The organism is Devosia sp. ZW T5_3 (assembly GCF_044987315.1).
Classification (GTDB): Bacteria; Pseudomonadota; Alphaproteobacteria; order Rhizobiales; family Devosiaceae; genus Devosia.
Genome location: NZ_JBJDRE010000024.1, coordinates 1 through 43,636 on the forward strand (window position 1 = coordinate 1; position 43,636 = coordinate 43,636).

The 43,636-nt window shown below is 63.5% G+C and carries 40 protein-coding genes, 1 tRNA gene and 1 riboswitch; of the genes, 17 read left to right on the forward strand and 24 right to left on the reverse strand.

What is annotated here, in order from left to right:
- The 5 genes from ACI3KW_RS21670 to ACI3KW_RS21690 form a co-directional block, all read right to left on the reverse strand.
- The coding region (locus tag ACI3KW_RS21670; RefSeq protein WP_404849810.1) for a cobaltochelatase subunit CobN at positions 1-1,990 on the reverse strand (1,990 nt) is incomplete at its 3' end.
- Positions 1,990-2,451 carry a hypothetical protein gene (locus ACI3KW_RS21675; protein WP_404849811.1) on the reverse strand — a complete coding sequence of 154 codons (462 nt, stop codon included), beginning with the start codon at positions 2,449-2,451 and terminating at the stop codon, positions 1,990-1,992. The genes ACI3KW_RS21675 and ACI3KW_RS21670, both read right to left, overlap by 1 nt.
- Positions 2,452-2,557: 106 nt before the next feature.
- The gene (cobW, locus tag ACI3KW_RS21680) at positions 2,558-3,616 is read right to left on the reverse strand and encodes a cobalamin biosynthesis protein CobW (protein ID WP_404849812.1); all 1,059 of its coding nucleotides are present in this window, start codon (positions 3,614-3,616) and stop codon (positions 2,558-2,560) included.
- Positions 3,613-4,380: a CbtA family protein gene (locus ACI3KW_RS21685; protein ID WP_404849813.1), complete on the reverse strand. Its 768-nt coding sequence runs from the start codon at positions 4,378-4,380 to the stop codon at positions 3,613-3,615. Before ACI3KW_RS21685 ends, cobW begins: the two co-directional genes overlap by 4 nt.
- 22 nt (positions 4,381-4,402) lie before the next feature.
- A complete protein-coding gene (locus ACI3KW_RS21690) occupies positions 4,403-4,591 on the reverse strand; it encodes a CbtB domain-containing protein (protein ID WP_404849814.1) in 189 nt (62 codons plus the stop codon).
- A 36-nt stretch (positions 4,592-4,627) separates the two neighbouring features.
- Positions 4,628-4,826, reverse strand: a riboswitch (cobalamin riboswitch).
- A gap of 206 nt (positions 4,827-5,032) precedes the next feature.
- On the opposite strand from ACI3KW_RS21690, the gene ACI3KW_RS21695 reads away from it, so the two are divergent.
- The 7 genes from ACI3KW_RS21695 (at position 5,033) to ACI3KW_RS21725 (ending at position 9,030) form a co-directional block, all read left to right on the forward strand.
- Positions 5,033-5,287: a DUF2164 domain-containing protein gene (locus tag ACI3KW_RS21695; protein ID WP_404849815.1), complete on the forward strand. Its 255-nt coding sequence runs from the start codon at positions 5,033-5,035 to the stop codon at positions 5,285-5,287.
- Between the two features lie 101 nt (positions 5,288-5,388).
- A complete protein-coding gene (locus ACI3KW_RS21700) occupies positions 5,389-5,745 on the forward strand; it encodes a DMT family protein (protein WP_035101760.1) in 357 nt (118 codons plus the stop codon).
- A 90-nt stretch (positions 5,746-5,835) separates the two neighbouring features.
- Positions 5,836-5,988: a hypothetical protein gene (locus ACI3KW_RS21705; protein WP_404849816.1), complete on the forward strand. Its 153-nt coding sequence runs from the start codon at positions 5,836-5,838 to the stop codon at positions 5,986-5,988.
- Positions 5,985-6,749 (forward strand): zinc ABC transporter ATP-binding protein AztA, encoded by a 765-nt coding sequence (aztA, locus tag ACI3KW_RS21710; RefSeq protein WP_404849817.1) that lies wholly within the window; start codon positions 5,985-5,987, stop codon positions 6,747-6,749. Before ACI3KW_RS21705 ends, aztA begins: the two co-directional genes overlap by 4 nt.
- Positions 6,746-7,618, forward strand: coding sequence for a zinc ABC transporter permease AztB (aztB, locus tag ACI3KW_RS21715; RefSeq protein WP_404849818.1), 873 nt, complete (start codon positions 6,746-6,748; stop codon positions 7,616-7,618). Before aztA ends, aztB begins: the two co-directional genes overlap by 4 nt.
- 48 nt (positions 7,619-7,666) lie before the next feature.
- Positions 7,667-8,572, forward strand: a complete 906-nt coding sequence (locus ACI3KW_RS21720) for a metal ABC transporter substrate-binding protein (protein WP_404849819.1) — start codon at positions 7,667-7,669, stop codon at positions 8,570-8,572.
- Between the two features lie 23 nt (positions 8,573-8,595).
- Entirely contained in the window at positions 8,596-9,030 is a 435-nt protein-coding gene (locus tag ACI3KW_RS21725) for a Fur family transcriptional regulator (RefSeq protein WP_404849820.1), read from the forward strand.
- 307 nt (positions 9,031-9,337) lie between these two features.
- Here ACI3KW_RS21725 and rsmD read toward each other — a convergent pair whose 3' ends face one another.
- The 9 genes from rsmD to ACI3KW_RS21770 all read right to left on the reverse strand — a co-directional run bounded on the left by rsmD (position 9,338) and on the right by ACI3KW_RS21770 (position 21,381).
- Positions 9,338-9,892: a 16S rRNA (guanine(966)-N(2))-methyltransferase RsmD gene (gene rsmD / locus ACI3KW_RS21730; protein WP_404849821.1), complete on the reverse strand. Its 555-nt coding sequence runs from the start codon at positions 9,890-9,892 to the stop codon at positions 9,338-9,340.
- Between the two features lie 142 nt (positions 9,893-10,034).
- On the reverse strand, positions 10,035-11,996 hold the full coding sequence (locus tag ACI3KW_RS21735) for a pseudouridine synthase (RefSeq protein WP_404849822.1): 1,962 nt from the start codon (positions 11,994-11,996) through the stop codon (positions 10,035-10,037).
- Positions 11,997-12,138: 142 nt separating this feature from the next.
- Complete coding sequence (locus tag ACI3KW_RS21740) at positions 12,139-12,822, reverse strand: hypothetical protein (RefSeq protein WP_404849823.1); 684 nt, start codon at positions 12,820-12,822, stop codon at positions 12,139-12,141.
- Between the two features lie 87 nt (positions 12,823-12,909).
- Positions 12,910-13,473, reverse strand: a complete 564-nt coding sequence (lspA, locus tag ACI3KW_RS21745) for a signal peptidase II (RefSeq protein WP_404849824.1) — start codon at positions 13,471-13,473, stop codon at positions 12,910-12,912.
- Positions 13,474-13,634: 161 nt separating this feature from the next.
- Positions 13,635-16,613, reverse strand: coding sequence for an isoleucine--tRNA ligase (ileS, locus tag ACI3KW_RS21750; protein WP_404849825.1), 2,979 nt, complete (start codon positions 16,611-16,613; stop codon positions 13,635-13,637).
- Positions 16,614-16,889: 276 nt separating this feature from the next.
- Complete coding sequence (locus ACI3KW_RS21755) at positions 16,890-17,867, reverse strand: bifunctional riboflavin kinase/FAD synthetase (RefSeq protein WP_404849826.1); 978 nt, start codon at positions 17,865-17,867, stop codon at positions 16,890-16,892.
- A gap of 5 nt (positions 17,868-17,872) precedes the next feature.
- Positions 17,873-18,739, reverse strand: a complete 867-nt coding sequence (locus ACI3KW_RS21760; protein ID WP_404849827.1) for a TIGR01459 family HAD-type hydrolase — start codon at positions 18,737-18,739, stop codon at positions 17,873-17,875.
- A gap of 105 nt (positions 18,740-18,844) precedes the next feature.
- Positions 18,845-20,068, reverse strand: a complete 1,224-nt coding sequence (locus ACI3KW_RS21765; protein WP_404849828.1) for an EAL domain-containing protein — start codon at positions 20,066-20,068, stop codon at positions 18,845-18,847.
- Positions 20,069-20,169: 101 nt separating this feature from the next.
- Positions 20,170-21,381 (reverse strand): ROK family transcriptional regulator, encoded by a 1,212-nt coding sequence (locus ACI3KW_RS21770; RefSeq protein WP_404849829.1) that lies wholly within the window; start codon positions 21,379-21,381, stop codon positions 20,170-20,172.
- Between the two features lie 163 nt (positions 21,382-21,544).
- On the opposite strand from ACI3KW_RS21770, the gene ACI3KW_RS21775 reads away from it, so the two are divergent.
- Positions 21,545-22,975 (forward strand): sigma-54-dependent transcriptional regulator, encoded by a 1,431-nt coding sequence (locus tag ACI3KW_RS21775; protein ID WP_404849830.1) that lies wholly within the window; start codon positions 21,545-21,547, stop codon positions 22,973-22,975.
- A gap of 13 nt (positions 22,976-22,988) precedes the next feature.
- Here the strand turns inward: ACI3KW_RS21775 and ACI3KW_RS21780 are convergent, their stop codons facing one another.
- From ACI3KW_RS21780 to ACI3KW_RS21790, 3 genes are all read right to left on the reverse strand, one after another.
- Positions 22,989-23,231 (reverse strand): BrnA antitoxin family protein, encoded by a 243-nt coding sequence (locus ACI3KW_RS21780; protein ID WP_404849831.1) that lies wholly within the window; start codon positions 23,229-23,231, stop codon positions 22,989-22,991.
- A 135-nt stretch (positions 23,232-23,366) separates the two neighbouring features.
- Entirely contained in the window at positions 23,367-25,007 is a 1,641-nt protein-coding gene (gene groL, locus ACI3KW_RS21785) for a chaperonin GroEL (RefSeq protein ID WP_404849832.1), read from the reverse strand.
- A 48-nt stretch (positions 25,008-25,055) separates the two neighbouring features.
- Positions 25,056-25,346 (reverse strand): co-chaperone GroES, encoded by a 291-nt coding sequence (locus ACI3KW_RS21790; RefSeq protein ID WP_113123956.1) that lies wholly within the window; start codon positions 25,344-25,346, stop codon positions 25,056-25,058.
- Between the two features lie 226 nt (positions 25,347-25,572).
- On the opposite strand from ACI3KW_RS21790, the gene ACI3KW_RS21795 reads away from it, so the two are divergent.
- The 4 genes from ACI3KW_RS21795 to ACI3KW_RS21810 all read left to right on the forward strand — a co-directional run bounded on the left by ACI3KW_RS21795 (position 25,573) and on the right by ACI3KW_RS21810 (position 29,080).
- Positions 25,573-27,384, forward strand: coding sequence for an ArnT family glycosyltransferase (locus tag ACI3KW_RS21795; protein WP_404849834.1), 1,812 nt, complete (start codon positions 25,573-25,575; stop codon positions 27,382-27,384).
- Between the two features lie 70 nt (positions 27,385-27,454).
- Entirely contained in the window at positions 27,455-27,817 is a 363-nt protein-coding gene (locus ACI3KW_RS21800; RefSeq protein ID WP_404849835.1) for a DUF427 domain-containing protein, read from the forward strand.
- Positions 27,818-27,878: 61 nt separating this feature from the next.
- Complete coding sequence (locus ACI3KW_RS21805; RefSeq protein WP_404849836.1) at positions 27,879-28,076, forward strand: hypothetical protein; 198 nt, start codon at positions 27,879-27,881, stop codon at positions 28,074-28,076.
- Positions 28,077-28,108: 32 nt separating this feature from the next.
- Positions 28,109-29,080, forward strand: a complete 972-nt coding sequence (locus ACI3KW_RS21810; protein ID WP_404849837.1) for a DMT family transporter — start codon at positions 28,109-28,111, stop codon at positions 29,078-29,080.
- Here ACI3KW_RS21810 and ACI3KW_RS21815 read toward each other — a convergent pair.
- From ACI3KW_RS21815 to ACI3KW_RS21840, 6 genes are all read right to left on the reverse strand, one after another.
- A complete protein-coding gene (locus ACI3KW_RS21815) occupies positions 29,077-30,195 on the reverse strand; it encodes a TSUP family transporter (RefSeq protein WP_404849838.1) in 1,119 nt (372 codons plus the stop codon). The two genes, ACI3KW_RS21810 and ACI3KW_RS21815, sit on opposite strands and share 4 nt — an antisense overlap.
- A gap of 13 nt (positions 30,196-30,208) precedes the next feature.
- A complete protein-coding gene (hisG, locus tag ACI3KW_RS21820; protein WP_404849839.1) occupies positions 30,209-30,916 on the reverse strand; it encodes an ATP phosphoribosyltransferase in 708 nt (235 codons plus the stop codon).
- On the reverse strand, positions 30,913-31,977 hold the full coding sequence (locus tag ACI3KW_RS21825; protein ID WP_113123949.1) for an ATP phosphoribosyltransferase regulatory subunit: 1,065 nt from the start codon (positions 31,975-31,977) through the stop codon (positions 30,913-30,915). Before ACI3KW_RS21825 ends, hisG begins: the two co-directional genes overlap by 4 nt.
- A 157-nt stretch (positions 31,978-32,134) precedes the next feature.
- On the reverse strand, positions 32,135-33,631 hold the full coding sequence (gene hisS, locus ACI3KW_RS21830) for a histidine--tRNA ligase (protein WP_404849840.1): 1,497 nt from the start codon (positions 33,629-33,631) through the stop codon (positions 32,135-32,137).
- A gap of 112 nt (positions 33,632-33,743) precedes the next feature.
- Positions 33,744-34,010: a hypothetical protein gene (locus tag ACI3KW_RS21835; protein WP_404849841.1), complete on the reverse strand. Its 267-nt coding sequence runs from the start codon at positions 34,008-34,010 to the stop codon at positions 33,744-33,746.
- Positions 34,011-34,365: 355 nt separating this feature from the next.
- On the reverse strand, positions 34,366-34,995 hold the full coding sequence (locus ACI3KW_RS21840; protein WP_404849842.1) for a DNA-3-methyladenine glycosylase I: 630 nt from the start codon (positions 34,993-34,995) through the stop codon (positions 34,366-34,368).
- Positions 34,996-35,249: 254 nt separating this feature from the next.
- Between ACI3KW_RS21840 and ACI3KW_RS21845 the strand changes: the two genes are divergently transcribed.
- A complete protein-coding gene (locus tag ACI3KW_RS21845) occupies positions 35,250-37,139 on the forward strand; it encodes a ubiquitin-activating E1 FCCH domain-containing protein (RefSeq protein WP_404849843.1) in 1,890 nt (629 codons plus the stop codon).
- 20 nt (positions 37,140-37,159) lie between these two features.
- Here ACI3KW_RS21845 and ACI3KW_RS21850 read toward each other — a convergent pair.
- Positions 37,160-37,236, reverse strand: a tRNA-His gene (locus tag ACI3KW_RS21850).
- Between the two features lie 332 nt (positions 37,237-37,568).
- Here ACI3KW_RS21850 and ACI3KW_RS21855 point away from each other — a divergent pair.
- The 4 genes from ACI3KW_RS21855 to ACI3KW_RS21870 all read left to right on the forward strand — a co-directional run.
- Positions 37,569-40,190 (forward strand): histidine kinase dimerization/phospho-acceptor domain-containing protein, encoded by a 2,622-nt coding sequence (locus tag ACI3KW_RS21855; protein WP_404849844.1) that lies wholly within the window; start codon positions 37,569-37,571, stop codon positions 40,188-40,190.
- Positions 40,191-40,305: 115 nt separating this feature from the next.
- The gene (locus ACI3KW_RS21860) at positions 40,306-41,346 is read left to right on the forward strand and encodes an extracellular solute-binding protein (RefSeq protein WP_390888802.1); all 1,041 of its coding nucleotides are present in this window, start codon (positions 40,306-40,308) and stop codon (positions 41,344-41,346) included.
- Positions 41,347-41,671: 325 nt separating this feature from the next.
- Positions 41,672-42,718, forward strand: coding sequence for an extracellular solute-binding protein (locus ACI3KW_RS21865; RefSeq protein ID WP_262169627.1), 1,047 nt, complete (start codon positions 41,672-41,674; stop codon positions 42,716-42,718).
- 93 nt (positions 42,719-42,811) lie between these two features.
- The coding region (locus ACI3KW_RS21870; RefSeq protein WP_404849845.1) for an ABC transporter permease at positions 42,812-43,636 on the forward strand (825 nt) is incomplete at its 3' end.

Sequence of the window (43,636 nt, forward strand, 5' to 3'; positions counted from 1 at the left end):
GGAGGAGGGTTATCAGTTGTTCTGATGATTTTGGGTATGCGGATGCTGCAGAACCCCCACCCTCGTTCCCTCCCCTCAAGGGGGAGGGATGCGATGGAGTCGTGAAATCGGGCGCGGCGCTGAGCTGTCCCCCTCCCCCTTGAGGGGAGGGGTTAGGGGTGGGGGTGCTGAACGAGGTCAAAAGCTGCTGAAGTGCCTGCCACACACCCTCGATGTTGCCGTGTATGTCGCTATTGGTGAAACGAGCCACCCGGTAGCCGGCACGCTCAAGAAACGCTGTTCGGCCCGCATCGTACTGTTCAGCACCCGGCCCATAATGGCTTTCGCCGTCAATTTCGATCACCAGCTTTGGATCGTGCGATGCAAAATCGGCAAAGTATGGACCAATCGAAACCTGCCGCCGGAAGTGCCAGCCTTGGGATTTGGCGGCACGAAGCAACGGCCAAAGTTTGCGCTCCAGCGGGGTCTGGTTGCTGCGCAGTTCGCGTGAACGGCTGATGTTCTTGGGCGCGCGGGAGAGGCGGGTGTTGTTGTGACCTGGGCCGCCAGACCATGGGATTTGGGTCGTGGATGGCGCAGCACCCCCACCCCTAACCCCTCCCCTCAAGGGGGAGGGGGATTGGTTCAGCGTGTAGCCTGCGGCTTCCAGTGCCCGCAAAATCTCGACTGTGGATTGCGGGGCGTCGTAGCCCACGCCGTTGGCGAGGCGGCCGTCGCGGATGGGGTAGTTGGCGAGGACTATTGCGACTTTGCGGTGGGCGCGGGGGGTGGTGCGGAGGTGGGACCAGTTGGCGGCCAGGGTTACCGCACGGGTGATGCCGGAGGGGTCGGGGGCGTAGGCGGAGAGGGGGACCTGGCAGGTTTCGTGCCAGACGGCGTCGGCTTTGTGGCCGATGATGAGGCCGCCGATGCGGCCGTCGACTTCGGGCATGACCAGGAACATGGCCAGGTCTTTGGAGCTCAGGCCCTGGCTATCGGCCAGCCATTGGGCTTGCGGGCGGCCAGACTGGATCAGTTGGATGACGGGCGCGTCGGTGCCGGAAAAGGGGTTGGACTTGGCGTCGAGGCTATCGAGGCCGAGGGCGAAGCCGGTGAGGTTGAGGATGGTGGCGGGCGGGAAGGCGGCGAGCGCGTTTTGCATGAAACGGACGCAGGGGGCTTCCTTGAGGGAGGACACCAACAGGGGAACGGGCGCGAGGTTCTGGCGCTCCAGCTCGGCGATGAGGGCTGTGATGGTGGCGGTACCGGCGCCTTCGAGGGCGGCGCGGTAGAAGAGGATGGGAATGAATGCTCTGGCATCGGAGTACCCCCTCCTAGCCTCCCCCTGATAGGGGGAGGGACCGCCCGGTGGGTGGGCGTGGATTGAGCGTAGGGCGGATTCGTCGGTGATGCCGAGACTGGGGTGCCAGAGGCCGAAGCGGGGGAAGGGGGTGGGTTGGAGGTCGGTGAGCAAGGCCCCCTCATCCGCCCTTCGGGCACCTTCTCCCACGAGGGGAGAAGGAAGGGCTGGAACGGCAAGAAGATTGAACGCCTTCAGGATGGTATCCGCATTGTCCGGGCCGCCGGCGATGAAGAGATTGTGGAGGCGCGTCCAGTCGTCGGGGTGGATGGTGGAGCGGGATTGCAGGATGGGGTCGGGATTGGCGTCGCCGGGGATGAGGGCGAGCGGGATTTTGCGGTTGGCGCAGAGGGCGGTGAGCTCGTCGACGCCATACTGGAAATAGGCGGCGCCGCCGATAAGGCGGAGGACGACCAGGCGGGCGTGACCCACCGTTTTTTCCAGCCAGAGATCGACCGAGAGATTGTTGGAGAGGCGCAGCGTATTGGCGAGGCGCAGTTCGCTCTCCCCTGCCCGGTCGGCGGCGGCGGCGAGCATGGCCAATTCGCTATCGGCGGCGGAGGCGAAGATATAGGCGCCGGGGTGTTGGTTGAGATCGATGGCTTCGCCTTCCTGCTGGATGGCGCCGGCCTGGGCGGAGAGCAGATGCATCAGGCGGCCGCCTTGCGGGTGAACCAGGCGAAGATGGCGGTGCAGCCGAGCAGCGCGACGGCGCCGGCGATGGCCGAGACGAGCTGAAGCTCGGTGTTGAAATATTTGTTGGCGCCGAAGGAGGAGACGAACAGCGTCATGCCGAACCAGCCGGCAGCGGCGCCGAGGGGAATGGCGGCGAGGAGTTGGGCGCGCAGGTTTTGGTAGCGGTGGCTGAAGACGCCCATGACCACGGCGCCGACTAGGGCGGGGAACAGGCCCATCCCATAACCGAAGAGCAAGATCAGCGGGGCATCTTCGAAGAGATCAGACCAGTTGTCGGGATTGTCGTGCCAATCGGCGAGTGCGCCGCCAACAAGGAAGGTCAGCGCGCCGAGGGCCGGGCCGACAAAGAGGGTCAGCAGGAAACGGGGGATTGCTGATGTGGTGGGGCTGTTGGCGTCTTTGGGGATGCCGGTCATGGAGGTCCTTGGGCTGAACGGCGTGGATCGAGACCGCTGTTGGCGCAGCACCCCCACCCTAGCCCTCCCCACAAGGGGGAGGGAACAGATCGGGGCCAAACCTTTATCAGGCGGCGACGGCCAAAGCGCGTTGCAGGCTGGCCGTGATGGCGGCGTGGTCGAGGGGGGATTGGCCGATGACGACCAGCGCGGTTTCGCGAATTTCGCCATCTTTCCAGGGGCGATCGAAATAGGCGGTGACGCGGGGGCCGACGGCCTGGATGGCGAGGCGGGCATTGGCGCCGGGCACGGCGGCGAAGCCCTTGAGGCGCAGCACATCGTGGTCGCGGATGGTGGCTTCGATGACGGAGAGCAGCTCATCCTTGCTGCCGATGGCGGGCAGGCGGATGGAGAAGCTGTCGAAATCGTCGTGCTCGTGGATTTCCCCGCCATGTTCCAGCTCATGGTGGCTGGGGCGATTGGCGATATCGTCTTCCGAGGACATGCCCATGCCGAGCAGGGCCGCGATATCGACATGGCCATTGCGGGCGCGGATGAGGCCGACGCCGGGGCGCATTTCGGCGCGGAGGTTGGCTTCGACAATATCGAGCATGGCGGGATCGACCAGATCGGCCTTGTTGACGATGACGAGGTCGGCCACCGAGAGCTGATCCTCGAACAGCTCGCCCAGCGGCGTTTCGTGATCGAGCATTTCGTCCTGACGGCGCTGGGCGTCGACGGCGGCTTCGTCTGAGGCAAAGCGGCCTTCGGCGAGAGCTGCGGCATCGGCGACAGTGACGATGCCGTCAATGGTGACCTGGGCCTTGATTTCAGGCCAGTTGAAGGCGCGGATCAGCGGCTGGGGCAAAGCCAGGCCCGAGGTTTCGATGACGATGTGATCGAACTTTTCGGGGCGGGCGAGCAGAGCCTGCATGGTGGGGATGAATTCATCGGCCACGGTGCAGCAAATGCAGCCATTGGACAGCTCGACCATATCTTCTTCGCGGCAGGTGTCGTCGCCGCAACCGGCCAGGATGTCCTTATCGACACCCAGATCACCGAATTCGTTGATGATCAGGGCGATGCGCTTGCCCTTGGGGGCATGGGCGAGAAGGTGACGAACCAGGGTGGTTTTGCCGGCGCCGAGAAAGCCGGTGATAACAGTGGTGGGGATTTTTTCGGTCATGCAATGGCTCCGATCGGGGTGGCCGCGCGGGCGGCAAAGAGGTCGTTGAGGCGGCCGAACAGGGTGCCGAGCACGGCCCAGAACACGGCCGAGGTGCCAAGGGTGATGGCGGCGAATTCGGTGGCTAGGTGGGCAGGGACGGCGCTGGGCTCATCGGGGGCGACGGGCGCGCCGATAATGTGGGGGGCCGCGATCAGCGCGACGGCGACGGCAATGGCCCAGCTGGCGCGGGTCTTGGCGAGCAACACGAAAGCGGCGCCGGTGGCGACGGCCGTGCCCACCCACCAGAGCTGGCGGGCGAACAGATCGGCGGCAGGCATGCCGGGGAGTTCGGGCGCCAGGCCATAGGCGGGGGCCAGCGAGAAGGTGATAAAACCGGCGGCGCCCCAGAGCAGGCCATTGGCGAAGGTGATAGGGATATTGGCGAACATAGAGATGGCGCCGATGACCAGGGCAAAGCCGGTGGCGGCGAGGACCGTGGCGAGCGTCGTATAGGCGGTGCGCTCGAAGCCGTCTTGCGGGGCCCATTCTTCGGGCTCGGCGGCCGTGCTGGCGGCGGCGTCATCGTGGCTGTGTTCGGCCGTGCCGAGAGCGTGTTCGTGATCAGCGACAGCGGCGGCCTCGCCATGGCTGTGGCCGCCTTCGCCCTCGAAGGTCTCGGCATGCAGAATGAGCGGGGTGACGCGGAAATTCTGGATGGCGGCGGTCAATAGGCCAGCGGCCAGCGCTGCGAAAAGCGCAGCGGCAAACAAGTTACGGATCATTTTGTTTCTCTCGTGCGCTGCCTTAGTGGCAGGGGAAGCCCATGGCGTGGCGGGTGTCGTGGGCGCCGTTATGCAGGCGGAAATCGCCGGCAAAGCCGGTGCCGACCAGAAGGGTCAGACCGAGCATGAGGGCCAGGACACCAGCGATGAGGCGCTGGGACAGGGAGAGAGACGTGGAGACGGTGGTCGTCGTATTGATCGTGGTATTCATGGCAGCACCCTCCGTGCGCGGAATAGATTGGGCTTTTCGCCCGGCTGATGTGCCGGCAGGTCTCCTGGCTCGCGGTGATAACCACTCCCCTCGCCTTCCCGGCTATTCGCCAGTGGCATGAGAGGGGAATGCACCGCTTACAGTTGCGGGGGCAGCCACGGTTTTGCGCCCTGATGGGTACGTCGCACCGTGTTCCCTTTTCCAGCCTTCCGCTTGCGGCGTGATGCCTTGGGCTTCAGGCTGAGTATCCCCTTGCCACAACGGACGCGGGGAACCAACACGAGGATTGGTTTGCCACTAAATCGGGCGGACCGCAATGTGGTTGGTAGGAAAAGCGGCGCTGGGTCAAGCGTGGGGTCGGCGCGTTCGAGCCAATTTGGCGGACGGCGGAACCGGCGACTCGCAGTAGACCTGATCGCCAAAATCTGCGGGAGACACGAGATGAAACCGATCAAATTCAGCCGCGAGGAAACCAAGGCGATCGTGGATGAAATTCGCGACTATTTCCGAAACGAACTCGACCAGGACATTGGCTCCATTCCGGCCGAGATGCTGATGATGTTCTTTGCCGACAAGATGGGCGCCTATTTCTACAATCGCGGGGTTTATGACGCGCAGGTTTTGGTGCGCGAGCGGATGGATAATCTGAGTGATGATCTGTTTGGGCTGGAGCAGCCGACCAAGCATGTGCGCTAGGGCATAAGCACGAATGTGAAATCCACTTTCGCGGCAAAGCGGCTAGGGGTAAGCAGTGAGGCCGCCAATCGGCGGTTTTCTGGCCTTTTCAGGAGGAAGCCTTGGGCTTCAACTTTGCCACTTTTGCCCCGATTGGGCTGCTGCTCGCGTCCAATGTGTTCATGACCTTTGCCTGGTATGGGCATCTGAAATGGCCGACATCGGCGCTGTGGCTGGCGGTGATGATCAGCTGGGGCATCGCGTTTTTCGAATATTGGCTGGCCGTGCCGGCCAATCGGATCGGGGAAGCGGTCTATAGCCCGTCCGAACTCAAGACCATTCAGGAAGTCATCTCGCTGTCGGTGTTCGCGGTGTTCACCGTGTTTTACTTTGGCGAGAAGCTGACGCTGAACCACGGCATCGGGTTCGGGATGATCGCGCTGGGGGCATTTTTTATCTTCAAGGGCCCGATCAAGTAGGATCGGCTGTTGGCTGTGATGTGAGGTCTTGACGATTGCGACCGTAATGTTATTACGTTGCGTCGACACATGTATAGCACAAGAACGGCCATGGCTCACCAGCATACGCATCCGCACGCCCCGGTAAAATCGAGGGGGCGCAGCTTTGGCCTGGCGCAGATGAGTGCGCTGGCGCGGCTGGCCATCGTGGTTCCGGCGATCGTGGTGATCTGGCTGGTGCTGTGGCTCTTGGTGCGGTCATGAGCGCGATCCGCATCGAAGACCTGACGCTGGGCTATGACGCGCATCCGGCGGTGCATCATCTGGACGGGGCGTTTGAGCGCGGTTCGCTGACTGCGGTAATGGGGCCCAATGGCTCGGGCAAGTCGACGCTGCTCAAGGGCATGATCGGGGCGATCAAGCCGCTGAGCGGACGGGTGACGCTCGATGGCATCGACAGCAAAGACATTGCCTACCTGCCGCAGATTGCCGAGATCGACCGCAGCTTTCCGGCGGTGGTGGCGGATCTGGTGGCGCTCGGATTCTGGAAGCGGCGGGGGCTGTTTTCGGCCATTCGCGGCGTCGATCGCCGGGAGATGGAAGCGGCTTTGGCTGCGGTGGGGCTTGTCGGCTTTGAGCGGCGGCCGATCGATACGCTGTCGGGCGGGCAATTGCAGCGGGCGCTGTTTGCGCGGGTGCTGGTGCAGGATGCGCCGGTGATCCTGCTCGATGAGCCATTTGCCGCCATCGACCAGCGCACGGTGGCGGACCTGACCGAGCTGATCAAGCACTGGCACGGCGAAGCGCGCACGGTGATTGCCGTGCTGCACGATGCCGAGCTGGTGCGGGAAGCCTTTCCGCGCACGCTGCTATTGGCACGCGAGGCGATTGCCTGGGGCGACACGGAAGAAGCGCTGACGGCGGACAATCTGCGCCGGGCGCGGCAGATGGTGGAGGCTTGGGACGAGCATGCGCCCTGGCATGAGCATGATGGCCGTGGCCACAAGCACGGGGCGCACCAATGAACCTCTATGATTTCCTGATCGGGCCGTTCGTGCAATTCGGTTTCATGAATCGCGCCTTGGCCGGGGCCATCATCCTGTCGCTGAGCGCGGGACCGGTTGGCGTGTTCCTGATGCTGCGGCGGATGAGCCTGACCGGGGACGCCATGGCCCATGCCATTCTGCCCGGTGCGGCAGCGGGGTTTCTCGTATCGGGGCTGGCTATCCTGCCGATGACGCTGGGGGGCTTTGCCGCCGGGCTGATCGTTGCGGTGCTGGCGGGGCTGGTGTCGCGCTTCACCATTCAGCGCGAGGACAATTCTCTGGCGGCCTTCTATCTGATTTCGCTGGCGCTGGGCGTGATGCTGGTGAGCCTCAAGGGCTCCAATGTGGACCTGATGCATGTGCTGTTCGGCACGGTGCTGGCGCTGAACAATGATGCGCTGATCATGATCGGGGCCATCGTGACGGTGAGTCTGGTGGCACTGGCCATGCTGTGGCGGCCGCTGGTGGCGGAGTGTCTGGACCCCAGCTTCCTGCGCAGTGTCAGCAAGGCGGGTCACCCGGTGCACCTGATCTTTCTGGCGCTGGTGGTGCTCAATCTGGTGGGCGGGTTCCAGGCGCTCGGGACGCTGCTGGCGGTGGGGCTGATGATGCTGCCGGCGGCGGCGGCGCGGTTCTGGGTGCGCAGCCTCGAGGCCACTTGTGGGCTGGCCGTGCTGATCGCGGTGGTCTCGAGCTATTTCGGGCTGCTCGCCTCCTATCACCTGAGCATTGCCTCGGGGCCGGCCATTATCCTTGTCGCCGGGGCGATTTACCTCATGTCGCTGCTGTTCGGACGGCGCGGCGTCATCACCACTGCCACGCGGCCGGCCCGGCATCGGGTGGCCTGACTTTCCGCCGGAGCGGCGCGCCGCCCGGCATCATACGGAGACCAAAGCATGTCGATCAAACTCATTGCCCTGGCGTTAATGACCTCGGTGCTGGCGCTGCCGGCGAGTGCGGCCGAAGTCAAAGCCGTGGCCAGCTTTTCCATTCTCGGGGATATCGTTGCCCGTGTCGGCGGCGACCGGGTGGAGCTGACGACGATCGTCGGTGCCAATGCCGATACGCATGTCTATGAACCCAAGCCGGCAGATGCGCAGGCGCTGAGCCATGCGCAGGTGTTTTTCGTCAATGGGCTGGGTTTTGAGGGCTGGCTGGACCGGCTGGTCGAAGCGACGGGCTTTGCCGGCCCGGTGGTGGTGGCCAGCGAGGGCGTCAAGACCCATGCCATGGCCGAGGAAGAACACGGCCATGAGGGGCATGACCATGGCGAGACCGATCCGCACGCCTGGCAGAGCCTAAAGAATGGCCTGCTCTATGTGAAGAATGTGGCGGCGGGGCTGTGCGCGGTCGATCCGGATGGCTGCACGGTTTATGAGGCCAATGCGGCCGAATATTCGGCCGAGATTTCGGCACTCGACGCCAAGGTGATCGCCGATATCGACACCGTGCCGGAAGCGCAGCGCAAGGTGATCACCACCCATGACGCGTTCACCTATTTCGGCGAGGAATATGGCGTGGAATTCCTGGCGCCCGAGGGCATTTCGACCGATAGCGAGGCATCAGCCGCCGATGTGGGCAAGCTGATCGAGCAGATCCGGGCCGATGGGGTCAAGGCGCTGTTTATCGAGAATATGAGCGACGGCCGCTTGGTGCAGCAGATCGCCAGCGAAACCGGCGTGACGGTGGGCGGCGAGCTTTATGCCGATGCGCTGTCAGAACCCGGCGAGGGGGCAGCGAGCTATCTCGATATGTTCAAACATAACGTTGAACTGCTGGTGCCCGCGATGGCAGGCAAGTAGTCTTACAAAAAGGCAGGTGGATAATGGCACATTCGCATGACGACCACAGCGGCCACAACCATGTGTGGGCTGATGATCTGACGAAGAACCAGGGGTTGGTGCTGGGTGCGCTGGCGCATTCGGACGGGCCATTGTCTGCCTATGACATCCTCGACAAGCTGCGCGGCGACGGGCTGCGGGCGCCGCTGCAGGTCTATCGCGCGCTCGACAAGCTGGTGGAACGGGGGCTGGCGCATCGGCTGGAATCGCTCAATGCGTTCGTGGCTTGTGCGGATGAGCATTGCCATCGCAGCGGGTTGATTGCGTTCGCGATCTGCGAGGGCTGCGGGAAGGTGGATGAATTTGCCGACGCGGTGATCGAGGAGCGGCTGGGGGACTGGGCCGGGCAGAAGGACTTTAAGGTCGAGCGGACCACGATGGAGATTCGTGGGCGGTGTGGGGCTTGTGTGGCGGCTTAGGAGCCGTCATCACTCAGCTCATGATAGGGAGCCCCGATCTGTCCCCTCCCCCTTGAGGGGAGGTAGGCGCATGGCCAAAGCTTGTGACACAAGCTTGCATTGATGTTGCGGAGGCAACCCCTCACCCTGATTTTCTGCTGAACGCAGAAAATCAGTCCCTCTCCCTCAAGGGGCGAGGGTGGGTCCGGCGGGTGATAAGGCAAAGTGCCACGACCTCGTGGTTCGACAGGCTCACCATGAGGTCTACTTAGATCGCGATATTCACAGTAGACCTCATCCTGAGCTTGTCGAAGGACGAGGTCGTGGCCTATTCCACGCTCAAGAAATGTACGGCGGCGGCGCCGTATTCGCGGCGGTCTTCCAGGGTGAAGCCGGCGGGGAGGGTGATCGTGGCTTCGGTGCTGTCTTCGAGGACCATGGTGGCGCCGGGGGCGAGCCAGCCGTTGGCGAGAAGGCCCGCCAGCGCCTGTTCGCCCAGACCCTTGTTGTAGGGCGGGTCGAGGAAGATCAGGTTGAACTGGCCGAACGTGCCGGGGGTGCCCAGATCGGTGGCGTCGCGGCGCAGGAGTTTGGTGATGCCCCCTGCCCCGAAGGCCTCGATGTGGTCGCGGATGATGCCCCGGGCTTCCGCGCCAGTGTCAACGAAGGTGACGTGAGCGGCCCCGCGCGAGAGGGCTTCGAGGCCAAGGGCGCCGGTGCCGGCGAAGAGGTCGAGCACGCGGATGCCATCAAAGACCGGGCCGAGGCGGCTGGCGAGGATGTTGAACATGCTCTCGCGGACGCGGTCGGCGGTGGGGCGGATGGACTCGTCAGAGGGCGAGGTCAGCTGCTTGCCACGAAATTTTCCGGCGACGATGCGCATGGGTTGGCTCCATATTTTCACCGCCCCTTCCCTTATCTCACGGTGTCATTCCCGCGAAAGCGGGAACCTCTGTTTGCGGATAGGGAAAGGAAACGGAGGTCCCCGCTTTCGCGGGGATGACATTGTGGGGTGGGCGTAGTGTTTACGCCTTGGGACGGCGCGGACCGGAGGGACGGCCGGCACCACCAGTGGGGCGGGCGCCGCCGGAGGGACGACCAGCGCCGCCGCTGGGACGACCACCGGCGGCGGGACGGCCACCGGGCTTGGGGCCGCGCTGGGGAGCGGCGCCGTCGCGCTTGGGATGGGGCTTGCCATCGGGGCGGGTCTTGGGCTTGCCGTAGGTCTTGGCTTCCGAGCCTAGATTGTCGCGGCCCGGACGGGCGGCGCGGTCGGGGCGCGGAGCGCGATCAGGACGCGGGGCGCGGTCGGCATCGGGACGGAAGCTGCGCGGCTTTTCCGAGAAATTGCGGCCGGGACGCTTGGGCGCGCCGGTAAAGGCTGCGCCATCGCCGCGTTCGCTATCGGGACGAACACGCGGCGCAAAGCTGCGCTCTGGGCGCTCGCCCGCTGCTGCATCGCTACGACGCGGGCCGCGCGGGGTGCCGGTGAAGGCACGATCCTGCGGGGGACGACCGCCTTCGGGACGGGGACCGCGTGGACGCTCGGCAAAGCCGCGCTGGGGCGCGCCGGCATCGTCACGACGGGGCGGACGCTCACCGAAATCGCGCTTGGGGCGCTCGGTACGGTCGGCAAAGCCACGGGCGCCGGCGGGACGCTCGCTGAAGGCGCGCTTGGGACGATCGCCGAAGGCCGGCTTGTCGCCAAAGGACTTTTTATCGCCATAGGGCTTTTTGTCGCTAAACGACTTCTTATCGCCGTAGGGCTTTTTGTCCCCGAAGGATTTCTTGTCACCAAACGGCTTTTTATCGCCGAAGGACTTCTTCTCGCCAAAGGCTGGCTTGGCGGGGCGTTCGGGACGCTTGCCGAAAGTGCTGGCGGGCTGATCGTCGGGATCGCGCCAGGCGGGCTTGTTGCCGCCGCGCTTGGCGACGAATTCCTCGGGCGCGCGGCCATCTTCGTCGAAATGGATACGGCGGGGCGGCGCCATCTCTTCTTCGGCACGCGGATCGACGCGCTTGGTCGGCTTGCGGCTGTCGAAACGCCCGGGGCGATCCTGGCGCGGACGCTCGGCGCGGATTTCTTCCTCGGTCTTTTCGGCATGGTCGGTGAAGCGGAAGCGCTGGCGGGCGATCTCGACGGTATTGGTGCCGCGGCCGGTGAGGCGATCACGGGTGGGCTTGCCGACGAGCTGGTTGATTTCGGGCATTTCGCTGTCGAAATCGACATCGGCCGCCTCGGCCAGCTTCTTGCCGAGCTGCTCGCGCAGGGTCGCGGCTTTGACGGTTTCGATGGCGCCGACCGGAATGTCGTTGAGCTGGAACGGGCCATAGGAGACGCGGATCAGGCGATTGACCTCAAGGCCAAGCGCGCCGAGCACGTTCTTGACTTCGCGGTTCTTGCCTTCGCGCAGGGCCATGACGATCCACACATTGGAGCCCTGGTCGCGCTCGAGCGTGGCTTCGATGGAGCCGTATTTGATGCCGTCGATCTCGATGCCATCCTTGAGGCGATCGAGCGCGGCCTGGGTGACACTGCCATGGGCGCGCACGCGATAGCGGCGCAGCCAGCCGGTGGCGGGCAATTCGAGCACGCGCTTGAGGCCGCCATCATTGGTGACGAGCAGCAGGCCTTCGGTATTGATATCGAGGCGGCCGACGGAAACGACGCGCGGCAGGCCGTGTTGTTCGAGCGCTTCGAAAACGGTGGGGCGGCCCTCGGGATCTTTCTCGGTGACCACGAGACCGGCGGGCTTGTGATAGAGCCAGACGCGGGTGCCCTGGCGGGCGGCCAGCGGGGCGCCATCGACCATGACCTTGTCGCGCCCGGTGACGTTGAAGGCTGGGGTCAGCACCTTCTTGCCGTTGACGCTGACGCGACCGGTGGTGATCCAGGCTTCGGCGTCGCGGCGGGAGCAGAGGCCGGAGCGGGCAATGACCTTGGCGAGGCGGTCGCCGGTGTCGGGAGTGGCGGGAGAATCGGTCATTGGCGAAGTGCCTTCATGTCATGCGGGACCCGGATGGGCGGCGCTGATTAGTTGGGAGCAGAGTGTGATGAACGTGTCCATCGCACAAAAAGAACGCCCCGCACAGGGCGGGGCGCATGAAAGATGCGAGAAGAGCTGGCGATCAGTCCTTCATATCCTTGATTTCCTGATCGATCGAGCCGCCGATCATGCCCGAACCGGTGGGACCCTGTACGCGCAGCGCGCGGCGGATTTCCTCGGGGCAGCTCGGATCGCTGAGCGAGACGATCTGGCCAGACGGGTTGCGGCAGACCATGTCGGCATTGCCGACGCGGGTGAAATATTCATCCGGCGGCAGATAGAGCGGGCGCTTGCCATTGACCCCGACCGCCATATTGGCGGCCGTCATGCGGGCGGTAAGTGCGCGGGCTTCGGCTTCAGTGAGCGGGCGGCCGGACATGGAGCGCAGGTCGACGACCTTGGCATTGCGCAGGCGGGTGAGGTCGGCTTCGGTGAGGCCGGACGCATCGATCCGCACCGCGTCGCTATTGGCGGGCAATTGGGCCACGGCAACGGCCGTGGTGGGGGCCGGCAGATTTTCGGCATTGCGCGGCAGCACCAGCGGGGCGCGAGCCTGGGTGGGCTCTTCCTTGGGCGTTTCGCCGGGGATCAGGCCGAAGCCGCGAGCAGTGGAGCTCATCACCTCGCGCTCGAATGTGCCCGCATCGGTAAGGGCGTTGGTGCCCTCCACGGTCGTGCAGGCAGCCAGGGTGGCCGCAAGCAACAGGCCCAGTGACGCCATTGAGGCCTTGCGAGCAATCGCGCGCCCGATCAATCCAATACGCATGCAACGTCCTTCACGATTTCGGCCGCGCTTATATAGCATCCTGCCGCGTAAGGCCAGATTCTGGCAGTAAAGTGTTCGCCAATGAAATCACGCCTTGGCGGCGCGCGGGCGGCCGATGCCCAACATGTCGGCAATGAGCAGGATGACGCCCAGCGTGATGGCCACATCGGCGATGTTGAAGATGTAGAACGAATAGCTCTGCCAGTGGAAATGGAAGAAATCAGCCACCGCGCCATAGAGCAGGCGATCGAGCGCATTGGACAGCGCGCCGCCAATGCAGAGGGCCAGCCCCATGCGGATCAGCCGCGAATCGGCCCGCCACCACCAGACCGACAATAGCGCGATGGCGACCAGCATGATGGCGCCCAGGCCCCAGACCGGCAGGCTATCGAACAGGCCGTAGGAAATGCCGGTATTCCAGACCAGGACATAGTCGAAAAAGTCGGTGACGCGCACGACCTCGCCACCGCGCCAATTGCTCATGGAAACGGGAATGTAGGAGGTGAAGACCTCGACGCAGGGCGCGGCGCCCAGCGCGATGCAATCGGCGGAGACCTGGAAGGCCTTGTGGGCGCGATCGATGCCGAAGGCGAGAATGGCTGCGGTGAGAGAGAAATAGGTGGCGGGGTTGGTGAGTTTGGTGATGTTCATCGGGGCAATTTGCTCCTTCTTCCCTTCTCCCCTTATGGGAGAAGGTGGCGCGCAGCGCCGGATGAGGGGTCAGCGATGGCGGAGAGACCCCCTCACCCGCCCTTCGGGCACCCTCTCCCACGAGGGGAGAGGGACGACAGAGCGATAGCGTGGCGCAAGCGTTACAGCCCCAATTCGGCGCGTTCGCGCAGGGCTTGGGCGTCGCGCAGGGAGACGTCGGGGTAGTCGGGGTCGGTGCCGACTTCGGGCAGGACTTTCCACGAGCGGGCGCAGCGATTGCCGACGGCCAAAGCCGGGACGACCGCAATGCCGGGGACGTCTTCGAGGCGGAAGCCATCGGCCGGGCCTTCGCTGGTTGCCAGGGAAATGCCCGAGGTGATGGCGATTTCGGCGAGGTCCTGGCCTTCAAGCGCGGTGAGGTAACGCGGGTCGGCGATGAAGACCTGGGGAGCGGCTTCGAGCGAAGAGCCGATGCGCTTTTCGCGGCGTTCGATTTCGAGCGCACCGGTGACCACGCGGCGGACGGCGCGGATGAGCTGCCATTTATTGGCGAGATCATCATCGAGCCATTCGGCGGGGACTTCGGGCAGCAGGCGCAGGTGGACCGAGGCGCCCTCTTCGGGGTGCCGCTCCAGCCAGCATTCTTCCATGGTGAAGACGAGGATGGGCGCGAGCCAGGCCGTGAGGCAATCAAACAGGTGATGCAGCACGGTGAGTGATGCCTTGCGGCGGACCGAGGAGATCGGATCGCAATAAAGCGCGTCCTTGCGGATATCGAAATAGAAGGCAGACAATTCGATATTCATGAAATTGCCGAGCAGGGTCACCACGCGGCGGAAATCATATTCCTTGAAGGCGGTGCGGACCTGGCCGTCGAGTTGGGCCAGACGGTGCAGCATGAGCCGTTCGAGCTCAGGCATATCGGCAAAGGCGACCACGTCGGTGGGCTGGTAATGGGCGAGATTGCCCAGGAGCCAGCGCAGTGTGTTGCGCAGCTTGCGGTAGCTATCGACCGTGGTCTGGATGATTTCCTTGCCCAGGCGCAGGTCTTCCGAATAGTCGGAGGATGCCACCCAAAGGCGCAGGATATCGGCGCCATATTGCTTGATGATGTCCTGCGGGGCGACGGTATTGCCCAGCGACTTGCTCATCTTGCGGCCTTCGCCATCCATGGTGAAGCCATGCGTGAGCACGCTGTCATAGGGGGCAAAGCCGTTGGTGGCGCAGCTTTCGAGCAGCGACGAATGGAACCAGCCGCGGTGCTGGTCGGAACCTTCGAGATACATCGAGGCCGGGAATTTCAGATGCGGCCATTTCTGTTTGTTGCGCAGCACGAAGGAGTGGGTCGAACCTGAATCGAACCACACATCGAGCACGTCGGTGACCATTTCATAGTCGTCGACCTTGTACTGCGAGCCGAGATAATGCTCGGCGGCGCCGGGCTTGTACCAGGCATCGGCGCCTTCTTCCTCGAAGGATTGGGCGATGCGGTGATTGACCACTTCGTCCTTGAGGATTTCGCCAGTTTGCTTGTTGACGAAAACGGTGATCGGCACGCCCCAGGCGCGCTGACGCGACAGCACCCAATCGGGGCGGTCGGCGATCATCGAGCGGAGACGGTTCTGGCCCGCGGCGGGATAGAACTTGGTCTGGTCGATGGCGCGCAAGGCGCGGGCGCGCAATGTGTCGCCATCCTGGGCGCTGATGTCGCGGTCCATATAGACGAACCATTGCGGGGTATTGCGGAAGATCACCGGCTTTTTGGAGCGCCAGGAATGGGGGTATTGGTGCTTGACGCGGCCACGGGCGACCATGGCATGGCGCTCGGCCAAAGCCGTGATGACGCGCTGATTGGCGTCGCCCTTTTTGCCATTGTCATCGATGACGCGGGCGCCTTCGAGGCCGGGAGCGTCCTTGGTGTAGAAGCCGTCATCGCCCACCACATAGGGGATGGCGCTGTCGATGCCCTTTTCGGCGAGCACGCGGCCCGAATTCATCCAGATCTCGAAGTCGTCGAGGCCGTGGCCGGGGGCGGTGTGGACGAAGCCCGTGCCGGTATCGTCGGTGACGTGGTCGCCATCGAGCAAAGGCACATCGAAAGTGTAGCCGCCGCCAAAGCCGCGCAGCGGATGGGCGCAGGCGGTGATCGTGCCGGGATCGACATCATGCAGGCGCCTGGTGCCGGTCACCTTGGCCTTGGTGAAGACTTCGGCGGCCAGATTATCGGCCAGCACATAGCGCTCGCCGGTGGTCGCCCAATTGCCTTCGGGGGCCTCGGTGATTTCATAGAGGCCATAGCTGATCTTGGATGAATAGCTGATGGCGCGGTTGGCGGGGATGGTCCAGGGCGTAGTGGTCCAGATGACGACGAAAGCGCCATCAAGGCCACGGATGGCATCGGCGCTGGCGGCAAAGCCGCCTGCGGCCTTGGTATCGACATTGGCCGCGGCGCCCAGCACCGGGAATTTCACCCAAATGGTGTCGCTCTCGTAATCGGCATATTCGATTTCGGCTTCGGCCAAAGCGGTGCGCTCGACGACCGACCACATCACGGGCTTACTGCCGCGATAGAGCTGGCCGGACATCGAGACCTTCATCAGCTCGCGGGCGATCTGCGCCTCGGCATCAAAGCTCATGGTGAGATAGGGCACGTCCCACTCGCCCAGGATGCCCAGGCGCTTGAATTCCTCGCGCTGGATATCGACCCATTGCTCGGCAAAGGTGCGGCATTCCTGGCGGAATTCGATGATCGGAACGTCGTTCTTGTCCTTGCCCTTGGCACGGTACTGCTCTTCGATCTTCCATTCGATGGGCAGGCCGTGACAGTCCCAGCCGGGGACATAGGCAGCGTTGTTACCCAGGAATTGCTGGGACCGGCTGATCATGTCTTTCAGCGTCTTGTTGAGCGCGTGGCCGATATGGATATTGCCATTGGCGTAGGGGGGGCCGTCATGCAGGGTGAACAGGGGCCGGTCGGCGGCCTGCTCGCGCTGCAGCTTATAAATGTCCATGTCTGCCCAGCGCTTGAGCCAGACGGGCTCGCGCTCGGGCAGGCCCGCGCGCATGGGGAAAGCGGTTTCCGGGAGGAAGAGCGTCGACGAATAATCGGTTTCGGCGGCGCCCGCAGCAGTATCGGTCATGGGGTAAGCAATCGCATGGGAAGAAGTGGCCGCCTTTTAGCAAGGCGTGGGCGATGGGGCAAAGGATGATTTTGGGGGGTGGCATCGCGTTTTACCACGGTGTCATCCCGGCGTAGGCCGGGACCCATCCCGAGATCGCGGAACAGCCGCAAGGTCCATGATGGACCGATCTACCTCAGGATGGGCCCCGGCCTACGCCGGGGTGACACCGTGGAGGTGGAAAATGCCGTGCCACGACCTCGTGGTTCGACAGGCTCACCATGAGGTCTACTGAAATTAGCCCTCAACAAACCCCAGACGCGCATCGAGCGGGCTGATGGGTTTGGCCTCGGCAATGCAGGTGCGCGCCCGGCGGCTATCCCTATCCATGGCGGCGATCAACTCGTCCAGGCCGGAAAAGACTTCCTGGCCGCGAATGTGGGAGACGAGCGCCACCGAAATGGTCTGGCCGTAAATGTCGCCGGAAAAATCGAACAGGTGGGTTTCAAAGGGCGGGCGTTGATTGTCGAACATGGGCTTGCCGAAGGCGGCGACGCCGTCGAGCAGGCGATCGCCCAGGCGGGCGCGGACGGCGAAAACGCCCTGGGCGAGCTGGAAGCCGGTGGGGACGGCCATGTTCGCGGTGGGGTAGCCCAATTCGCGGCCGCGCTGATCGCCCTTTTCGACTTCGCCCTCGAAGAACCAGTGATAGCCGAGCAGGCGATTGGCAGCGGTGACGGCGCCTTCGGAGAGGGCGGCGCGGATGCGCGAGGAGGAGATGGGCTCGTCGCCCTCATCCATCAGGCCCAGGGTTTCGACGGCAAAGCCGAGGCGGTCGCCTTCGGCCTTGAGGAAGGTGGGGGTGCCGCGGCGCTGGCGGCCGAAATGGAAATCGGTGCCGACGATGACACCGGTGACGCCCAAAGCATCGACCAGGAAACGGGAGACGAAGTCTTCCGCCTCGATCTGGGAGAAGGCGCGGTCGAAGTTCAGAATGGCGATGGCGTCGAGCCCCAGCGCTTCAGCAAGGCGCGCCTTGGCGTCACCCTGGGTGAGGCGGAACATGAAGGGGGTGGGTGCGAAAACGTCGCGCGGATGCGGCTCGAAGGTGAGCACGACGGCCGGCACGCCAGCCTGGGCGGCGCGGGCCTTGAGCACTTCGAGCACCGATTGGTGGCCGCGATGGAAGCCGTCGAAATTGCCGATGGCGACATAGGCGCCGCGCAGGGAGGCCGGAACGGCGGCCAGATCGGAGAGGCGGAGAAAATCGGGCACGGCGACTACCAGGAGAGGCGCGGCAGGAAGCCGGCCAGATGAGCGCGGCTGGGGGCGACGAGATCGGCAATAGCCTGGGGATCGGGCTTGCCGAAGGCGTCGAGTTCGGCGGCGTGGATGGAGCCGGTGATGAACAGCAGATCGAGCCCGAACTGGGCGGCGCCGGTGGCATCGGTGCGCACGCTATCGCCGATGGCCAGGACGCGGGACTTATCGAGCTTGCGGCCGGCAGCGACTTCGGCGAGGCGGAAGGCTTCTTCGTAGATCGGCTGGTAGGGCTTGCCGGCCATCAGCACCATGCCGCCCATGGCAGCGTAGAGATCGCCCAGAGCGCCGCCGCAATAGATGATCTTGTCGCCATGCTCGACCACGCGGTCGGGATTGGCGCAGATCATCGGCAGCTTGCGGGCGAGCCAGAGCTTGGCGCGCTCGCGGTACATTTCGGGGGTGTCCTCATCGGTATCGAGATCGGTGACCACGACCACTTCGGCCTCTTCGGGACCGGTGCGGCGGACATTGAGGCCTTCGTAGAGCGCGTCATCTTCGGTGGCGGGGCCAACATGGTGGATGGCGCGGCCGGAATATTTGGCGATCATGGTGCGGGTGGCGTCGCCCGAGGAAACGATGGCGTCATAGGCTTCGCGCACGACGCCCAGATCATCGAGCAGATCGACGATGGGACCGGATGGCCGGGGCGCATTGGTGATGAAGACGGCCTTGCCCCCTGCCCGGCGGAATTCGGCCAGCGCCTCGACGGCACTGGGGAACGCGGCGACCCCGTTATGCACCACGCCCCAGACGTCGCTGAGGACGGCATCGTAACGGCCCGCCAGATCGGAAAGACCGGCGATGTTGGGAATGGTCTGGGTCATGGCAGGGATCCGGCGCGGTGGAAGGCACGTCCTATGTGGCAGCTTGGGGCGCAGGATCAAGCAAAAAGCGGCGCGGGGCGGGTTTGCAATGGGTGCAGGAGGGGCCTAGACCTCGGCGCGCTGGCGGGTGACCTGGCGGAGGGGTTCGGTCATGAGGTCGGGGCGGATGGGGCCGGGGCTGGCGATGTAGGGGCCCTGGACCAGGGTGATGCCGGTATCGAGCAGTTCGACGATCTGGGCTTCGCCGGCAATGCCGGTAGCGAGCAGAGTGACATCGAAGCGGGCGAGGTAATTGGCGATATCGGCGGGGGGATAGTCGGTGAAATCCTCGGGGCGCTCGATGAAACGGGCGGCGTCGATGCGCAGGGAGCGGACGCCCTGGGCGGCGAGTTCGGCGATATCGACGCGCAGGGAGGTGACGCCCGACAGCGAGAAGCTGACGCCTTTTTTGGCGATGGCATCGGCAATGGCGCGCTCGCCGGTGGTGAGGGCTTGCCACTGGGTGGCGTTGATGCGGAAGCTCAGCGCGGCGGCGATGGCGCGATTAGCCTCGAGTGTGGCCATGAGTTGGCCGAAGCCTTCGGCAGTGCCCAGGGTGGCGCGGGAGAGCGGAATATAGAGATTGACCGGCTGGCCGCCGGTGCGGGCGCGGCGGGCGATGGTGATGGCTTCGAGCAGGCCCACAGCCTCGATCTGGGTCAGCACATCATCGCCGCCCTGGCTGGGCATGAAATCGGCACTGTCGGCCAGATCGCCATTTTCCAGCGTGAGGCGGGGCACCAGATCGTAACCCTGCGGGCGGCGCTGGGGCAGCGTGACGATGGGCTGGGCGTGATAGATGAGGCGGTTTTCGGCGACCGAGCGGCGCAGCGTATCGAGCGGGATGATCGGCTCGGGCTCGCGTGTATTGGCCGGCAGCGGGGCAGTGCCAATGGGGCGGCGCGCGGGGCCGGGACGAGCGGCGCGTTCTTCGATTTCGGCGACGGCTTCGGCGACCTGGCGGATGACGGTGCCCAGAACGGAAATGTCGGCTTCGACGCCTTCGAGGCGCCCGCCAGCATCGAGATCCGTCAGGGCATTGATGCGCTGGCCCAGCACGGCGCCGGCCTGGGCATCGGTGGCAAGCAGGCGGGAGAGATCTTCAATGGCCTTTTCGAGCCGGCGTTCGGCGCGCTGGCGCAGGCTGCGCTCGAGCAGGACGACGCAGACGCAGCCAAAGACCACGGCGGCGAGAATGGCTTCGGCGGGGGTGAAGGTCAGGCCGAAATAGGCGATGGCGCCAATGCCCACCGCTGCAAGTCCGATGAATGTGTAAACCAGTGCCTGCACGGGCGGACCTGAACCCTTTCCACGCGCCGGGATTCGGCTTCCCCTTCTAGCATCGCGCTATCCCGGGCAAAAGCGGCATTGGCGGGTTACCCCCTTCTGCTCTAGGTGACCAGCAGATGCCAGCTGCGGGAGAAGTAGCGGCGGTAGAGGTAGAGCTGGGCGGCGCCGGTGGCTGCGGCGGAGCTGGCCTGGACGCCGGGCTCGACGCGTGGCCGCGGGCGCACCAGATCGGGGATCTGGGCGAGATAATGGGTGGTCCGCTCAAGCAGACGGGCCAGGATGGCGCGGGGAATGACCCCGTCGATCACGGCCTTTTCGATATCGATCATGGCGCGGGTGCTGAGCACGGCGGTGGCGAGGGCCCGCCCAGCCTCATCGATCCAGGCGGAGGCGACGGGTTCGAGTGCGGTCCAATCCCACTCCTGCGGGAAGCCGCGCGGACGGCGCATTCCGGCCTCCGTCAGGCGGCGATCGAGTGCGTTGAGCGAGGCCACCATATGGGCATAGGTGGGCGCGCCATCGGCACCGGCGACGATGATGCTGCCCAGATCGGCGGCATTGCCCGAGGGGTCCTCCCACAGCGCGCCATTCATGACGATGCCGGCGCCCACAAAAGTGCCGACCTGGAAATAGGCGAAGGTGGTGGGGCGCGGTAGTGGCTGGGCCAGGATTTCGGCCCAGCAGGCGGCGCTGCCGTCATTGAACCAATCGGTGGGCAGGCCGGTCGCTGCGGCAAGGCGGGCGGCGACATCAATGCTGCGCCAGAGCTCGACCTGTTCGGGCGGCCCGCCGATGCGCTCGATGCTGCCGTGAATGAAGGTGGGCGCGGCCAGGCCAATGCCGACCAGCCGCTCGAGATCCTGCGGCGACAGGGCGTCGCGCATGATCTGCACATCGGCGGCCAGATCGGCGAAAATCCTGGTTGCGTCGGGATATTCGTAGCTGGAGCGCAGGGTGGCGAGGGTGCGTCCGGCCAGGTCGTAGAGCAGGACTTCACGGTGGCGCCAGCCGATTTCGACGCCAATGCAATAGGCGCCGCGGGGGTTGAGAAAAAGGGGCGTGGCCGGCTGGCCGCGGCGGCCGCGCAGCACTTCGCCACGCATCACCATGGAGCGGGCTTCGAGGTCGGAGACGATGCGCGAGGTGGTTTGCGGCCCAAGCCCGGTGCGTCGGGCCAGATCGGCATTGGACAGGCCTGGGAAAATGGCGACCAGCGTCAGCACCGCGCGTTCATTGGCGATGCGCACCCCGGCCTGGGCAACGCCGCGGCCGATGGGTACGAACATGTCGACGGGGGGTTGGTCTTCTTCCATGGCGGCGACTTAATCGTGTGTGCGCGCAGCGATCAAGCACCGAAACGGCACGCTCGAATACGGTTTATTTACCCTGTTGACCAACAATCGGGGCAACACCGGAAATGGGCGCCATGACGGCGTGCCGAAGCCGGGCGGATTTGACGTTTAAAGGACCGGCCGTATGGCGATGCACACTCGAAGCGACAGCATGTCGCAGGGCCGTTTGCTGCTGGTCGAGCGCGATGCGGTCGCCGCACAGCTTACTGCCGAAGGACTGGCGCAGAACCTGGTCACCGCGCCGCGAATCACGCTCGCCGCGACCGGACGGCAGGCGGCCGACGCGCTGCGCGAAGGGCGTTTCGATATTGTTCTGGCGGATTTATCGAGCCTGAGCGACCTGGATGAGCGGAGCGAAGAGGCGGTGGCGCGGATGACGCGGCTGGCCAATGGTGCACTAATGCTGGCGCTGTCGGACGGGGCATCGGTTTCGGCTGCCGTGGGCGCAATGCGTGCCGGGGCACATGATTATATGGCCAAGCCCGTGACCGGACCGGCTTTGGCCGCCAAGATCGGCGAATTGGCCGAGCGGCATGGCAAGGGTCGCGCGCTCAGCCTTGAGGCCAATAGCGGCGGGCGGATGGCCGATTATGCCGGATTTATCGGCGCTTCGAGCGCCATGCAGTTCGTTTATGAGCAGATCGGGCGGATTGCCACCTCATCGGCGCCGGTGTTCATTACCGGCGAAAGCGGCACGGGCAAGGATGTGTGCGCCGAGGCGCTGCATGCCGAAGGGCCGCGGGCCGGCAAGCGCATGGTGGCGATCAATTGCGCGGCCATTCCGCGCGATTTGATGGAAAGCGAATTGTTCGGCGTGGCGCGGGGTGCCTTTACCGGCGCGCATGAAGACCGCAAGGGTGCGGCGGAACTGGCCGATGGCGGCACACTGTTTCTCGATGAAATCGGGGAAATGGACCTGTCGCTGCAGAGCAAGCTGCTGCGGTTCTTGCAGACCGGGACCCTGAGCCGGGTGGGTGAATCGGGCGTGCGGCGGGTTGATGTGCGGGTGATCTGCGCCACCAATCGCAACCCGATGCAGCTGATTTCCGAGAAGAAGTTCCGCGAGGACCTGTTCTACCGGCTGCATGTGCTGCCCATTCATTTGCCGCCACTGCGGCAGCGGCCGACCGATATCATGGTGCTGGCGCGGCATTTCCTCGAGCATTACGGGCGGGAAGAGCATAAGGGCTTTTCCGGCTTTACCAGCGAGGCCGGTGCCGTCCTGGCGGCGGCGAATTGGCCGGGCAATGTACGGCAATTGCAGAACCTGGTGCGGCGGCTGGTGGTGATGTTCGACGGCGGGGAAATCACCGCCGCCATGCTGTCGGCAGCCGATGTGGAATCGCGTGGCACCATGGCCGTGGCGACGCCTGCGCCGGGGCGGCGGCCGGCGATCCTGCCGATGTGGCAGCAGGAACAGCGCATTATCGAGGACGCCATTGCCAGCTTTGGCGGCAATGTCTCGCTGGCGGCGGCGGCGCTGGAAATCAGCCCATCGACGATCTATCGCAAGCGGCAGGGCTGGGCGGAGATGGGCGTGGCGGGCGCGGCTTAGCGCCAAACGACGCCTATTCCAGTCCGGCGCTCGCGCGCAGGGCGGCGTTGATGCGGTCTTGCCAGCCGGGGCCCTCGTCCTGGAAATGCTCCAGCACATCGCGGTCGAGGCGCAGCGAGACCAGTTCCTTGCCGCTGGGCGGCGTTATCGTCTTTGGCGCGGGCGCGGCTTCGGCTGGCTTGCTGGTTACCGCCTTGAAGGCGGCTTCAGCCTGATCGAGGGCGCTGCCGCCGCGGCGCATGGGTGGTCGTGTCATGATCGGTTCCCTTTTCTCCGTTTTGCCATCGGGCGGGATCGCCGACAACGAAAAAGGCGCGGTGTTTCCACCGCGCCTCCTGCAAAGTCCGTGACTGGGAAGTAACGAGACTTCGTAGCTCTGGATGTAGCTGGATTAGAAATCCATGCCGCCCATGCCGCCCATGCCGCCGCCGCCCGGCATTGCCGGTGCTGCGTCCTTGGGGGCTTCAACGATGAGCGCTTCGGTGGTGATCAGGAGCGAAGCAACCGAGGCTGCGTCCTGGAGGGCCGTGCGAACCACCTTCACCGGATCGATAACGCCGAGAGCCACGAGATCACCATATTCGCCGGTTGCGGCATTGTAGCCGAAGGTCAGCGAGGAATTCTCGAGGATCTTGCCGACGACGACGGAGCCTTCGGCACCAGCATTGTTGGCGATCGTGCGCACGGGCTCCTGCAGAGCGCGCTTGACGATGGCGATACCAGCGGCCTGATCGGCATTGGCACCCTTGACGGTCATGGCATTGGAAGCACGCAGCAGCGCAACGCCACCACCAGCAACGATACCTTCTTCAACGGCAGCGCGGGTTGCGTTCAGCGCGTCGTCGACGCGGTCCTTGCGCTCCTTGACTTCGACTTCCGTCGAGCCGCCAACCTTGATCACTGCAACGCCACCGGCGAGCTTCGCCAGACGTTCCTGCAGCTTTTCCTTGTCGTAGTCCGAAGTGGTTTCTTCGATCTGCGCCTTGATCTGGCCAACGCGACCCTGGATGTCTTCCTTGGTGCCAGCACCATCGACGATGGTGGTGTTTTCCTTGGTGATTTCAACGCGCTTGGCAGTGCCCAGCATGTCGATGGTCACGTTCTCGAGCTTGATGCCGAGATCTTCCGAGATCACCTGGCCACCGGTCAGGATGGCGATGTCTTCGAGCATGGCCTTGCGGCGATCGCCGAAGCCCGGAGCCTTGACGGCAGCAACCTTGAGGCCGCCACGCAGACGGTTGACGACGAGGGTCGCGAGAGCCTCACCTTCAATGTCTTCGGCAATGATCAGCAGCGGGCGCTGGCTCTGCACAACCGATTCGAGGATCGGCAGGATAGCCTGCAGATTGCTCAGCTTCTTCTCGTGCAGGAGGATCACGGGATCTTCCAGAACGGCGGTCATCTTCTCGGCATTGGTCACGAAGTAGGGCGACAAGTAGCCGCGGTCGAACTGCATGCCTTCGACGACTTCGAGCTCGGTCTCAGCGGTCTTGGCTTCTTCGACGGTGATCACACCCTCATTGCCGACCTTCTGCATGGCTTCGGCAATCATTTCGCCGATCGAGGTCTCGCCATTGGCCGAGATCGTGCCGACCTGAGCGACTTCCGAAGACGACTTGATCTTGGACGAAGCGGCCTTGAGCGAAGCAACGACTTCTTCAACAGCCAGATCGATACCGCGCTTCAGATCCATCGGGTTGAAGCCGGCGGCAACAGCCTTGACGCCTTCGACAACGATAGCCTGACCCAGAACGGTCGCGGTGGTGGTGCCGTCGCCGGCAATGTCATTGGTCTTGGAAGCAACCGAACGCAGCAGCTGTGCGCCCAGGTTTTCGAACTTGTCTTCCAGTTCGATTTCCTTGGCAACGGTCACGCCGTCCTTGGTGATGCGCGGTGCGCCAAAGGACTTTTCGATAACGACGTTACGACCCTTGGGGCCGAGCGTTACCTTGACGGCGTTAGCCAGGATATTGACGCCGCGCAGCATCTTGTCGCGAGCATCGGTGGAGAATTTGACTTCTTTAGCGGCCATGAGGGGCGCTCCTTAAGTACGGACAAAAAGAATGGGCAACTGAAGGGTTTAGCCTTCGATGATGCCCATGATGTCGGATTCTTTCATGATCAGCAGGTCTTCGCCGTCGACCTTGACTTCGGTGCCGCTCCACTTGCCGAACAGCACGCGGTCGCCAGCCTTCACGTCGAGTGCGACAGTCTTGCCAGCGTCGTCACGGGCGCCGGGGCCCACGGAAACGATCACGCCCTCGGAGGGCTTTTCCTTGGCGGTGTCGGGGATGATGATCCCGCCTTTAGTCTTTTCTTCGCTGTCGAGGCGACGGACGACCACGCGGTCGTGCAGAGGACGGAAGCCCATGATTGCTCCTATGGCATCAATTTCAATGCAATATCGGGCCTGTTAGCACTCGATATGGGAGAGTGCTAACAGGGTGCAGCGGATATAGGAGGGGGGCTTTGCGGAGTCAAGACAAACGCAGCCGGCCGGAAGCAAACTTTGCCTATCGCAGAACGATGAAGCCATTGCGACACCGGCCTTGCCCCTATACCACAGGGGCCGATTTTCCCGGGTATTTGGACGCGTCATGGCCAGCACCGATGTTTCTCCCCGCTCGTCCGCCAATCCGGCGGTTTGGGCGCTTGTTCTGATCGGCGTTGCGCTGGTGCTGCGGCTGTGGGGGGCGACAGCCATCGGGCTGGGCACGGGAGAGGCCTATTATGTCAGCAGCGCCCGCGAGCTGCAGCTGAGCTATTTCGACCAGCCGCCGCTGTCGCTGTGGATCATCTGGGCGACTATGAAGTTGACCGGTTCGGAAGCGGTGTGGGTGCTGCGGCTGCCCTTCGTGCTGATGTTCGTGGTGACCTCCTGGCTGGTGTACCGCCTGGGCGAAAAGGTGCATTCGGGCTGGGCGGGCTTTTATGCCGTGCTGATCCTCAATGCCTCGGCGATCTTCTCGCTGTCGGTGGGCAGCTGGCTGCAGCCCGATGCGCCGATGATGCTGTTCTGGGCGGCCACCTGCCTGGTGCTGGTCGATATTTTCTGCGGGCAAGGCGGGGAGCGGCCATGGCGCAATTGGCTCTTGGCCGGGCTATGGCTGGGGCTTACGCTGCTGTCGAAATATCATGGCGCGTTCATTGGGCTGGGCGCGGCTATTTTCATGCTGGCCAATGGCAATGCGCGCCGCTGGTTTGCCCATCCGGCGCCTTATGTCGCGGCGCTGCTGGCGCTGGTCATCTTCCTGCCGGTGCCGATCTGGAATGCGCAGAACCACTGGGTTTCCTTCGCCTTTCAGGGCGGGCGGGCGCTGGCGGAGGAAGGCTGGAACTGGGCGCGGCTGATCCGCATGATTGTGGGCCAACTGCTCTATATCGTGCCCTGGCTGGCGCTGCCGGCGATCTGGGTCGGGCTGCGCGCCATTTTCGCCGGGCCGCGTGCACGATATCCCGAGGGCAGTGTGCCGGGTGCGGCTGCTTTGCTGGCCTATATCGGCGTGCCGCCGGTGATCTTCTTTACCCTGGTTGCCCTGTGGTCGGATACGCAGTTTCATTTCCACTGGCAGGCGCCGGGCTATATGTCGCTGTTCATCATCCTGGCCGCTGCGACCGCCGTTATCGCGCGGCGGCGTGTCTGGCTGATCCGGTCGTGGCTGGGCGCGACCGTGGCTGTTACCGTGCTGCTGATCGGGGCGCTGCTGAGCCATGCAGCGACGGGCTGGGCGCGGCAGGCGTTTCCGGGCCAGTGGGAAGACCCCACCGTGCCGCAAATGGCTTGGACGGAAGTGGGCGAGGCGCTGACCCGGCTTAATGCCTTTGCCAATCCCGATACGTTTGTGGGCAGCCTCAACTGGATCGATTGCGGGTATCTCGATGCGCAGACCGCCGGCCGGGTGCCGCTGCCCTGCATTGGCGATGATCCGCGCAATATCGCTTTCAACGTCAACCTGGCGGACCTGGCTGGGCGCAGCGGCTATTTCGTCACCCGCACCAGCGATCCGCAGGCGGCAATTGCGTATCTGTCGCCGCTGTTCGACAGCGTGACGCTGGCCGAGAAGGTGGATATCCACCGCAATGGGCTAGTGGAAATCCCCGACCTGCAAATCCTGGCGGCGACCAATTTCCATTTTGATGGGCCAGTGCCCGGGGTTTCTGGTCGTACGGTTTCGCTGCTGGAATTGCCGCGTACTGCCATTACCCATGTGGAGGGGGCATTGAGCGGTTCGGGCAATGTGGAGCTGTGGTTTGACGGGGCGCTGCTGGGCTCGGTTGCCGTTGCAGGCGGCAGTCCGTTTGCCTTTGATACGCCGGGCCGCTGGGATGTCGGCGCGCGCACCGTGACGCTCGAAATCCGGGGTAGCGAGGGTGTACAGTTTACCGGGGTTTCGATCACGCGGAAGTAGGCTGCGGTGGTGCGCCTGTCGCAACCCCTGCCAAATTGCTGCGTTAGGTTGGGGTAACAGGAGACGCCTCATGGCACGCCAATGCCTCGACAAGGATATCAAGATCAAACCGGCAGAGGGCCGGGTGCATGTGATTTATGACGGCGCCGAGATCGCCAGTTCGCTCAATGCGCTTGAACTGGACGAGCCGGGCGCGCCGCTGCGCATCTATCTGCCGCGCGAGGATGTGCAGCCGGGGATTTTGGAAGCCTCGGAAACCAAAACGGTGTGCCCCTACAAGGGAGAAGCGTTCTATTATACGCTCAAGACCCTGACCGCGACCGGGCCGGACCAGGTCTGGTATTATCCCGACCCCTGCCCGCTGGTCGAACCGATCCGCGACTATCTGGCGTTCTGGGGCGATCGGATCGAATATAGGCGCAGTGACGTCTAGAGGCGGCTAAATCGCCAAAAACCCTCTTCCCCCTCGCGGCCACCTGCTGCATAAGACGGCCATGACCCAATTCACCGCACCCCTCGCCATCAAGCTGCGCCTCACGGGCGGCAGCGGCCCCAATGCAAACTGGCACTGGGAAATCCACGACGCCGACGCCAAGGTCATCAAGACCGGCAGCGCCGTGGGTCCCGAGCACAAGGCGTTCGCCACCGCGCGCATCGCCAAGGAAAAGCTAGAGCAAACCGCCGGCAATTAGCCGCGCCCAAAAGCTGCCTTTGGCAGCACGAGATGTCCGTGACCAGTCTCCCTGCATCCAGTGCCTCCTCCGCTCACGCCGGGGGCACGCATGCATTGCGCGGCATCGGGTTCAAGGTCGCTTCGGTCTGCATCTTTGTCATCATGGCCACCTGTCTCAAGGCGGCCCAAGGCATTCCCGCCGGCCAGCTGGTGTTCTTCCGTTCGCTGTTTGCCATCATCCCGGTGATCGGCTGGCTGCTGTGGAAACGCCAGCTCGTGAGCGGGCTCAAGACCGCCAATCCGCTCGGGCATGTGCTGCGCGGGTTGATCGGGGTGGCCTCGATGGGGCTGGGCTTTTTCGGCCTGACCAAGCTGCCGCTGCCCGAATCCACGGCCATCGGCTATGCCTCGCCGCTTCTATTGGTCATTCTGGGCGCGCTGCTGCTCAAGGAACGCGTGTTCATTTATCGCTGGACCGCGGTGATTGTCGGGCTGGCCGGGGTGGGTATCATGCTGTGGCCAAGGTTGACGCTGCTGACCAATCCCGAGGGCCTGGGCGCCGAGGAAACGCTGGGTGTCATTGCCGCCCTGGGCGCGGCCTTCCTGAGCGCCTTTGCCATGCTGCAGGTGCGCCGGCTGGTGCAGACCGAGCGTACCGAAGCCATTGTGCTGTATTTCTTCGTCACGGCGAGCCTGTTGTCGCTACTGACCGCGCCCTTTGGCTGGGTGTGGCCCAATCCGCAGCAGGCGGCATTGCTGGTTACGGCCGGCATTGCAGGCGGTATCGCGCAAATCCTGCTGACGGCCTGCTATCGCTATGCGGACCTGTCGGTCATCGCGCCGTTTGAATATACCTCGCTGCTGCTGAGCCTCGTGGTGGGATATTTCATCTTCGGCGACATGCCGACACTGATGATGATCATCGGCGCCTCGATCGTGGTCTGCTCGGGCATATTCGTGGTGCTGCGCGAGCATTATCTGGGGCTCGACCGGATCCGGTCGCGCGAGGCCAACACACCCTAGCGGAAGAAGATCAGCTTGAGCGCCAGGGCGATCGACACCACGGCGACCACGGGGCGGATGATCCTGGCGCCGTAGCGGATGCCAGTGCGGGCGCCGATATAGCCGCCGGCCAATTGGCCGATCGCCATGGCGATGGCGGCGGGCCAGACCACATCGCCGGCCGGGATGAAAATGACCAGCGCGGCAAGGTTGGACACCAGATTCAGCGCCTTGGTGTGACCCGAGGCACGGGTAAGCCCAAGCCCAAACAGGGTGACAAAGCCGATGGTGAAGAACGAGCCGGTGCCGGGGCCGAAAATGCCATCGTAAAAGCCGAGGACCAGGCCCATGAGCGGCACGAAGCGGGCAAAGGGCAGGCGCGCAGCCTTGTCGGCATCGGACAGGTTTGGTGCGAAGACGAAATAGAGCGCGATGCCGATCAGCGCGATGGGCACGGCCAGGGTGAGCAGGCTGGTATCGAGTTGCTTGACCGCCAGGGCGCCGCAGAAGCTGCCGGCAAAGGTGAGGGCAATGGCGGGGATCAGCGTTTTGAACGCGATGAAGCCGCGGCGCCAATAGGTGAAGGTGGCCATGGCGGTGCCGACCACGCCCTGCAGCTTGTTGGTGGCGAGCGCCGCAACCGGCGGCAGGCCGGCCGCCAGGAGCACGGGAATGCCGATCATGCCGCCGCCGCCGGCAATGGCATCGACAAAGCCGGCCAGCATGCCGACCGCGGCCAGCGCCAGAAGAATCAGTGGATCGGAAATCATGTCGGGCCTGGTGGGTCGGGTGCGGCGGCGTGTTGTGAGGCAAATCGGTGCGGCGGGCAAGCCGGCCCAGCCGCCTCCACCGCCTCCGCCCCCGCCGCCACTATCTCCGCTGCTACTGCCGCTATCTCCGCTGCTGCTGCCGCTATCGTGGCTGGAATGGCTGTCGTGGCCGGAATGGCTATCGCTGCCGCCGTGATAGTGACCATCACCGCTGGAAGTGCCGGCGTCGCCACCATAGGCGGAGCCGGAATTGCCGGAGCGGCGTGCGCGGCGGTTGATGCGGCTCCCGCCGATTGTCTTGATCATCAGAAGCAGCACACTGCCCCAGACGAGAGGGACCAAAAGCGCCAGAAGAAGCAGTTCCATGGCGTCCTGCTGATCAGAAATCCGTTTCGGCAGCAAGACGTGTCAGCAGCGACTGCATGCTGGCGCGGCGGGGGGCGGACCAGTCGGCGGTGCGCGAGACGATCAGGCAGGCCTGGCTTTGCAGCATGACGCCATCTTCGAGGACGCGCAGATTGTTGGCGGCGAGGGTCGAGCCGGTAGTGGTGATGTCGACCACTATATCGGCCACGCCGGAGGCGGGGGCGGCCTCGGTGGCACCCAGGCTTTCAACGGTACGGTATTCGGCAATGCCGGCCCTGGCGAAATGCTGGCGGGTGATGGTGATGTATTTGGTGGCGATGCGCAGCCAGCGGCCGTGGCGCGAGCGGAAATCGGACGCCACATCGGCCAGGTCGTGCAGATGGGTGACATCGATCCAGGCATCGGGCACGGCGACGACGACATCGGCATGGCCGAAATCGAGCGTCTTGGCGAAGGCCACCGATTGGGGGCCGGTTTCGCTGGTTTCGTGGATGAGATCGCGCCCGGTGACGCCGATATCGATCGTGCCGCGGATCAGCTCGCGGGCGATTTCGGAGGCCGGGAAGAAGCGCACGGTGACATCGGGCAGGCCTTCAATGGCGCCCAGATAAGAACGCGCGCCGCCGGGGCGGGCAATGGTGAGCCCGTTTTGGGCGAACCAATCGCGGGTGAGTTCTTCGAGGCGGCCCTTGGAGGGGACGGCGAGGGTGATTTCACTCATGAGCGAACCTCCGCTTCGAGACGATCGACCCAGACCGAACAGCCGGAGGCGGCGATGGGGGCTTTGGCGCCGAGGCGTTCGAGCAGGCGATCATATTGGCCGCCCGAGGCCAGCACTTCGCCATTGGGGCCGGTCATTTCGAAGACGATGCCGGTGTAATAATCAAGGCGCGGGGAAAAGCTGGCATCGAAGCTGACGCGGGCTTCGCCCAGGCCATTGAGATGACGGCGAATGGCGCGGATGGGGGCGCCGAGCATCAGCCGGTGTTCGGCAGCGAGGGCCTCGATACGGGTCAGCGCCTGGAGGACCGGGCCGGAAATGGCGAGATAATCGCGCAGCAATTTGAGCGTTTTGGCGGGAACGTGGGCCGCGTCGAGCGCCTGCTGTTCGAGATAGCGGTCGGCGATTTCCTGGGGCGTGCGGCCTTCGGACAGGGAGAGGCCGGCGGCGACCATTTGCTCGGTGACATCGGCGACCAGCGCCTCGCGGGAGGGCTGTTGTTCGCGCGGCAGATCGGGCGCCAGTTCGAGCCGGGTCAGCAGGCGCTCGAGCGCTTCGGTGTGGCCGAAGCGGTGGCGGATGCGCGAGCGCCATGGATCGGGCATGTCGGCCTGGGCCAAAAGACCTTCAAACAACCCTACCCCGCCGAGGCGAACGACGGGGCTGACGCCGAAAATGGAGAGTGCGGCGCGGGCAAAGGTCAGCACCTGATCGAGCGCCACATCGCCATCGCGCTGGGCCAGCAATTCGATGCCGCCCTGATCGAATTCAGCCGCGCCGGTTTCGCGCTGGCGGAAAATGGGGCCGAGATAGGAGAAGGCGGCCGGCTCGCCCACGCCGTTGGCGATGTAATCGGCCACGATGGGCAGGGTGAAATCGGGGCGCAGGCAATATTCGGCGCCCGAGGCATCGGTGGTGAGCAACAGGCGGCGGCCGAATTCTTCGCCGGCGAGATCGAAATAGGGATCGGCCGAGAGGAGGAGTGGCGGGGTGGCGCGGGTGGCGCCCTGGGCTTCGACCAGCGATTCGAGATTGGCGCGGCGGAGAGCGGCGCCGGTCATGATGCTATCACCCGATATGTCCCAGCCATCGGGTCATTCCGGCGCAGGCCGGAATCCATGCTGTGAGCTATCCACTTGCATGGTGCCGAAAAGAGGCCTTCAGCATGGATCCCGGCCTGCGCCGGGGTGACATCGGGGATGGGGAGAGTGCGGCGGATCATTGTTCGCTCAGCAGTTTCTGGATGGCGGCGACCAAATCACCGCGCTTGACCTCGAACTGGCCGGGTCTTGCGGCTTTCCATTCGGCGTTGTCGGTAATGGCGGCGGCGGCTTCTTTGCCCGCGATCAAGTCCTTGATCTGGATGATGCCCTGGTCGCGCTCCTGGCTGCCTTCGATGATGACGGCAGGCGAATTGCGCTTATCGGCGTAGGAGACCTGCTTGCCGAAATTCTTGGTATTGCCGAGGAACATTTCGGCACGGATGCCGGCATTGCGCAGTTCGACCACCATGGCCTGGTAGCCGGCCATCTGGTCCTTGTCCATGACGAGGACGACGACGGGGCCGACCGGTTCGGTGGCTTTGAGATTGCCGGTCAGCTTGAGCGCATGGGCGAGGCGGGAGACGCCAATCGAGCAGCCCGTGGCCGGTACCGGTTCACGACGGAAGCGCGCGATAAGACCGTCATAGCGGCCACCGCTGCCGACAGCGCCGAACACCACGTCCTGGCCCTTTTCGTTCTGAACCTTGAAGGTCAATTCGATCTCGAAGACGGGGCCGGTATAATATTCGAGGCCGCGGACTACCGAGGGATCGAGGATGACGCGGCCGCTGAAGCCGGCGGCGCTGATCAGGCCGAAAATGCTGGCCAGTTCCTGCAAGCCCTGCAGGCCGGCTTCCGAACCGCCGATAAGGCCGGCAAGGGTGTTGATGGTGGCGATGACATGGGCATTGCTGCCCTTTTCGACGCCGGGGGCGGGAACGCCGCTATCGACATAGGCGAGGATGGGTTCGATCTGCGCCGGCGTGAGGCCAGCGCCCTTGGTGAAGTCACCGCTCTCGTCCTTGCGTCCGGCGCCGAGCAGGAGCTTGACGCCTTCGGGTCCGAACTTGTCGAGCTTATCGATGGCACGAAGCACCGTCAGCTTCTGCCCGTCGCTGGTGATGCCGGCGGTATCGAGGACGCCATCGAGCACCTTGCGGTTGTTGACCTTGACCACGTACTGGCCTGCTAGGCCGAGTTCGTCCATCACGTCGGCAACCATCATGTACATTTCGGCATCGGCTTCGGGGCCGCCGGCGCCGACCGTGTCGGCATCAAATTGCATGAATTGGCGGAAGCGGCCGGGGCCGGGCTTTTCGTTGCGGAACACATAGCCCTGGCGATAGGACCGATAGGGCTTGGGCAGGGTTTCGAAATTTTCGGCAAAATAGCGGGCGAGCGGCGCTGTGAGATCGTAGCGCAGGCTCATCCACTGCTCGTCATCGTCCTGCAGGGAGAAGACGCCGGCATTGGGCCGGTCGGTATCAGGCAGGAATTTGCCTAGCGTTTCGGTGAGTTCGAGCAAGGGGGTTTCGACCGGGTCGAAGCCATAGCGCTCATAGACTTTCCTGATCGTATCGATCATGGCGCCAACGGCAGCGATTTCACCGGGCGTACGGTCCTCGAAGCCACGCGGCAGGCGCGGGGCGATGAGCTTGGCTTTTTCGGTCATTTTGGGCAGTCCTTCGGGAACGGGCCGTTGTTAGCGGATCGGGCATGGAGGGGCAACAGCAGAGCGGGGGAATGTGCCCCCTCGCCTTCCGAAGAAAGCGAGGGGGCTGGGGCTACAAACCGGGCCTCCACAGGGGCGGTGGGATCTGAGGATTGTCCCCAGGCTGCAGCCATTGGTCAAAGCCGTCGGCAGGCGGCAGGCCCACATCAGCCCGCAGGCGAGCGGGCAGATCGATCACCCGCGCGATGCGGGGCCGGTTCCACCAGGCGGCGATTGCAGCCCGCAGGACGGCGAACAGGCCGCGCTGGTGCACGGCATCGGCGATGGAGAATTCAAGGCGCAGCACGATGCTGCCCTCGTTGAGTGCATTGTAAGACATAGCTTTGCCCGGCAGCGCTGTTGCGCGGACCGGCCTTCTAGGGTTGAGGAGCTTCGGGGGGCGGAATCAGGGTCAAGAAAGACCCGGCTTCAACCGGTTACGATGCTGGTTTGGGGAGTGTCCGCGACATAAAGTCGACGGTGGTGACAACAAGGAGGCGTTAGCCTCGGGCCATTGGCCGCGCGTGTGTGCCCAGATGGAGTGCATGTACAATATTCATGTAGCGCCTCCCTCTGGTCTGGCGTTGTTGGACAATTTGCTTCTAGCTCACGGGCTCGTGAGCCGCAATATGGGGTGCGGCGGGTTGTCGCAGAAAGTAATGAATGTTGCCGATGGGCAACACGCTTGGAGCGCGCTACTTCACCGGGCGCGGGAGAGCCGCCCGGGCGGCTTCGACCTCAGGCCGGCAGAAGCAGGTTTCGATATGATCGTTGACCATGCCCATGGACTGCATGAAGGCGTAGCAGGTGGTGGGGCCGACGAAATTGAAGCCGCGCTTGCGCAAATCCTTGGAGAGGGCCCGGGAGGCGTCGGTTTGCGCAACGGCGCTGAGGGCGGACCAGGAATAGTCATCGGCGCGGTGGCCGGGCTGGGGCTCGAATTGCCAGATATAGGCGGCGAGCGAGCCGAATTCCTGCTGGATCTCGAGGGTTCGCTTGGCATTGTTGATGGCCGCCGTGATCTTGCCGCGGTGGCGGATAATGCCGGCATCGAGCAGGAGGCGTTCGATATCGGCTTCGGTCATGGCGGCGACCTTGGCGATATCGAAGCCATGAAAGACCTCGCGGAAGCGGTCGCGCTTGCGCAGGATGGTGATCCAGGAGAGGCCCGACTGGAAGCCTTCGAGACAGATCTTTTCGAAGAGCCGTGTGTCCGACGTGACCGGGCGACCCCATTCATTGTCGTGATAATGGCGATAGAGCGGGTCATCGCCCGGCCATGGGCAGCGCGGCAGACCATCCTGGGGCGAGATTTCGGTGGGCATGGCGGGCTCCGCTGATCGTGGCGCGATTGGCGCATAGGGGTAGCGGGGCGGGACGATTCTGGGAATTGCGCCGGTGAAATTTCGGCCGCCGAGTAGTTTTGGAGTATTGCGTGGGCGTGTGATTGACGCGGTTGTGAACGGTGCTTGCGGCCGGGTAAAACTTTATTGGCCGGTGGTGGTCTTTTAATAAGGAATATCACCGATATTCCGGCCTGCTCCGCTGCGGGGCGACAGATCCCACGGGTGCTTGCGTCATGCGTCCTTTCCTTCGGCTTGTCGCGCGATTCGGCCGCGACGAGAGCGGTGTATTTGCAATAATGTTCGGCCTGATGGCCGTGGTGCTGATCGCCATGGGCGGCGCCGTGGTCGACTATGTGCGGCTGGAGCAGACGCGGAACCGGGCACAGATCGCGCTGGATGCGGCGGCGCTGGCGCTTGAGAAGGATGCGTTCAGAACTGGTGTTACCAACAGCTGGCTGATCGAGAAAGCCCAGGCACTATTGGTCGACCGCATATCCGATCCCGATGTGACTGCCGAAGTGACACTTGCGCGAACAGACGCGGCCTTGGGTTCGCTCTACTTCGAAGCAACAATGAGCATGCCCACCCTGTTTGTTGGATTGGTGGGGGTGCATGATCTGGGCGCAGGCATTGTCTCAGAAGTGACGCGCGGCTCAATGGACATTGAAGTAGCGGTCGCGGTTGATCTGACAGGCTCGATGAACGACCCCATCGCAACCTCCGACGAGGGTACGGCACAACAGAGTAAAGTCGCAGCCCTCAAAACCGCGCTGGGACAATTGATCAATATCGTCGTGCAGGACGAGCAGACCCCGACCTATTCGAAAATGGCGCTCGTGCCCTATTCAATGGCGGTCAATGTGGGGAGCACCTATGCCGCAAGCATTCGCGGTGCAAGCAAGGCGCCCACGGCTATAACCGCGATCGGCTGGGCCAGCGGCGCTGGCAAGGTCGTTACCGGAGCGACAAAGAAAAATCCGGTCGTCATTACGTCGGTCAATCACGGATTCGTCACGGGTGATACCGTCTATATCAACAATGTAAGCGGCATGACGCAGCTCAACAACAAGATATTTACCGTCACAAAAGTGGACGCCGACTCCTATGAGTTGAAAGGCATAAACGGCGGCAATTATGGCAGTTACGTCAAATCGACGGGGACGGCGACCAAGTGCCTAGTCGCAACCTGCGAACTGGTCGTGACGTCGTCGGCGCATGGCCTAGCGAGCAATAGCCAAGCTTATATTTATGGCATCAACGGCATGCCCAGTCTCAACAACAACAGCGCCACGTCAGGGAACAACCTAGCTTGGACAATCGGCGCAGCAACAACCAATACCTTTGTGCTGCCGAACACGGCAAAAACGAACGGCATCAACTATGGCACCTATAGCTCTGGTGGCTCGGTTTCCTGCGTTCTTTCCGGTTGCGATTACTATCTGTTCTCTAACCCATATGGAAAGCAGCGCCGTTTTCCGATCAGTACCTGCATCACCGAACGCACGACAAATGCGTATACCGATGCTTCGCCGTCCACGGCACTACTTGGCCGGAACTATCCTGGCTCCGGCAATCCATGCCTCAGCAATACGGTTCTGCCACTGACATCGAACAAGACCATCTTGCATGATGTAGCACAGAAACTGACGGCTGGCGGCTCGACCGCCGGGCATACGGGGGCAGCTTGGGCTTGGTATATGGTGTCCCCCAATTTCAACGGTCCCTGGCCTCAGGACAGCCAGCCTGCAGGTCCAGGAAAGGTCAATATCATCAAAGCCGTAGTGCTGATGACGGATGGGGAGTTCAACAGTTCTTATTGCAACGGTGTCATCAGTCAGAGTTCGACCTCTGGCAGCGGCGACACCAACGATCAGATCAACTGCGACGCACCCAACGGGAGTTCCTATTCGCAGACCCAGTCGCAGTGCAATGCCATGAAACGGGCGGGCATTATTGTCTACACCGTCGGGTTTGCGATTGTGAACTCGCAGAGCGCCATAAACCTGATGGCCAATTGCGCCACCGACGCGTCGCATGCCTACCAGGCCAATAGTGGCCAGGAGCTATCCGACGTGTTCAGCGAAATCGGCCGCAAACTCGCAGCGTTGCGCGTGACGCGTTAATGCCGAATCTATCTGGAAAATGGTACCACCTCTCGGGATCGAACCGAGGACCTCTAGATCCACAATCTAGCGCTCTAACCAACTGAGCTAAGGCGGCAGGGGCCTGTCGAGGGAGACCGTCAAGGTCGTCCCGAAAGCGGGCGGAACATAGGTCGAGAATTTCTCGATGACAAGCACCCATTTTGCCTCATTCCACCGCTCAGCGCTGTGCCTTTCCACAACAAGTGCATGACGGGCACGCAAACGTGACCATTCGTAAGGTTTTTGCACTTAACCATGACGATCAAAGCGCGCGGAAGCGTGTGCCGGCCGCTCTGGACCATGCGACACGCGCACTATATTGAAGAAACCGTAAGGACGTTGGGCACATTTGTGCCGATCTGGCACAGCGCGGCGGAGCCCGCCCTTCTCGACGGAATTTGGCTGTATATGGATGCCGACTGGATCACATCGCCGAGCGCCCGTCGCGTGCTGCAGCATGCCGATGATGCTCGCCCGGCCTGGCTGTGGTCACGCGAAGGCGACCAGTTGATCTGGCAGAATGCCGCCGCCGGGCTGTTCCTGGCCAAAATCAAGAAACATGGGCTGAAACGCGCCCCGCTCGCTACCCCGATCAAGGGGCAGGTGGCGCGCAACATCAGGCTCGGCTCGACCGGGCGGACCAGTTTGGCACGCATTCAGTTTCTGGCGGGCGACAAGCCGGCCTCGAGCACCTGTGCGGCGACGCCGCTGATCTGGCAGGACGGGCAGCCGGTATTGCTGATCGTGGGGGTCGACCCGATCGCGGACGAGATTCTGGCGGCCGGTGCGGCAGAGGATGATGCCGCGGAAGCCGAGGCCGTGCTGCCGGATGATTCTGGCGTGGAAGCCGTTACAGTGGATGGCGAGCCTGCCGCCGAAACGACCGGCATGACTGACGAACCGGCGACGAGCGAGAGCGACGCGGACCTGCCACCCGGATCTACTGTGGAGGCTCAGAGCAGCGACGCGCCAGCTGACGAGATCGTCGCAAACGATGCGGTTGGCGATCTCATCGTGGCGGATGAGCATGCCTATGAGCGGGAATTGGCCAATTGGCATGCGGCGGAGCCGGATGCTGCGCCGGCCGACGAGGCGGTAAGCGAAAAGCCTGGGGAGCCCGCGGCGTTTGAAGATGGGCCGGGCGCTGAATGGCATGAGAACGAGGATGACGTGGCGGCCGAATCGGTCAGCCGGCTTGCGGCGCTGGTCGACCGGCTGGCGGCGGATGAGGCGCTGTTTACCCCGCTGACGGCGGACGATGACGTGATGTATGCGGCCAAGGAGCCGGAGACACCCGTACCGGGGCAGCTTTATCGCGTGACGGGGCGCGGATTTGTCGCCGATGCGAGCGAGGATGAGGCGGAAGCGCCGGTGCCGGAGCTGGCCGGGACCGATCCGGAGAGCGTGGCGGCTGCGGTGGCCGAGATTGCGCCGGCTTTGCCGGAGGATCCTGAAGCCGTCGAGCGGGCGTCGCGGTATAATTTCGATGAATTGTCGCGCATTTTGAATGATCGGGTGGGTGCGGGCGAGCCTAGCCAGCCGGGGACGCCGACTGTGACGGCCCCGCCGGCATCGACGCCACAGCCGCAGCGGGCAGCGGGGGCGCTGATCAATCTGGGCGGAGAAACGCTGGTGCTGAACCGGCTGCCGCTGGGCATTCTGGTGTTCCGCGACCAGCAGGTGCTGTTTGCCAATCGGGCCATTACCGAAATGGTGGGCTATGATTCGGTGGAGCAGTTGCGCAATGCGGGGCTGGCCTCGGTGTTCCCGTCGGCCGGGCCGGATGAGCAGGAAGCGGGGCCGGTCAACCATTTGATGCAGCGGGACGGCACGCTGGTGCCGGTTACGGCGCGGCTGCAATCGATCTCCTGGCAGGGGCGCCCTGCCCTGATGCTATCGGCCAGCGCCACCGAAGTGCGCACCGGGCATGAGGCGGCGGTGCGGGCCTTTGCCGAATCATTTGCCGAATTGCGCGGCGATGGGTTTTTCGACGCCAATAGAGCCGGGGTGATCAATCTGGCCAGCCCGCGCGCCGTGACGCTATTGGCAGAGCCGGGCGCGGGTCTGGCCGGACGGCCGTTGAGCGGGCTGGTGGCGGAAGATGCATTGCCGGCCTTGCGTGAATTTCTGGAGCGGCCGGCCCGCTTTGCCGAGACGGCGCGGCCTTGCATCGTGCTGGCCAGCGATGGCGGCAAGGCGGAGATGACGATTTTCGCGCAGGGCCAGGCGGGGATCATCACCGGCTATTTTGGCTTCGTTAAAGAGCGCGGCACGGCCCCGGCCCGGCTGCAGAGTTCGGGCGAGCCAGATCCGGCGCTGCTGGCGCGGATCAGCCGCGGGGTGCGGCGTCCGCTTAACACCATCGTCGGATTCTCCGAGCTGATCCGCTCGGAGGCCTCCGGAATGGGCAATGAGCGCGGTGCAGAATATGCGCAAGACATTGCGGCGGCGGGGCAGGAAATTGCCGCGCTGGTCGATGAACTGGATGATTATGCGCGGCTGCGCGATGGGCGTTATATGCCGCAGCGGGCCAGTATCGAGCTGACGAGCCTGCTGGAAAGCTGCGTGATGCGCATTCGCCAGCAGGCGAGCAGTGCTCGCGTCATCGTGCGCAATGCGATTTCGGAGACCCTGCCAAGGGTGACGGCGGATCGCGCGTCACTGGCGCAGGCGGTGCTGAACCTGTTGGCCTCGGCCATCGATCAGACGCCCACGGGTGGCGCGGTGGTAATCTCGGCGCAGCGCGAGGATGATGGCGGCATTGCCATTCATGTGCGCGATAGCTCGACCGCCCCGGTGGATATGGCCGAACGGTTCGTCGTGTTCCGCGACGGGGTGAGCCGGGAGGGCCGCGCGCTGGCCCCCGTGCGCTCGAGCGTTGGGCTGGCGCTGACGCGCTCGCTGCTGGCGGTCAATGGATTTGCGCTGTCGGTGGACCCGGCGGGGGCGACCGGCATGCTGTTTACGCTGATGATCCCAGCGGACCTGGTGGATCGCCCTGCCCTGCAATCGGATCAGCCGAGCAGTTAAGCGCCTGATCGCGCAAGGCATTTACCGGCCAGATTTGAACCATTCCAATCGGTAAACTCTTGGTTTTATTGAGTTTATTGACAGGCGCGAGCTTGCGGCGCAAAACCGCTGTCCGATGCCGATGGAGAGCCCAATGATCAGGACCGTACTTGTTGCTTCGCTGTTGATGCTGAGCGCGCCGGCCTGGGCGCAATCGGGGGAGGTCAATGTCTATACCTATCGCGAGCCCGGCCTGATCCAGCCGCTGCTGGACCGGTTTACCGCGGAAACCGGGATCAAGACCAATGTGCTTTATGCGGCCGATGGGCTGATCGAGCGGGTGGCGGCGGAGGGGGAACTCTCGCCGGCCGATGTGATCGTCACGGTCGATATCGGCAATCTGGCCAATGCCAAGGACCTGGGCGTGTCGCAGACGATTTCGACGGCGGCTTTGGCGCGGGTGCCGGACCAATATCATGACCCCGATGGGCAATGGGTGGCTTTGTCGCTGCGGGCGCGGGTGTTTTATGCCTCGATCGACCGGGTGACCCAGACGGCGCTGACCTATGAGGACATTGCCAAGCCGGAATGGAAGGGGCGGCTCTGCACCCGCTCGGGCCAGCATGTCTACAATATCGGGCTGATCGCGACGCGCATTGCCCATTGGGGCGTGGACCGCACGCGGACCTGGCTGGGTGCGGTGCGGGATAATCTATCGCGGCCACCGACCGGGGCAGATCGCGACCAGGTCAAAGCGATCTTTGACGGCACCTGTGATCTGGCGATCGGCAATACCTATTATATGGGGCTGATGCTGACCAATGAGGCCGAGCCCGAGCAGAAGGATTGGGCGGCTTCCGCGCGGATCATCTATCCCGATGCGGATGGGGAGGGCACGCAGGTCAATGTGTCGGGGGCGATCCTGGCCAAATATGCGCCCAACAAGGACAATGCGGACCGACTGGTGGAATTCCTGCTGTCGGATGAAGCGCAGCATCTTTATGCCAGCGGCAATTATGAATTTCCGGTGGTGCCGGGGGTGGAGCCGTCGGAGCTGGTGGCAAGCTGGGGGACACTCAAGGCGGACCAGACGCCGCTGATCGAGATTGCCAGCCATCGCAAGGAAGCGGCGGCGCTGGTGGATGAGCTGAAGTTTGATGAGGGGCCGCAGCAGTAGGCTTGGTGGGGCGGTGTTCTTTGGGACCCGCATCCACCCACGATGTCATTCCGGCCTCCGCCGGGATGACGCCGCGCTTTTGAACGCGTTCTGAGTAACCCTCCTCCCAAAGGGGAACGGCAGCCACGGCGCAAATGTCGCATGGCAATAATATGATTTCCTAACTCAGCTAACGGATTGTTTTCGCACCGAATTTGGGACCTATATTTGAATGGTTCCAAGGTGCAAGCCATTGTTATTGCTATATTTTATTGACATGGCATGGATCAGCCAACACAAGGGCGTCCATTCGCGGGCTTTTAGCGGCCCGCCTTGGGAGAGAACCATGACAAAGACGACACGCCTTGCCTTTGCCCTGCTGAGTTCAACTGTTCTGTTGGGCCTCAGCACCCCCAGCTTTGCCCAGAGCGGCGAAGTCAATATTTACAGCTATCGCGAGCAGGGCCTGCTGCAGCCGCTGCTGGACAAGTTCACCGCCGAGACCGGTATCGAAGCCAAGGTGCTTTATGCTGGCGATGGCCTGCTGGAACGCGTAGCGGCCGAGGGCGAGCTGTCGCCGGCCGACGTGGTGCTGACCGTCGATATCGGTAATCTCGTGGGTGCCGAGGAGCAGGGCCTGACCCAGCCGATCACCACCGCAGCGCTGACCGAGCGCGTACCAGAAGCGTTCCGCGATGACGATGCCAATTGGACCGCGCTGTCGCTCCGCGCCCGGGTGTTCTACGTGTCCAAGGACCGCGTCGAGGATACGGCGCTGACCTATGAGGACATTACGGGCCCAGAATGGAAGGGGCGTCTGTGCACCCGTCCGGGCGACCATGCCTATAATATCGGGCTGATCGCGCAGCGCATTGCCGCGCATGGCCTCGACAATACGCGCGAATGGCTGACCAAGGTGCGTGATAACCTCGCCTATGCGCCCAATGGCGGCGACCGCGAAGGCGTCAAGAATATCCTGGCCGGAACGTGCGATCTGTCCATCACCAATACCTATTATATGGGCGTGATGCTGAATAACGAGGCCGAGCCGGAGCAGAAGGACTGGGCCAATTCGGCGCGGATCATCTATCCCGATGCCGAGGGCGAAGGCACCCAGGTCAATGTGGCCGGCGGGTTCATTGCCAAGCATGCGCCCAATGCCGAAAATGCCAATGCGCTGATCGAATTCCTGTTGTCAGACGAAGCCCAGCAGATCTATGCCGACACCAATTACGAATTCCCGGTAGTGGCTTCGGTGGCGCCGTCTGAGCTGACCCTGTCCTGGGGTGCGCTCAAGCCGGTGGCAACCCCGCTGGTCGAGGTCGCTGCCAATCGTGCAGCGGCGGCGGCTCTTGTCGATGAGCTCAAGTTCAACGAAGGTGCGCAGAACTAGGCGCTGCCCAGCTACGATGCCGCTGCAGCCTTTCAGCATGGATTCCGGCCTGCGCCGGAATGAGACGGTGGTTGTTTGACGGCTCTAAAGCGCGTGACCAAGAATCAGACCGGCGGGGCGAAAGCCTTGCCGGTCGTTGCGCTTGTGCTGGCGGTGGCGGCGGGGCTGCCGATCCTGTGGCTGGGCTGGGCGGCGGTGTCGAGCGGCAGCAATGGGCTGACCGCGACCATGTTGCCGACGGCCCTGCGGGAAACCGGCGTTCTGATGGGGTCGGTGGGGATATTGACCGGCGTTGCGGGCCTCGTCGCGGCGTGGCTGGTGACCCATTACGATTTCCCCCTGCGCCGGGTGTTTGACTGGATGCTGGTATTGCCGCTCGCGGTGCCGACTTATCTCGCGGCTTATGGCTATGTGGAATTTCTGGGCTTTACCGGGCCGTTGCAGACGGCCTTACGCGGGGTGACCGGGGCGCGGACGCTGCAGGATTATTGGTTTCCCGATATTCGCAGCCATTGGGGCGCGGCGATTGTGCTGTCCTCGGTGCTGTACCCCTATGTCTATGTCGCGTGCCGCGGCTTTTTCCTGATGCAATCGGCATCGCTCAATATCGCGGCGCGCACTTTGGGCGCGGGCGGGATGCGGACGTTTTTTGCGATCATCTTGCCGACCTCGCGGCCGGCGCTCGTCGTGGGCGTGACGCTGGCGATGATGGAAGTGGTCAACGATCTGGGGGCGGTGCAATATTTCGGCATCAATGCCATTACCGCCATTATCTATTCGACCTGGATCAACCGCTCGGACTTTGGCGGGGCGGCGCAATTGGCGGTGACGGTGGTTTTGGTCATTGGCCTCTTGATCGCGGCCGAACAGCGGGCGCGGCACAATCGGGTGTATCTCGCCAATCGCGATAGCCGGGTG

Excerpts from the sequence above, each read along its gene's own strand:
- ACI3KW_RS21675 (WP_404849811.1), bottom strand. The coding sequence starts at position 2,451 with ATGACCGGCATCCCCAAAGACGCCAACAGCCCCACCACATCAGCAATC.
- cobW (WP_404849812.1), bottom strand. The coding sequence starts at position 3,616 with ATGACCGAAAAAATCCCCACCACTGTTATCACCGGCTTTCTCGGCGCC.
- ACI3KW_RS21685 (WP_404849813.1), bottom strand. The coding sequence starts at position 4,380 with ATGATCCGTAACTTGTTTGCCGCTGCGCTTTTCGCAGCGCTGGCCGCT.
- ACI3KW_RS21690 (WP_404849814.1), bottom strand. The coding sequence starts at position 4,591 with ATGAATACCACGATCAATACGACGACCACCGTCTCCACGTCTCTCTCC.
- ACI3KW_RS21695 (WP_404849815.1), top strand. The coding sequence starts at position 5,033 with ATGAAACCGATCAAATTCAGCCGCGAGGAAACCAAGGCGATCGTGGAT.
- ACI3KW_RS21705 (WP_404849816.1), top strand. The coding sequence starts at position 5,836 with ATGGCTCACCAGCATACGCATCCGCACGCCCCGGTAAAATCGAGGGGG.
- aztA (WP_404849817.1), top strand. The coding sequence starts at position 5,985 with ATGAGCGCGATCCGCATCGAAGACCTGACGCTGGGCTATGACGCGCAT.
- aztB (WP_404849818.1), top strand. The coding sequence starts at position 6,746 with ATGAACCTCTATGATTTCCTGATCGGGCCGTTCGTGCAATTCGGTTTC.
- ACI3KW_RS21720 (WP_404849819.1), top strand. The coding sequence starts at position 7,667 with ATGTCGATCAAACTCATTGCCCTGGCGTTAATGACCTCGGTGCTGGCG.
- ACI3KW_RS21725 (WP_404849820.1), top strand. The coding sequence starts at position 8,596 with ATGGCACATTCGCATGACGACCACAGCGGCCACAACCATGTGTGGGCT.
- rsmD (WP_404849821.1), bottom strand. The coding sequence starts at position 9,892 with ATGCGCATCGTCGCCGGAAAATTTCGTGGCAAGCAGCTGACCTCGCCC.
- ACI3KW_RS21735 (WP_404849822.1), bottom strand. The coding sequence starts at position 11,996 with ATGACCGATTCTCCCGCCACTCCCGACACCGGCGACCGCCTCGCCAAG.
- ACI3KW_RS21740 (WP_404849823.1), bottom strand. The coding sequence starts at position 12,822 with ATGCGTATTGGATTGATCGGGCGCGCGATTGCTCGCAAGGCCTCAATG.
- lspA (WP_404849824.1), bottom strand. The coding sequence starts at position 13,473 with ATGAACATCACCAAACTCACCAACCCCGCCACCTATTTCTCTCTCACC.
- ileS (WP_404849825.1), bottom strand. The coding sequence starts at position 16,613 with ATGACCGATACTGCTGCGGGCGCCGCCGAAACCGATTATTCGTCGACG.
- ACI3KW_RS21760 (WP_404849827.1), bottom strand. The coding sequence starts at position 18,739 with ATGACCCAGACCATTCCCAACATCGCCGGTCTTTCCGATCTGGCGGGC.
- ACI3KW_RS21770 (WP_404849829.1), bottom strand. The coding sequence starts at position 21,381 with ATGGAAGAAGACCAACCCCCCGTCGACATGTTCGTACCCATCGGCCGC.
- ACI3KW_RS21775 (WP_404849830.1), top strand. The coding sequence starts at position 21,545 with ATGGCGATGCACACTCGAAGCGACAGCATGTCGCAGGGCCGTTTGCTG.
- ACI3KW_RS21780 (WP_404849831.1), bottom strand. The coding sequence starts at position 23,231 with ATGACACGACCACCCATGCGCCGCGGCGGCAGCGCCCTCGATCAGGCT.
- groL (WP_404849832.1), bottom strand. The coding sequence starts at position 25,007 with ATGGCCGCTAAAGAAGTCAAATTCTCCACCGATGCTCGCGACAAGATG.
- ACI3KW_RS21790 (WP_113123956.1), bottom strand. The coding sequence starts at position 25,346 with ATGGGCTTCCGTCCTCTGCACGACCGCGTGGTCGTCCGTCGCCTCGAC.
- ACI3KW_RS21795 (WP_404849834.1), top strand. The coding sequence starts at position 25,573 with ATGGCCAGCACCGATGTTTCTCCCCGCTCGTCCGCCAATCCGGCGGTT.
- ACI3KW_RS21800 (WP_404849835.1), top strand. The coding sequence starts at position 27,455 with ATGGCACGCCAATGCCTCGACAAGGATATCAAGATCAAACCGGCAGAG.
- ACI3KW_RS21805 (WP_404849836.1), top strand. The coding sequence starts at position 27,879 with ATGACCCAATTCACCGCACCCCTCGCCATCAAGCTGCGCCTCACGGGC.
- ACI3KW_RS21810 (WP_404849837.1), top strand. The coding sequence starts at position 28,109 with ATGTCCGTGACCAGTCTCCCTGCATCCAGTGCCTCCTCCGCTCACGCC.
- ACI3KW_RS21815 (WP_404849838.1), bottom strand. The coding sequence starts at position 30,195 with ATGGAACTGCTTCTTCTGGCGCTTTTGGTCCCTCTCGTCTGGGGCAGT.
- hisG (WP_404849839.1), bottom strand. The coding sequence starts at position 30,916 with ATGAGTGAAATCACCCTCGCCGTCCCCTCCAAGGGCCGCCTCGAAGAA.
- ACI3KW_RS21825 (WP_113123949.1), bottom strand. The coding sequence starts at position 31,977 with ATGACCGGCGCCGCTCTCCGCCGCGCCAATCTCGAATCGCTGGTCGAA.
- hisS (WP_404849840.1), bottom strand. The coding sequence starts at position 33,631 with ATGACCGAAAAAGCCAAGCTCATCGCCCCGCGCCTGCCGCGTGGCTTC.
- ACI3KW_RS21835 (WP_404849841.1), bottom strand. The coding sequence starts at position 34,010 with ATGTCTTACAATGCACTCAACGAGGGCAGCATCGTGCTGCGCCTTGAA.
- ACI3KW_RS21840 (WP_404849842.1), bottom strand. The coding sequence starts at position 34,995 with ATGCCCACCGAAATCTCGCCCCAGGATGGTCTGCCGCGCTGCCCATGG.
- ACI3KW_RS21845 (WP_404849843.1), top strand. The coding sequence starts at position 35,250 with ATGCGTCCTTTCCTTCGGCTTGTCGCGCGATTCGGCCGCGACGAGAGC.
- ACI3KW_RS21855 (WP_404849844.1), top strand. The coding sequence starts at position 37,569 with ATGGATGCCGACTGGATCACATCGCCGAGCGCCCGTCGCGTGCTGCAG.
- ACI3KW_RS21860 (WP_390888802.1), top strand. The coding sequence starts at position 40,306 with ATGCCGATGGAGAGCCCAATGATCAGGACCGTACTTGTTGCTTCGCTG.
- ACI3KW_RS21865 (WP_262169627.1), top strand. The coding sequence starts at position 41,672 with ATGACAAAGACGACACGCCTTGCCTTTGCCCTGCTGAGTTCAACTGTT.